The sequence below is a fragment of the Asticcacaulis sp. P2_C5 genome (genome assembly GCF_056404555.1).
Window position 1 is genome coordinate 1 of record NZ_JBFUDU010000012.1, and the last position, 57,144, is coordinate 57,144.

54 protein-coding genes and 1 pseudogene (1 of these 55 only partly in view) are annotated in these 57,144 nt (G+C 61.3%); 23 read left to right on the forward strand and 32 right to left on the reverse strand.

Going from position 1 to position 57,144, the window contains the following annotated elements; genetic code table 11:
- From AC1DXO_RS19725 to fabD, 8 genes and pseudogenes are all read right to left on the reverse strand, one after another.
- Window positions 1–152: pseudogene (locus AC1DXO_RS19725) on the reverse strand (IS630-like element ISAli3 family transposase); the annotation flags it as partial.
- 153 nt (window positions 153–305) lie between these two features.
- Complete coding sequence (gene gmk, locus AC1DXO_RS19730) at window positions 306–956, reverse strand: guanylate kinase (RefSeq protein WP_476979897.1); 651 nt, start codon at window positions 954–956, stop codon at window positions 306–308.
- A gap of 3 nt (window positions 957–959) precedes the next feature.
- Window positions 960–1,856, reverse strand: coding sequence for a YicC/YloC family endoribonuclease (locus tag AC1DXO_RS19735; RefSeq protein WP_476979898.1), 897 nt, complete (start codon window positions 1,854–1,856; stop codon window positions 960–962).
- Window positions 1,856–3,010, reverse strand: a complete 1,155-nt coding sequence (gene mltG / locus AC1DXO_RS19740; protein WP_476979899.1) for an endolytic transglycosylase MltG — start codon at window positions 3,008–3,010, stop codon at window positions 1,856–1,858. Before mltG ends, AC1DXO_RS19735 begins: the two co-directional genes overlap by 1 nt.
- Window positions 3,007–4,293 (reverse strand): beta-ketoacyl-ACP synthase II, encoded by a 1,287-nt coding sequence (fabF, locus tag AC1DXO_RS19745; RefSeq protein ID WP_476979900.1) that lies wholly within the window; start codon window positions 4,291–4,293, stop codon window positions 3,007–3,009. Before fabF ends, mltG begins: the two co-directional genes overlap by 4 nt.
- Before the next feature lie 149 nt (window positions 4,294–4,442).
- Window positions 4,443–4,682 carry an acyl carrier protein gene (locus AC1DXO_RS19750; protein WP_006274591.1) on the reverse strand — a complete coding sequence of 80 codons (240 nt, stop codon included), beginning with the start codon at window positions 4,680–4,682 and terminating at the stop codon, window positions 4,443–4,445.
- A 198-nt stretch (window positions 4,683–4,880) separates the two neighbouring features.
- Window positions 4,881–5,621, reverse strand: a complete 741-nt coding sequence (gene fabG, locus AC1DXO_RS19755; protein WP_476979901.1) for a 3-oxoacyl-[acyl-carrier-protein] reductase — start codon at window positions 5,619–5,621, stop codon at window positions 4,881–4,883.
- A gap of 231 nt (window positions 5,622–5,852) precedes the next feature.
- Entirely contained in the window at window positions 5,853–6,797 is a 945-nt protein-coding gene (gene fabD / locus AC1DXO_RS19760; protein WP_476979902.1) for an ACP S-malonyltransferase, read from the reverse strand.
- Between the two features lie 233 nt (window positions 6,798–7,030).
- Here fabD and AC1DXO_RS19765 point away from each other — a divergent pair, with 233 nt between their 5' ends.
- The 8 genes from AC1DXO_RS19765 (at window position 7,031) to AC1DXO_RS19800 (ending at window position 16,458) form a co-directional block, all read left to right on the forward strand.
- Complete coding sequence (locus AC1DXO_RS19765; protein ID WP_476979903.1) at window positions 7,031–8,995, forward strand: alpha/beta hydrolase family protein; 1,965 nt, start codon at window positions 7,031–7,033, stop codon at window positions 8,993–8,995.
- A 94-nt stretch (window positions 8,996–9,089) separates the two neighbouring features.
- A complete protein-coding gene (locus AC1DXO_RS19770; RefSeq protein WP_476979904.1) occupies window positions 9,090–11,138 on the forward strand; it encodes an alpha/beta hydrolase family protein in 2,049 nt (682 codons plus the stop codon).
- 259 nt (window positions 11,139–11,397) lie between these two features.
- A complete protein-coding gene (locus tag AC1DXO_RS19775; protein ID WP_476979905.1) occupies window positions 11,398–11,931 on the forward strand; it encodes a peroxiredoxin in 534 nt (177 codons plus the stop codon).
- Window positions 11,932–12,072: 141 nt separating this feature from the next.
- Window positions 12,073–12,444 (forward strand): 30S ribosomal protein S6, encoded by a 372-nt coding sequence (rpsF, locus tag AC1DXO_RS19780; RefSeq protein WP_476979906.1) that lies wholly within the window; start codon window positions 12,073–12,075, stop codon window positions 12,442–12,444.
- An 11-nt stretch (window positions 12,445–12,455) separates the two neighbouring features.
- On the forward strand, window positions 12,456–12,737 hold the full coding sequence (rpsR, locus tag AC1DXO_RS19785) for a 30S ribosomal protein S18 (RefSeq protein WP_476979907.1): 282 nt from the start codon (window positions 12,456–12,458) through the stop codon (window positions 12,735–12,737).
- Between the two features lie 13 nt (window positions 12,738–12,750).
- A complete protein-coding gene (gene rplI / locus AC1DXO_RS19790; RefSeq protein ID WP_476979908.1) occupies window positions 12,751–13,338 on the forward strand; it encodes a 50S ribosomal protein L9 in 588 nt (195 codons plus the stop codon).
- A gap of 247 nt (window positions 13,339–13,585) precedes the next feature.
- Entirely contained in the window at window positions 13,586–13,786 is a 201-nt protein-coding gene (locus tag AC1DXO_RS19795; RefSeq protein ID WP_476979909.1) for a cold-shock protein, read from the forward strand.
- Between the two features lie 245 nt (window positions 13,787–14,031).
- Window positions 14,032–16,458 carry a TonB-dependent receptor plug domain-containing protein gene (locus AC1DXO_RS19800; protein WP_476979910.1) on the forward strand — a complete coding sequence of 809 codons (2,427 nt, stop codon included), beginning with the start codon at window positions 14,032–14,034 and terminating at the stop codon, window positions 16,456–16,458.
- Between the two features lie 93 nt (window positions 16,459–16,551).
- Here the strand turns inward: AC1DXO_RS19800 and AC1DXO_RS19805 are convergent, their stop codons facing one another.
- Window positions 16,552–17,406 (reverse strand): DUF4238 domain-containing protein, encoded by an 855-nt coding sequence (locus AC1DXO_RS19805; protein WP_476979911.1) that lies wholly within the window; start codon window positions 17,404–17,406, stop codon window positions 16,552–16,554.
- 156 nt (window positions 17,407–17,562) lie between these two features.
- On the opposite strand from AC1DXO_RS19805, the gene AC1DXO_RS19810 reads away from it, so the two are divergent.
- The 8 genes from AC1DXO_RS19810 to AC1DXO_RS19845 all read left to right on the forward strand — a co-directional run bounded on the left by AC1DXO_RS19810 (window position 17,563) and on the right by AC1DXO_RS19845 (window position 26,959).
- On the forward strand, window positions 17,563–19,038 hold the full coding sequence (locus AC1DXO_RS19810; protein WP_476979912.1) for a replicative DNA helicase: 1,476 nt from the start codon (window positions 17,563–17,565) through the stop codon (window positions 19,036–19,038).
- A gap of 109 nt (window positions 19,039–19,147) precedes the next feature.
- On the forward strand, window positions 19,148–19,912 hold the full coding sequence (locus AC1DXO_RS19815) for a hypothetical protein (protein WP_476979913.1): 765 nt from the start codon (window positions 19,148–19,150) through the stop codon (window positions 19,910–19,912).
- A gap of 56 nt (window positions 19,913–19,968) precedes the next feature.
- Window positions 19,969–21,018: an alanine racemase gene (alr, locus tag AC1DXO_RS19820; RefSeq protein ID WP_476980059.1), complete on the forward strand. Its 1,050-nt coding sequence runs from the start codon at window positions 19,969–19,971 to the stop codon at window positions 21,016–21,018.
- Window positions 21,019–21,069: 51 nt separating this feature from the next.
- On the forward strand, window positions 21,070–22,440 hold the full coding sequence (radA, locus tag AC1DXO_RS19825; RefSeq protein WP_476979914.1) for a DNA repair protein RadA: 1,371 nt from the start codon (window positions 21,070–21,072) through the stop codon (window positions 22,438–22,440).
- Window positions 22,441–22,529: 89 nt separating this feature from the next.
- Entirely contained in the window at window positions 22,530–23,036 is a 507-nt protein-coding gene (locus AC1DXO_RS19830) for a CvpA family protein (protein WP_476979915.1), read from the forward strand.
- Window positions 23,037–23,109: 73 nt separating this feature from the next.
- Window positions 23,110–24,621 carry an amidophosphoribosyltransferase gene (gene purF, locus AC1DXO_RS19835; protein WP_476979916.1) on the forward strand — a complete coding sequence of 504 codons (1,512 nt, stop codon included), beginning with the start codon at window positions 23,110–23,112 and terminating at the stop codon, window positions 24,619–24,621.
- A gap of 136 nt (window positions 24,622–24,757) precedes the next feature.
- Entirely contained in the window at window positions 24,758–25,501 is a 744-nt protein-coding gene (locus AC1DXO_RS19840) for an SDR family NAD(P)-dependent oxidoreductase (protein WP_476979917.1), read from the forward strand.
- A 141-nt stretch (window positions 25,502–25,642) separates the two neighbouring features.
- A complete protein-coding gene (locus AC1DXO_RS19845; protein WP_476979918.1) occupies window positions 25,643–26,959 on the forward strand; it encodes an aspartate aminotransferase family protein in 1,317 nt (438 codons plus the stop codon).
- On the opposite strand, the gene AC1DXO_RS19850 is transcribed toward AC1DXO_RS19845, so the two are convergent.
- The 10 genes from AC1DXO_RS19850 to AC1DXO_RS19895 form a co-directional block, all read right to left on the reverse strand.
- Entirely contained in the window at window positions 26,954–27,430 is a 477-nt protein-coding gene (locus AC1DXO_RS19850) for a GNAT family N-acetyltransferase (protein WP_476979919.1), read from the reverse strand. The genes AC1DXO_RS19845 and AC1DXO_RS19850 overlap by 6 nt on opposite strands.
- A 158-nt stretch (window positions 27,431–27,588) precedes the next feature.
- Window positions 27,589–29,220: a ribosome biogenesis GTPase Der gene (der, locus tag AC1DXO_RS19855; RefSeq protein ID WP_476979920.1), complete on the reverse strand. Its 1,632-nt coding sequence runs from the start codon at window positions 29,218–29,220 to the stop codon at window positions 27,589–27,591.
- Between the two features lie 228 nt (window positions 29,221–29,448).
- The gene (locus tag AC1DXO_RS19860; protein WP_476979921.1) at window positions 29,449–30,876 is read right to left on the reverse strand and encodes a PQQ-like beta-propeller repeat protein; all 1,428 of its coding nucleotides are present in this window, start codon (window positions 30,874–30,876) and stop codon (window positions 29,449–29,451) included.
- 54 nt (window positions 30,877–30,930) lie between these two features.
- Complete coding sequence (locus tag AC1DXO_RS19865; protein ID WP_476979922.1) at window positions 30,931–31,668, reverse strand: tetratricopeptide repeat protein; 738 nt, start codon at window positions 31,666–31,668, stop codon at window positions 30,931–30,933.
- A 191-nt stretch (window positions 31,669–31,859) separates the two neighbouring features.
- Entirely contained in the window at window positions 31,860–32,681 is an 822-nt protein-coding gene (gene panB / locus AC1DXO_RS19870) for a 3-methyl-2-oxobutanoate hydroxymethyltransferase (RefSeq protein ID WP_476979923.1), read from the reverse strand.
- A 94-nt stretch (window positions 32,682–32,775) separates the two neighbouring features.
- Window positions 32,776–33,297, reverse strand: coding sequence for a hypothetical protein (locus tag AC1DXO_RS19875; protein ID WP_476979924.1), 522 nt, complete (start codon window positions 33,295–33,297; stop codon window positions 32,776–32,778).
- Window positions 33,298–33,351: 54 nt separating this feature from the next.
- Complete coding sequence (locus AC1DXO_RS19880; RefSeq protein ID WP_476979925.1) at window positions 33,352–35,796, reverse strand: hypothetical protein; 2,445 nt, start codon at window positions 35,794–35,796, stop codon at window positions 33,352–33,354.
- Window positions 35,797–35,948: 152 nt separating this feature from the next.
- A complete protein-coding gene (locus AC1DXO_RS19885; RefSeq protein WP_476979926.1) occupies window positions 35,949–36,377 on the reverse strand; it encodes a hypothetical protein in 429 nt (142 codons plus the stop codon).
- Window positions 36,374–36,964 carry an RNA polymerase sigma factor gene (locus AC1DXO_RS19890; RefSeq protein WP_476979927.1) on the reverse strand — a complete coding sequence of 197 codons (591 nt, stop codon included), beginning with the start codon at window positions 36,962–36,964 and terminating at the stop codon, window positions 36,374–36,376. The genes AC1DXO_RS19885 and AC1DXO_RS19890 overlap by 4 nt, the downstream gene beginning before the upstream one ends.
- 35 nt (window positions 36,965–36,999) lie before the next feature.
- Window positions 37,000–37,386 carry a DUF6249 domain-containing protein gene (locus AC1DXO_RS19895; RefSeq protein WP_476979928.1) on the reverse strand — a complete coding sequence of 129 codons (387 nt, stop codon included), beginning with the start codon at window positions 37,384–37,386 and terminating at the stop codon, window positions 37,000–37,002.
- 264 nt (window positions 37,387–37,650) lie between these two features.
- Here AC1DXO_RS19895 and AC1DXO_RS19900 point away from each other — a divergent pair, with 264 nt between their 5' ends.
- The 3 genes from AC1DXO_RS19900 (at window position 37,651) to AC1DXO_RS19910 (ending at window position 39,415) form a co-directional block, all read left to right on the forward strand.
- Complete coding sequence (locus tag AC1DXO_RS19900) at window positions 37,651–38,229, forward strand: PadR family transcriptional regulator (protein WP_476979929.1); 579 nt, start codon at window positions 37,651–37,653, stop codon at window positions 38,227–38,229.
- A 76-nt stretch (window positions 38,230–38,305) separates the two neighbouring features.
- Window positions 38,306–38,932, forward strand: a complete 627-nt coding sequence (locus tag AC1DXO_RS19905; RefSeq protein WP_476979930.1) for a hypothetical protein — start codon at window positions 38,306–38,308, stop codon at window positions 38,930–38,932.
- 84 nt (window positions 38,933–39,016) lie between these two features.
- Window positions 39,017–39,415: a DUF2147 domain-containing protein gene (locus tag AC1DXO_RS19910; RefSeq protein ID WP_476979931.1), complete on the forward strand. Its 399-nt coding sequence runs from the start codon at window positions 39,017–39,019 to the stop codon at window positions 39,413–39,415.
- On the opposite strand, the gene AC1DXO_RS19915 is transcribed toward AC1DXO_RS19910, so the two are convergent.
- From AC1DXO_RS19915 to AC1DXO_RS19925, 3 genes are all read right to left on the reverse strand, one after another.
- Complete coding sequence (locus AC1DXO_RS19915; RefSeq protein ID WP_476979932.1) at window positions 39,410–39,763, reverse strand: arsenate reductase; 354 nt, start codon at window positions 39,761–39,763, stop codon at window positions 39,410–39,412. The genes AC1DXO_RS19910 and AC1DXO_RS19915 overlap by 6 nt on opposite strands.
- Before the next feature lie 64 nt (window positions 39,764–39,827).
- A complete protein-coding gene (locus AC1DXO_RS19920; RefSeq protein ID WP_476979933.1) occupies window positions 39,828–40,256 on the reverse strand; it encodes a response regulator in 429 nt (142 codons plus the stop codon).
- A 59-nt stretch (window positions 40,257–40,315) separates the two neighbouring features.
- Window positions 40,316–41,479 carry a sensor histidine kinase gene (locus AC1DXO_RS19925; protein WP_476979934.1) on the reverse strand — a complete coding sequence of 388 codons (1,164 nt, stop codon included), beginning with the start codon at window positions 41,477–41,479 and terminating at the stop codon, window positions 40,316–40,318.
- Between the two features lie 317 nt (window positions 41,480–41,796).
- Here AC1DXO_RS19925 and AC1DXO_RS19930 point away from each other — a divergent pair, with 317 nt between their 5' ends.
- The gene (locus AC1DXO_RS19930) at window positions 41,797–42,165 is read left to right on the forward strand and encodes a hypothetical protein (RefSeq protein ID WP_476979935.1); all 369 of its coding nucleotides are present in this window, start codon (window positions 41,797–41,799) and stop codon (window positions 42,163–42,165) included.
- Window positions 42,166–42,276: 111 nt separating this feature from the next.
- Window positions 42,277–42,714, forward strand: coding sequence for a hypothetical protein (locus tag AC1DXO_RS19935; protein ID WP_476979936.1), 438 nt, complete (start codon window positions 42,277–42,279; stop codon window positions 42,712–42,714).
- A 344-nt stretch (window positions 42,715–43,058) separates the two neighbouring features.
- Here the strand turns inward: AC1DXO_RS19935 and AC1DXO_RS19940 are convergent, their stop codons facing one another.
- From AC1DXO_RS19940 to AC1DXO_RS19970, 7 genes are all read right to left on the reverse strand, one after another.
- Window positions 43,059–45,278, reverse strand: coding sequence for a glycoside hydrolase family 3 C-terminal domain-containing protein (locus tag AC1DXO_RS19940; RefSeq protein ID WP_476979937.1), 2,220 nt, complete (start codon window positions 45,276–45,278; stop codon window positions 43,059–43,061).
- A 75-nt stretch (window positions 45,279–45,353) separates the two neighbouring features.
- On the reverse strand, window positions 45,354–45,812 hold the full coding sequence (locus AC1DXO_RS19945; RefSeq protein ID WP_476979938.1) for a YaiI/YqxD family protein: 459 nt from the start codon (window positions 45,810–45,812) through the stop codon (window positions 45,354–45,356).
- 3 nt (window positions 45,813–45,815) lie between these two features.
- Complete coding sequence (locus tag AC1DXO_RS19950; protein WP_476979939.1) at window positions 45,816–46,574, reverse strand: N-formylglutamate amidohydrolase; 759 nt, start codon at window positions 46,572–46,574, stop codon at window positions 45,816–45,818.
- Window positions 46,571–47,377, reverse strand: a complete 807-nt coding sequence (locus AC1DXO_RS19955) for a transglutaminase-like domain-containing protein (protein WP_476979940.1) — start codon at window positions 47,375–47,377, stop codon at window positions 46,571–46,573. Before AC1DXO_RS19955 ends, AC1DXO_RS19950 begins: the two co-directional genes overlap by 4 nt.
- Before the next feature lie 182 nt (window positions 47,378–47,559).
- A complete protein-coding gene (locus AC1DXO_RS19960; RefSeq protein WP_476979941.1) occupies window positions 47,560–48,207 on the reverse strand; it encodes a response regulator in 648 nt (215 codons plus the stop codon).
- 76 nt (window positions 48,208–48,283) lie between these two features.
- Entirely contained in the window at window positions 48,284–49,663 is a 1,380-nt protein-coding gene (locus AC1DXO_RS19965; protein WP_476979942.1) for an MFS transporter, read from the reverse strand.
- Window positions 49,663–51,051, reverse strand: coding sequence for an FAD-containing oxidoreductase (locus AC1DXO_RS19970; RefSeq protein WP_476979943.1), 1,389 nt, complete (start codon window positions 51,049–51,051; stop codon window positions 49,663–49,665). Before AC1DXO_RS19970 ends, AC1DXO_RS19965 begins: the two co-directional genes overlap by 1 nt.
- Before the next feature lie 196 nt (window positions 51,052–51,247).
- On the opposite strand from AC1DXO_RS19970, the gene AC1DXO_RS19975 reads away from it, so the two are divergent.
- Window positions 51,248–51,748, forward strand: a complete 501-nt coding sequence (locus AC1DXO_RS19975) for a DUF427 domain-containing protein (RefSeq protein ID WP_476979944.1) — start codon at window positions 51,248–51,250, stop codon at window positions 51,746–51,748.
- Complete coding sequence (gene egtB, locus AC1DXO_RS19980) at window positions 51,745–53,931, forward strand: ergothioneine biosynthesis protein EgtB (protein WP_476979945.1); 2,187 nt, start codon at window positions 51,745–51,747, stop codon at window positions 53,929–53,931. Before AC1DXO_RS19975 ends, egtB begins: the two co-directional genes overlap by 4 nt.
- On the opposite strand, the gene AC1DXO_RS19985 is transcribed toward egtB, so the two are convergent.
- The 3 genes from AC1DXO_RS19985 to AC1DXO_RS19995 form a co-directional block, all read right to left on the reverse strand.
- Window positions 53,920–55,803: a glycine betaine ABC transporter substrate-binding protein gene (locus AC1DXO_RS19985; RefSeq protein WP_476979946.1), complete on the reverse strand. Its 1,884-nt coding sequence runs from the start codon at window positions 55,801–55,803 to the stop codon at window positions 53,920–53,922. The genes egtB and AC1DXO_RS19985 overlap by 12 nt on opposite strands.
- Window positions 55,804–55,809: 6 nt before the next feature.
- Window positions 55,810–56,733 (reverse strand): CE1 family esterase, encoded by a 924-nt coding sequence (locus AC1DXO_RS19990; RefSeq protein WP_476979947.1) that lies wholly within the window; start codon window positions 56,731–56,733, stop codon window positions 55,810–55,812.
- Between the two features lie 62 nt (window positions 56,734–56,795).
- A protein-coding gene (locus tag AC1DXO_RS19995) for a response regulator (protein WP_476979948.1) crosses the window boundary here: on the reverse strand, window positions 56,796–57,144 show its 3' portion. It continues 38 nt past the right edge of the window; the window shows 349 of its 387 coding nt (coding positions 39–387); the start codon falls outside the window, past its right edge; it ends in the stop codon at window positions 56,796–56,798.

Genomic DNA, 57,144 nt, shown 5'->3' on the forward strand with positions numbered 1-57,144 from the left:
ATGGTCGCAGCCTCCGTGCGGCTTCGCCCTTCCAATACAAGCGCCAGCGCAAGCATCCGTCGGGCGGCATCAGCGTCATGGCTTCGAGATGCCGCCTGACGAAGACCTGAAGCATCCAAATCCAGACGTGTGATCAAAATCGATGTCGACAAGCCTAAACCCTCCAGCCAAATCAATGACCATAGGAATCACAATCCGCGCCTAAAGGGAATCCCCAGCCAGAGTCACCGCCTATCGCCGTTGGTATAAATTCAGAATCTTACGCCACAGATAATGCCGTCGAGATACTGTTTACACTGGACAGTTCAAATCTTCTCCACCATCAACTCGTCCACAAACGGCGAAATCCACAGTCCACGCGAACGGCGCGAGATCTCGGCGTGATAGATGTGCACCAGTTCAGCATAGGACCGGTCGAAGTCGTCATTGAGGATAATATAGTCGTACTCGGCCCAATGCGAAATCTCGTTCTTCGCCCGGCCGACGCGGCGATTGATCACGTCCTCGTCGTCCTGGGCCCGGGCGATCAGGCGTCGGTTCAACTCGGCCATGGACGGCGGCAGGATGAAGACCCTGACGACATCGCCCGGCGCCTTGGCCGAGATACGCTGGGCGCCCTGCCAGTCGATATCGAACATGACGTTCTTGCCGTGGCTGAGCGCACGTTCCACCGGCTCACGCAACGACCCGTAACGTGCATCATGAACCGAGGCGTATTCGAGCAGCGCATTTTCGGCGATCAGCTCGTCCATGTGGGAGTCGTCAATAAAATGATATTCGCGGCCGTTCTTTTCACCAGGACGCGGACCGCGCGTGGTGACGGACACCGATAAATCGAGATCGGCGTGGTCGGAGACCAGGCGACGGCACAATGAAGTCTTGCCGGCGCCAGACGGGGCCGCCACGATCAGCATCAGGCCGCGTCTCAACTTGTCGGTCGTCGGCGTGCCTGGCATGTTCTACTCCACATTTTGCGTTTGTTCGCGGAACTGGTCGATCACGGCTTTAAGCTCCAGCCCGGTTTGCGTCAATTCGATAAAGGCCGACTTGGAACAAAGCGTATTGGCTTCGCGCATGAATTCCTGCGCCAGGAAGTCCAGTTTGCGTCCCGGCGCCGCCTCGCCGACGATCAGGGCATAGGCCTGGTCGATATGCGACGCCAAGCGATCCAGCTCTTCGCGGACGTCGGCCTTGGTGGCCAGGACGGCGGCCTCCTGCAGGATGCGTTCCTTGAGGTCCTTGGCGTCCGGCCCGGCCTGGTCGGCCAGCAGTTCACCCATGCGCCGCGTGAAGCGGCCGCGGATAATCTCGACCTGCTGGACCGCCAGCCCCTTGGCGCGCTCCAGAGCAGCGGCCATGGCAACCAATTGCCCTTTCAAGATGGCGTCCAGCGCCCTGCCCTCGACCTCACGCGCCGCCTTCAGCGCGTCGAAAGCACGGCCGAGATCGGCAGCCATAACGGCTTCGCCCTCTTCGCTAAGGCCTTCGCGGTCCTCATTGCCAGCTTCGATCACACCGCGCAGGGCGAGCAGGCCATCAAGGCGTGGTTTCTTGACCTTACCGGCTTTGACAAGATCGTGTCCGGCATTGGCGTAGGCCGCCAGGACATCGCCATTGATACGGCCCCCGCCCTTCGTGGCAGCACCGCCAACAGCAACATTGACGCTGACCTGGCCGCGCTGGAAGCGAATCTTGGCGACCTCACGGCCGATGCGTTCGACGGCCTCGAAGCCTTGCGGATAGCGGTATTTGACGTCGAGATTGCGCCCGTTGACGCTGCGCGCCTCGATCACCCAGGTGATATCATCGATACCGCCCTCAATCCGGGCGAAGCCCGTCATGCTGGAAAGGGTCATTACCGTGATTTACCTTGCAGGCGGACGGCTGTGGCCGGTGCGCTGGCTGATTGCGTGGCGACGGTCGAGGATTCCATGGCCTGGTCGGTCGGCGCCGCCGAGGTCGAGTAGTGGCTGACATCGCCCTCGATCTGGCGCCAGTGCGCGACATTGGCCAAGTGCTCTTCGTAAGTAGAGGCAAAGACATGGCCGCCGGTACCGTCGGCGACGAAATAGAGATCGTTGGTCTTGGCGGGATTCAAGGTCGCGGCCAGCGCCGCCTTGCCCGGGTTGGCGATCGGTGTCACCGGCAGCTTGTCGATTTGGTAGGTGTTCCACGGCGACCAGGCATCCAATTCGGCGCGCGTCAGGCCGCGTCCCAGCGATTCGCCGTGCGAAATCCCATAGATGACCGTTGGGTCGGAGCCCAGGCGAATGCCTTGCTTCAGGCGATTGATGAAGACGGCGGCGACACGCGGACGCTCCGAAGCCAGGCCGGTTTCGCGCTCGACGATCGACGCCATGATCAAGGCGTCCTCCTTGGTGGCGAACGGCAGACCTGCCGCGCGCTTTGCCCACAAGTCGTTGAGCGTCTTGCGACCGGCGTCGAGCATACGGTCCAAGACGGCCTGACGCGTCTCGTTGCGTTGATATTCGTACGTTTCCGGAAGAATGGAACCTTCTGGCGGAACGTCGATATCGCCGCTGAGATAGGGCGCCGCCATCAGGATGCGCACCACCTGGGCCGAGGTCTTGCCTTCGGGCACGGTGACAAAGTTGCGCACCACCTTGCCCTGTTCGATCTGGCTGAGCACGGTGATCAGTGAGGCGCCGGACGGAAAGTCATAGGTCCCGGCATGCAGCCCCTTGGCGTGCCCCCGCAGCTTGGCGGCAAAACGGAACAGGCTGGCCGAATGGATAATGTGCTGCTTTTCCAGTTCGCGGCCCATGGCGGTGACGCTCATGCCGCGCGAGAAGGTGATCTCGCTGACCGGCTGGCCCAGCGACGAGCGTGGACCGGGGCCGAACATCTGCGCGTACAGAAACAGCCCGCCCGCCAGCAGCAATAGCGCCAGACCGGCCGCCAAACCCGCCACGGGTGCCAGCAGAGTCGCGGCCTTGCTGCCCGCACTGGCGTTCCCCTTAACGTCCTTGCGGCGCAGCCAGCGGATCATGCCTCGACCTTACCCAGTATGAGCGCGGCATTGGTACCGCCGAAACCGAAACTGTTGGACATGACCCGGTCGATCTTCATCGGCTTGGCCTTGTGTGGGACCAGGTCGATGGTGGTTTCGACATCGGGATTGTCGAGATTGATGGTCGGCGGCGCAATCTGGTCACGAATGGCCAGGGCGCAGAAGATGGCCTCGACCGCGCCGGCGCCGCCGAGAAGGTGACCGATGGCCGACTTGGTCGACGATACGGTTCCGGTGGCGGCGCGCGCACCGAGGAATTTCTCGATGGCCTTCAGTTCGATACCGTCGGCCATGGTCGAGGTGCCGTGCGAATTGACATAGTCGATCGTCGCGGGGTCGATGCCCGCATCCTTGGCCGCAGCGACCATGGCGCGATAGCCGCCCTCGCCGTCCTCCGACGGAGCGGTGATATGATAGGCGTCGCCCGACAGAGCATAGCCCAGGACCTCGGCATAGATTTTCGCCCCACGTGCCTTGGCGTGTTCGTATTCTTCCAGGACGACGATGCCTGCGCCCTCGCCCATGACGAAACCGTCGCGGTCCTTGTCATACGGGCGCGAAGCCTTTTCGGGCGTGTCGTTGAAGGCGGTGCACAGGGCCCGGCAGGCGATGAAGCCCGCGATGCCGATAGGCACGATGGCCGATTCCGCCCCACCGGCCACCATGACGTCAGCGTCACCGTGCGCGATCAGGCGCGAGGCATCACCGATGGCGTGGGCGCCAGTGGCGCAGGCCGTGACAACGGCGTGGTTGGGTCCTTTGAGGCCATGACGGATCGACACCTGGCCCGAAGCCAGGTTGATCAGGGACGATGGAATGAAGAAGGGCGAGATACGGCGCGGCCCCTTGTCGCGCAGTTCAAGCGCGGTTTCGGCGATGATGCCGAGGCCACCGATTCCCGAGCCGATCATGACGCCGGTACGGACCCTGTCGTCTTCGGATTCAGGCTTCCATCCCGAATCAGCCATGGCCTCGTCGGCCGCGGCGATGGCATAGAGAATGAAATCGTCGACCTTGCGACGTTCCTTGTTGGTCAGGACCTTTGACGGGTCGAATGAACCTTCGATGTCGGGACCGCCGCCGCCACGACCGTCAACCGACGGCACTTCGCAGGCGACCTGGCAGGCATAGTCCGTCGTATCGAAAGCGGTGATCTTGCCGGCACCGGACTGACCGGCCAACAGGCGTTTCCACGAAATTTCGACACCGGCGCCAAGCGGCGAAACAAGGCCGAGGCCGGTGATGACGACGCGACGTACCATAGGCGTACCATTTCCCTGGGCTATCCGTAAAAGTGGCCCCCACTTTTGCCCGGACAGCAACCCCTTTTATGACTACTCAAAAAACTAAGCGCGGCCAAACCCAAAAATGGCTTTGTAACCGCGCTCAGGGTAGACTCGAAGCGCGACGGTCAGGCCGCCAGCTTGTCCTGGATATAGTTGACGGCATCGCCGACGGTCAGGATGTGCTCGGCCGAGTCGTCGGGGATCTCGATATCGAACTCCTCTTCGAAAGCCATGACCAGTTCGACGATGTCGAGGCTGTCGGCTTCCAGGTCGTCGATAAAGCTCGCCTTTTCCGTGACCTTGTCCGGATCGGCGTCCAGGTGGTCGATTACGATCTTGCGAACGCGTTCAAGAACTTCAGACATTTATAGTCCCTTCAGAGATTTAGATATCAAGAACCCCCGTAAACCTTTCGGTTGAAAGGGGCAATCGGGAAATTCGGACCCCGGCTTGTAGTGGGAGGATGATTTTGTTTCAAGCCGATTCAAGCGTTGGGTAGCATACTCTTATTCAACACAAAAGCGTTATTGCGCAATGCAACAATGCGTCGTGGGGCCAAAGTGTCAGATCATCGCCATGCCGCCATTGACGTGCAGGGTCTGGCCTGTGACGTAACCTGCCTGGTCACTGGCCAGGTAGACGGCCGCCGCCGCAATATCCGCGCCGGCCCCGAGGGCGCCCACCGGTATCCGCTGCAATATGGTGGCCTTCTGCGCTTCGTTCAACGCGTCGGTCATCGGTGAGGCGATAAATCCGGGGGCAATGCAGTTGACGGTAATGCCGCGCGACGCCACTTCCTGGGCCAGCGCCTTGGAAAAACCGATCATGCCGGCCTTGGATGCAGCATAGTTGGTCTGGCCCGGATTGCCGGTGACGCCGACAACCGAGGTAATGCCGATAATGCGGCCGAAGCGGCGCTTCATCATGCCCTTGGTGGCGGCGCGCGCCAGGCGGAAATAGGCTTCGAGATTGACCTTGATGACCGTATCCCAGTCTTCGTCCTTCATGCGCAGGATCAGGCCGTCGCGTGTGATGCCGGCATTGGCGATGATGATGTCAAGGCCATTGCCGACAACAGCTTCGGCCTTGGCGACCAGGCCATCGACCTCGGCGGCATCGGAGAGATTGGCGGCGGCGACAAAGGCGTTTTCACCCAGTTCGGCGGCCAGGTCGTTGAGCACGTTTTCGCGCGTGCCGGACAGGACGACCTTGGCGCCTTGTTTGTGCAGGGCGCGGGCAATCTCGGCGCCCAGCCCTCCGGTCGCCCCGGTCACCAGTGCCGTCTTGCCGTTCAGTTCAAACATGGGCCTCTCCCTTGGTCTATCAATTCAGTTGCGGGGGCTTACGCCACGCCGGTTATTCGATCAAGTCCTGCCGCTTTAGCGGCGCACGTCTGTAAAGTGAGGTATCCACAGGTTACACAGATTAAGAGCGCGCTTCGCGCGAAGCGCATTTAATTGTAGAGGCACTACGTGTCGCGAGGCCGCGCTACTTAAAATCTGTGAAATCTGTGTAATCTGTGGATAAAAACCTACCTAGGCGTTTTCCTTGGCAAAGGCTTCGAAGTCGGCCCCGCTGTTCAGTGCGACGGCGGAAACCTCCGGCAGGATACGCTTGATCATCCCGGTCAGGACCTTGCCGGCGCCCAGTTCGGCGACGCGCGTGACTCCACCCTCACCGCCCAGCCACTGCACCGACTCGCGCCAGCGTACCCGGCCGGTGACCTGAGCCACCAGCAGCCCGGCAATATGCCCCTTGTCCATCACCGGACGCGCCGTGACATTGGCAACCAGGGTGGAGACCGGCGCGTTGGTAATGACCTTGCTCAGCGCTTCCGCCATCTCGTCGGCAGCCGGCTGCATCAGCGGGCAGTGGAACGGCGCCGAGACATTCAGCAGCATCGACTTGGCGCCCAGTTCCTTGGCCTTTTCCATGGCCAGGTCGACCGCTGCCTTGACGCCGGAAATGACGATCTGGCCGGAATTGTTGTCATTGGCCACCACCACCACTCCGGCAGCCGAGCCCGCCTCGCAGGCGGCTTCAGCCAGGGCCAGGTCTGCCTTGCCAATAAGCGCCGCCATGGCGCCGACACCGACGGGCACGGCGCGCTGCATGGCGCGACCACGGATCTTCAGCAAACGCGCCGTATCCGCGAGGCTGAAGGTACCTGCGGCGGCATGGGCGGAATATTCGCCCAGGCTGTGGCCGGCGACATATTTCGCGGTGGCGCAGTTGACGCCGAAATCGCCTTCGAGAACGCGCGCCACGGCCAGGGAAACAGCCATGATGGCGGGCTGGGCGTTCTCGGTCAGGGTCAGGTCGGCTTCCGGGCCTTCGCGCATCAACTGAAACAGTTTCTGGCCCAGGGCCTCGTCGACCTCGTCGAACACGGCGCGGGCGCGCGGGAAAGTGTCATAGAGCTCGGCCCCCATGCCGACGCTTTGGCTGCCCTGACCGGGGAATACAAATGCGGTTGTCATGGTACCACTCCAGGTTTTTGCTGCGGCCTTCAATTTCAGCCAGTCAATTTTTACAATCATTACTGCGCGATTGAGCGCAATTTGGCGATGTCGTTAAGCCAAACTTCCGCACCGGGCAACCCTTTTCCGAGAATGGTAGCCACTAACCGCAGGTTGTCATAACGATGTTTTCGACGTATCTTCATCTTAAGGGCAGGCGTCAGACCTGTCCAAACCCGGTGTTGGGGACATACATGACCAGGGGCAACCGGCCGCATTCGCGCCGTGATCTGTCGCGCCGCCATATGCTGGCTGCGACCTTGACGACCATTGCGCTGCCGACGATTGGGCGCGCCCAGTCCGTTCCGCCGCCACTGGCGGTCTACGGCCGCCTGCCGGCGATCAGCAAGGCCGCCATCTCGCCGGACGGCAAACGCGTCGCCCTGATCCGTCACAAGGGCGCCACCCTTTGGCTGGAGGACCGCGACCTCGCCACTGGCCAGGCCGTCTCGGCCGAGATCAGCGGCAACCTGGTGCCCCACCTGGCCTGGGCCAGCAATGAGCGCATCTTCCTGGTTACCTCCCAGACGACGCGTGCCGTCGGCACGCGGTACGAAGCCTGGATCGGCATGATTATCGATGTCCGTCAGAACCGCCATTACCAGCTGTTCAGCGAGATGGTTGAATACGGCCCCAACCTCAACGGCGACTTCCACCGCGTCAAGATGCGCCGCGGCTACTGCGTCACGGCCTCCAACTCTCACCCGACCTCCAGCAACTATCCTATCAACTATGCCGCCGCCCTCTATGCCTTTTCGGCCGCTCATTTCCGGCCGGACCGTCTGGACGAAGACGCGCGGCGCATCCTTACCTGGGCCGTGCGCGGCGACGGCACGCTGGCCGCTCGCGTCGAATACGACGAAGACAGCCGCGTCTGGCAGCTGCGCTTTCGCGGCGGCGGCGGCTGGCGCGTCGTCTACAGTGTCAAGGCCGACCTCGACCTGCCGCTACTCAAGGGCATGGGCCGGACCCGCGACAAGGTGCTGGTCTATTTCAATACCGGCGACCACGTCGACACCTATGTCGAGGTCGGCGAGGGTGGCGTCTTCAGCGAGCCCCTGGCCGGCAATCGCGCCAAGGTGACGCCTTTGTTCGATCCGGTCACCGGCCTGCTGATCGGCTTTTCCCATGAAGACGGTTTGGCCCAATGCATCTGGACCGATCCTGCCCGGGCGGAACTGGCGCCCAGCCTGGCACGTCTCGCGCCCCTGGCCCTGTGTGAACAGGTCGACATGGCCGAAGATCCCCGCCAATGCCTGCTCTACGGGGAAGGCCCGCGCCACGCCGGCGGCTACTTTGCCTGCGACACCGGCACAGGGACGCTGACCGCCCTGGGCGACACCTATCCCGACCTGCCGGCGGACTGGATCTTCCCAAAGCAGCCCGTCGTCTACACTGCCGCCGACGGCCTGACGATCGACGGCTTCCTGACGCGGCCACGCGGCGAATGGGGGCCACGCCCGGCCCTGGTCGTCGTGCCACACGGCGGACCGGAATCCTTCGACGATCAACGTTTCGACTATCTTGCCCAGGCTCTCGCCTCACGCGGCTATCAGGTCTTCCAGCCCAATTTCCGCGGATCGTCGCATAAGGGCCGTGACTTTGCTGCCCGGGGCTACGGCGAATGGGGTCGCAGGATGCAGACCGACCTGTCCGACGGCGTCCGCCACCTGGTCGACCAGGGGCTGGCCGATGCGAAACGCGTCGCCATCGCCGGCAGTTCCTATGGCGGTTATGCCGCCCTGGCAGGCGTCAGCCTTCAATCCGGCGTCTATAACTGCGCCGTCTCGATGGCCGGTATCAGCGATATCGAAGCCTACATGGATGAGTTGTTGGTCGCCGCCCGCTCCAATACCAATGCCCGTTCGCTGATCTACTGGCGCCGCCTCCTCGGGCCAAAAGCCGACTGGCGAGCCCTGTCACCGCTCTACCACGCCGCAGACGTCTCGGCGCCGGTCCTGCTGATCCATGGCCGCGACGACGCTGCGGTCGCTTTTGAACAGTCCCAATCCATGCGCGAGGCACTCAAAGCCGCAGGCAAGCCGGTGGAACTGTTGCTGCTCAAGGATGAGGACCACTATCTGTCTAAGGAGGCGACGCGTGTCCAGACGCTGGAAACCATGGTGGGCTTCCTGCTGAAGCACAACCCGCCAGCCTGAACGTGCCAATTCGGTTGCCGAAAACGACGCAATCCTCTAACTTGCCAGTCAAATCAGGTCGAATCCATCGACCGCACCAGCCGGGGGGCTTTCCATGACCGACCGCAATCCAATTTCACGCCATCCGGTGTCCCACACGCCTGTGTCGCGCCGCGATGTCTTCGCGGGCGCCGCAGCCCTTGCCGCCATGCCATTCATCATTCCGCTTGGCATCGGCACCTCCGCCCGCGCCCAGGACGCCGCACCCGTCCCGCCAGCGCTCAGCGCCTACAGCAAGCTGCCGAAGGTCGACAAGGTCGCCCTCTCGCCCGACGGCACGCGCGTTGCCATGGCGATGAACAAGAACGGCGAGCAGATTATCGTCGATTTCGAATTTGGCACGGGCAAGGTTTCGGCCATCGCCATCGACCAGGACAAAATCCGCGACCTGATGTGGTCTGACAACGACCACGTCCTTGTCGTTACCACCAAGACCCAGCGCGATTTCGGCGAGGTTTTCGAGGAACAGTTCGGGCTGATCTTCGACATCCGCGCCGGCAAGCGATATCAACTCTACGCCTATGTGCCGGGCGTCACCACGGCCGTCGTCACCGGCGACTTCTACCGAATCACCATGGACGGCAAGCCTTACCTGACCGCATCCGGCTTCAAGGCGGCGGAAGGGATCAACCAGATGGAAACCGCCGGCGTCGGCAAGGCGCTGGCATTCCACGACCTGAACCGCTGCCTGTTCGCTTTCAATCCCAATTCGTCACTGCCGCGCAAGCTCGACGACGATGCCCACCATATCCAGAACTGGGTCGTGAAGGCCGACGGCACGGTGGTTGCCCGGTCGGATTTCGACGATGACACCAAGATGTGGTCAGTGCGCTACAAGACGGCAAAGGGCTGGAAGAACATCTTCGAGGTCAAGGCGCAGTACGACATGCCTGCAGTTTGCGGTCTCGGTCGCGACGGGCAATCCGTCCTGATCTATTTCCAGGACGGGGAATATAGCAACAAATATGTCGAGCTCTCTGGTGACGGCAGTTTTAGCGAACCGATCGCCATCAATGGTTCCAATCACTACCCGATCTTCCATCCGGTCAATCTTAACCTCACGGGCTTCGGCAGCGCGGATGGCATCGCGACCTATACCTTCTACGATGCCGACATGGCCAAGCTTCCGGCGCTGCTGGCAAAGGCCCTCGGCGATATCCGTACCGACCTCGTAGGCTTCGCCGACGACCCGCTGCATGTCCTGGTATTCGTCGAAGGCGAAGGCAATGCCGGTACCTACTACTCGATCGACTTCCGCAAGGGCGGCTATAAGGAAGTCGGCTCGTCCTACCCCGACATCCCCGGCGAGTGGGTGTCCGAGAAAAAACCTTACAGTTATATGGCGGCCGACGGGCTCGCCATTCCCGCCTGGCTCAGCCTTCCGGTCGACCGCGACGCCAAGAATCTGGCGCTGGTCGTCCTGCCGCATGGCGGCCCGGAAGTGTACGAAGACGGTCACTTCGACTTCCTTGCCCAAGCGCTGACGTCGCGAGGCTATGCCGTCCTGCAGCCCAACTATCGCGGATCGGGCGGCCTCGGGCAGGATTTCACCGCCCGCGGCTACGGTGAATACGGCCGCAAGATGCAGACCGACCTGTCCGACGGCGTCCGCGCCCTGGTCAAGGAAGGCCTGGTCGATCCGAAAAAGGTGTCGATCTTCGGCGGCTCCTATGGCGGTTACGCCGCCCTGGCCGGTGTCACGATCGATGTTGGTGTCTATAACTGCGCCGTGTCGCTGGCCGGTATATCCGATGTCAAGGCGTTCCTCGACTACCGGCTGGAACGCGGCGGCTTCGACGGTAACAGCTACAGCGTCATGTATTGGAAACGGTATCTCGGCGACGAAGCCCGTTGGGACGACATCAACCCCGTAAGGCACGTCGACGCCGTTTCGGTGCCGGTCCTGCTGATCCACGGCAAGGACGATACCGTCGTCCCCTACGACCAAAGCACGCGTTTCTATGACGCCATGAAAAAGGCCGGCAAGCCGGTCGAACTGGTTCAGCTAAAGGAAGAAGACCACTGGATGTCACGCGAACCGACGCGCATGCAGATTGTCGAGGCCATGGTCAACTTCATGCTGAAGAACAACCCGCCGGCATAACCGGCAATCCTGCGAACGGGTCCTGCTGACGGCTGAGGACCACTGGCTGTCTAGCGAACCCAGATGCCTGAGGCGGTGAACGGGTTTCTGGAAAAGCACAATCCCGCCTACTGATCTACAGGCCCAAAATAATCCGCTTTTCCTGTGTAACCGAAGTAGCGCCGTGGACGTAAGGGATTAGGACGCAGTCCGTTGACCGCCCCTTGCAGGCCGGTGGCAACGGGCCTATGGTCTGACCACCTTGACAGGAGACGCCGCCATGACCTCATCCATCCGTATCGTGTCCCTCGCCCTCTGCGCCGCCGCGCTGGCTGCCGCAACGCCTTCGCTCGCCGCCCTCAAGGTCGGCGACAAGGCGCCGGACTTTACTGTTGACGCCGCAACCAACGGCGACGTCAAACCCTTCGTCCTGGCAGACGCCCTGAAGGCCGGCCCTGTCGTCGTTTATTTTTACCCCAAGGCCTTTACCGGCGGCTGTTCGCTCGAAGCGCATCAGTTCTCCGAGGCTATCCCGGAATTTGCCACCAAGCATGTGTCCGTAATCGGCCTGTCGACCGATGACGTCCCGACCCTGCAGGACTTTTCCAAAAAGGACTGCCAGGGCAAGTTCCCAGTGGGCTCCGACGCTTCGGCTGTGGTGACAACCGCCTACGACGCCAAGATGGGCAATGCCAACATGTCGAACCGCATTTCTTACGTCATAGGTCAGGATGGGCTCATCACCTTCGTCCATGACAGCGGCGATGCCTCGACCCATGTTCCGGCCCTGCTGGCCGCGGTCGGCGCGGAATAACCCTTTACAGGGTAACGATCTTAATCTATAGGCCCCGTTCCCTTGACGGGTGGTCAGCCGCTTCCATGCGCGCCTGATCCATCGTGGCTGCGAGACTTCCGCTCACAGACGCGCCACCCGTCGCTACGGAAGAGGATAAACATGGCCTTTTACGAACACGTCGTCATCGCACGACAAGATATTTCGCCACAACAGGCGGAAGCCCTCAACGAAACCCTGAAAGCCCTGATCGAAGAAAATGGCGGCCACATCGCCAAGATCGAATATTGGGGTCTGCGCAACCTGACCTATCGCGTCAAGAAGAACCGCAAGGGCCACTACTCCCTGCTGGCCATCGACGCTCCGGCGCCGGCCGTCAAGGAAATGGAACGCCTGCTGTCGATCAACGAAGACGTCATTCGTTACATGACCGTCCGCGTCGAAGAGCTCGACCTCGAACTGTCGCCCGTCCTGTCGCGCCGCGATCGCCCTGAGCGGGCCGAGCGCAGCAGCACTGAAGCGTTTGCCGAGTAAGGATTTCCAACATGGCTGATATCGAAACCACCGCCCCCGCCGCGGGCTCGCCCGTTGGCAATGCCCCGGCCCGTCGCCCGTTCTTCCGCCGCCGCAAGGTGTGCCCGTTCTCCGGCGCCAACGCCCCGAAGATCGACTATAAGGACGTCAAGCTCCTGCAGCGCTACATTTCCGAGCGCGGCAAGATCGTTCCCTCGCGCATCACGGCCGTAAGCCAAAAGAAGCAACGCGAACTGGCCAAGGCCATCAAGCGCGCCCGCTTCCTGGCCCTGCTGCCTTACGTTGTGAAGTAAGGAGTAGAAAATCATGAAAATTGTCCTGCTTGAACGCGTGGAAAACCTGGGTGCCATCGGCGACGTCGTCGGCGTCAAGGACGGCTATGCCCGTAACTTCCTCCTGCCGCGTCACAAAGCCCTGCGCGCCACGGCTGCCAACCTGAAGGTCTTCGAGGCCCAGAAGGATCAGATCGTCGCTCGTAATGCCGCCGCCAAGGCTGCTGCCGAAAAGGCCGCCTCCGAACTGGACGGCACGACCTACATCATCATCCGCCAGGCGGGTGATTCGGGTCAGCTCTACGGCTCGGTCAATGCGCGCGACGTCATGGAAGCTGTCGCCGAAACCGGTGGCAAGGTCGAACGCAACCAGATCGTGCTCGACACCCCGATCAAGACCCTGGGCGTCCATGTCCTGAAGGTCCGCCTCCACGCCGAAGTCTCGATCACCATCTCGGTGAACGTGGCCCGTTCGGTTGACGAAGCCGATCGCCAGGCCGCCGGTGAAAACGTCATTGCCTCGCAATTCGAGGAAGACCGTCTGGCCGACGAGGCCGCCGCTGCCGACATGCTTGAAGGCGGCGCGGGCAAGGCCATGGCTGACGCGCCCTACGAAAGCTGATCTAATCTGGTTATCCGGTTGGTTTTCCGGCCGGTTTTCCCGTCATTAACCCCGGCAGACGCGAGTTTGCCGGGGTTTTTTCTTGCCATTTCGCCAAATATGCATATGGTGCCCTCATTCGAGATCTACGGTTCACTTGCACGACCGCCTTACGGCCCTCTTCAAGACATCGCTACTTTCGGATCGGTTCGCGTACTTTCACCCGGACCCTAATGCACGAACGTGCGACACTAAAGGAGGCCATCCCATGGCACAAGGTACAGTCAAGTGGTTCAATTCCACCAAGGGCTTTGGTTTCATTCAGCCGGACAACGGCGGCGCGGACGTTTTCGTCCACATCAGCGCTGTTGAACGCGCGGGTCTGCGTACCCTGAACGAAAACCAAAAGATCACCTACGAGCTCGCCACTGAAAAGGGCAAGACCTCGGCGGTTAATCTGCAAGCCTAAATTTTTAGACCCTCGGTCTGAAATCAGATCCCGGCAGGTTATCCTGCCGGGATTTTTCGTGTGTGACGCTGCTGACGTAACGGCAAAAAATAGAATTTCTAATCCCTGACGCGAAAAATTGTTGCGGCGCACCCCCCTTCCAGACCGAGGGGGACGCACCCAAATATGGGCGGAACCGGACGATACTGTGAAAACAATTTGGCCGGACCCAAAAAACCACTCAGCACATCTCAAGGATTAGAAATATGTCCAGATCTCACCGTCTGTACGCCACGACAGCCCTCGCCCTGTCCCTGACGCTTGGCGCCAGCCACGTCGCCTTTGCCCAGGACCAGGCTCCCGCCGCCAGTGAGCCCGCCGCCGAGCAAGTCACCGAAGTCGTCGTCACCGGCCAGCGCGGCGCCCGCCGTTCGCGCCTCGACACCCTGGTTCCGGTCGACGTCGTCCGCAGCGAAACCCTTCAGGCCCAGGGCTCGACCGAACTGGCCCAGGGCCTGTCGCGCATCGCCCCCAGCCTGAACTTCCCGCGTCCGTCCGCCGTCGACGGCACCGACAATGTCCGCCCGGCCTCGCTGCGCGGCCTGTCACCCGACCAGACCCTGGTCCTGATCGATGGCAAGCGCCGTCACAGCTCGGCCCTGCTGAACGTCAACGGCTCCGTCGGCCGCGGTTCGTCGGCCGTCGATCTCAATGCCATCCCCGAATCAGCCCTCGACCGCCTCGAAGTCCTGCGTGACGGCGCCTCGGCGCAATACGGTTCCGACGCCATCGCCGGCGTGATCAACCTGCACCTGCGCGAAGCCAATCGTGGCGGCGGCGCCAGCTTCTCCTATGGCGAATACGACACCGATGTCGACGCCGCCAACTCGTCACGCCACGTTTCCGATGGCGGCACGACCAACCTGTCGGCCTGGATCGGCCTGCCGCTGGGTTCCGACGGCTTCCTGACCCTGTCGGGCGAAAGCCGTCGGCGTAACCCGACCTCGCGTGGTGATATCGACGCCCTGGTGTCACCCGCCAAGGTGACCAGTCGTTACGGCGACCCGGCGCAAAACAGCCTGTCGCTGTTCGCCAATGCCGGCAAGCCTATCAACGACATCTGGACCCTGTACGGCAACGCCAGTTACCAGGATCTCGATTCGAAGAGCGCCGCGTTTTTCCGCCACTTCGACAGTTCCGGAAACGTGGCAACCATCTACCCGAACGGCTTCCTGCCGATCATCAACGCCCAGTCCAAGGACTATTCGGCGTCGGCTGGCCTGCGCGGCGAACTTGGCGGCTGGACGAGCGATTTCAGCCTGAGTGCGGGCGGCAACAAGCTCGATTACTACACGCTGAACAGTGTCAATCCGTCTTACGGCGATGCCTCGCAACGCAACTTCTATGACGGCCAGTTGAAGTATGACCAGACCGTATTCAACGCCGACATCAGCAAACCCTTCAACGTCTCCGGTTGGGCCGGCCCGCTGACCGTCGCCCTGGGCTTCGAAGCCCGCCATGAGACCTATGAGATCAAGCAGGGCGAACTGCAGTCCTATAACCTGGGTCCCGTAGCCGGCAAGAGCGCCGGCGCCCAGGGCTTCATCGGCTTCCAGCCCAGCAATGTCATCGACAAGAGCCGTGACAATGCCGGCGTCTATGTCGATGTCGCAGGCGAGGTCACCGACCGCTTCAGCTTCGATGCCGCCCTGCGATACGAGGACTATTCCGACTTCGGCAGCAATGTCTCGGGCAAGCTGGCCGGTCGCTACAAGCTGACCGACAGCCTGGCCCTGCGTGGCTCGGTCGCCACCGGCTTCCGCGCACCGTCCCTGGCGCAGCAGTACTTTACCTCGACCGCCAGCGTCGTCGTCAGCGGCAATGTCGTTGAAACCGGTACCTTCCCGGCAACCGCGCCGGTCTCGGCTACCCTTGGCGCCGAGCCGCTCGATCCCGAAACCTCGACCAGCTACACCCTGGGCGCGGTCTGGCACAAAGGGCCGTTCGAACTGACGGCCGACGCCTTCCAGATCGGCATCGACGACCGCATCGTCCTGTCGGAAAACATCCCGGGTACCTTCTCGCCCCAGGTCGCCGCCCTTCTGGCGCCTTATCACGTGTCGGCCGCGCGCTTCTTTATCAACGGCATCGACAGCACGACAAAGGGCATCGACCTGGTCGGCAGCTATCGCATCCCGACCGACAGCTATGGCCGCTTCAACCTGTCCCTGGCCTATAACCACAGCGAGACCGAGATCGACAAGCTGCCCAGCCTGTCCAACTCGCCGCTCAACCCGCAACCAGTCCTCTTCGCCCGCGTCCGCCAGGTTATCCTGACCAATTCCTCGCCCGAGGACAAGGCAACCTTCGCCGTCGACTGGCAAAAGGCCGGCTGGACGGCCAATGTCCGCGCCACCTATTATGGTGACGTCATCGACCCGGCCGCCGTGGCGACCAACGACATCCATTCCGGTGAAAAGGTCATCACCGACCTGTCGGCCGCCTATCGCTTCGGCACCGGCACCACCCTGGCTGTCGGCGTCGACAACGCCTTCGATGTCTATCCGGACGCCACCCCGGCCAATCTGAACGTGACCAGCGGCAATGGTGTCGGCGCCCTCGCCTTCACCCGCTTCTCGCCCTTCGGCTTCAATGGCCGCTACGTCTACGCCAAGGTCTCCCAGTCTTGGTAAGGGGGCAAGCCCCCTTAACCCGGAATCGCGATAGCGTTGATCAGCTCCCCATCGGTAACGGTGGGGAGCTTTTTTTGCAAAACCAATTAGATCTCATTTCTTAAAATGGTTTCTAATAAATCGTTCTTGACTGCTATCGGTAGAAATCACAAATTTCGAGCAATTTTCAACAATATTTATGTTGTAATATCTCGACAAATTCTTTCCAGGTCCACTTGCGAGGAGATCAAGGACCTCATCATTTTTTGCAGCGATAAACAATTTTTTTGGGTTTAGCGCCAAAATAATGTGCCCCCCATCTACATTTAAGCCGTTTGTTTTGACAGATGGATAATCAGAAGTCATTAAGTCAAATCCATCTTCAATATCTCTTATCGCCCATTTCATATTCATAATGAAGTTACCAATATTTTTACTACTTAGCATCTTTGCGATTAATGCGGTTTTTGTATTTTCAATTTCAGATTCAAGTTCCAGACCATCTAAATTTTTGAACCTATTTAGTTCATCAACCAACTCTGGCGAATGAAGCGGCATCAAATTGGATACAGTATCTATCCATCCACTGGCTACTTTGGATTTAAGACGCATAACTTCATTTGGATGGCGATAGACAGATGAAATTAGAAATTGAACCCACTTGCTCATATCCTCGTGGGAAAAATTTGATTCCCCCTTCAGCAATCGATCCCGAAATTGGCTTGCCGCATTATCGATGGGAGAAAGCAGTTCCATCTCAATCTTTTGAGATTCAACAGAGTCAACTCCAGTAGCTCCGTTTTTATATAAGTCGTACTCGAAACAAATTTCCGACGGAAATTTCCTGCCATTTACAACAGAGCCGTCATATATTTTTCTGAACGCCTGAACCTTGCCATCAATTCCAGTCCACGGCTTCATGTAAAAAACTGGAACATAATGATGCTTGCTCGATGGATTCATTTGCATGACAGCCCCTAGGAATGGAGGTTTCGAGGCATATATGCGAATTGAAACTCCAATTACCATAATTATCCCCGTTATTCACAGGCTGTGAATCGGCATAAGGTGCACAGTTCGTCACGTCCCCTTGCTTCCAGCGTTAACCTTTGTATGACGTCCATCATGGCCGATACCCTGTCTCCCCCCACCTCCGCCGAAGCGCCCGCTTCCCTGCCGCACAATCTGGAGGCCGAACAGGCCCTGCTCGGTTGCCTGCTTTTCGACAACGGCGCGTATGAACGTTTGTATGACGGCCTTATGGCACGCCACTTTTACGAACCGTTCCACCAAAGGTTATTCGCCTCGATCGAAGAGCAGATCCGCATCGGCCATCTCGCTGAGCCGATCGTCCTGGTCGACAAGTTCAAGAGTGATCAGGCCTTCAACGACCTGGGCGGCATTCGCTATTTCGCCGACCTGGTCGACCGTGCGCCGCCCGCCGCCAACGCTTCGGACTATGCCCGCGTCATCTATGACCTGGCCCTGCGCCGCGAACTGATCCGCCTGGGCGGCGAAATCGCCAAGGCGGCGTCCGGCGAAAAGCCGGCCCGCGATCAAATCGAAAACGCCGAAGCCCAACTGTTCGAGCTAGCGGAAAAAGGTACGTCGTCGAGCGGCTTCGTCACCTTCTCGGACGCCGTCAATGGCGCCCTGTCGATGGCCGAAGAAGCCTTCCATCGCGACGGCGGCCTGTCGGGTGTTTCCACAGGCCTGATGGACCTGGATCGGCAGATCGGCGGCCTGCACAAGTCCGACCTGCTTATCCTCGCTGGCCGTCCTTCCATGGGCAAGACCGCCCTGGCCGTCAATATCGCCGTCAACATCGCCAAGGCCTATGCCTACGAGCCCCAGCCCGACGGCGACCGCAAGACAGTGCGCGGCGGCGTCGTCGCCTTCTACTCGCTCGAAATGTCGGCCGATCAGCTGGCCATGCGTATCCTGTCCGATGCCTCGGGCGTCGCCTCCGATCGCCTCCGCAAAGGCGAAATCGACGTCTCGGAATTCCAGCGGCTGAAGGAAGCCGCCATGGATATCAGCGCGGTGCCGCTCTATATCGACGACACAGGCGGCCTGGCCCTGGCCAAGCTTACGGCGCGCGCCCGGCGCCTGAAGCGCACCGTCGGCCTCGACTGCCTCATGGTCGACTACCTGCAGCTGGTTACGACCGGCGACATGTACGCCAACAACCGCGTCCAGGAAGTCTCGGCCATCACCATGGGCCTGAAGTCCCTCGCCAAGGAACTGCAGATCCCCGTCATCGCCCTGTCGCAGTTGTCGCGCCAGGTCGAAAGCCGCGACGACAAGCGGCCCCAACTGTCCGACCTGCGGGAATCGGGCTCGATCGAGCAGGACGCCGATATCGTCATGTTCGTCTATCGCGAGAGCTATTATCTCGGCCGCGCCGAACCCAAGGAAGGCACCGACGAACACCTGAAGTGGCAAGAAGAAATGGACCGTTGCAAGGGCACGGCCGAGGTCATTATCGGCAAGCAGCGTCACGGCCCGATCGGTACGGTCAGGCTGTCGTTCGACGAAAACGTCGTGCGCTTCGGCAATCTCGCCAATCCCGAAAGATACGCCAATTACGATAGGGAATAGCCCCAAATCCAATCGAAAATTAATGCACTTTTGGCGGCATAGTCGACCTTGGATTTAGGTGGGCTGCCCCAAATCCGGGACGCCCCGAATAACCCGGGAGAGTGTGCCGATGACCGATATCTGTACCCGCCGTCTCGCCATGGCGCTGATGCTGTCCCCTTTGCTGGCTCCAGCCGCCCAAGCCAAAAGCTGGTCGCGGCTGCAACCCGCCACCGTGATGATTGTCCCCAGCATCCATCAACGCCACCAGACCAATCCCAACTATAGCTATGACGATCTGTTCCGCATCGTCCGGACCTTCAGGCCCGACAGGGTTGGTGTCGAGATCGCGCCGGAAAGGATGACCTTTGACGCGGCCTATCTCGCCGATCAATATCCTCAGGAAATGGTGGCGCTCAAAAGCGACTACGGCGATCGCGCCTTTGGCTTCGACTGGGCTGGCGATGCGCCGTCCACCCGTACCATCGCTATCGACTGGACGACATCGCAGCCAGGGACGGCGGACGAGGCCGAACTCAATACGCCGGAACGCCGGGCCTATGCCGCGCGCCTGACGCAGATTGCGGCCGAACGTGACCATCTGCTGGCCACTGCGACGCCCTACAGCCTGAGCACCGGACGCTACAATGCCCTGTGCGTCGACTATAACAATACCTTGCGCGCCTATGTCGCCGGAACGCGATACGAAGCAGAGGCCCGGTTTGCGACGGCGCAGGACGCGCACCTGGCCGCCAATATCGCCGCCGCGATCAAGGCACATCCCGGTGAACGGATTGCGGTCGTGACCGGCGCCGAACACTATGGTTCGATCGTCCGCTTTCTCAGGGACTCCATGGCGGACAAGGTCGCGCTGGTCAGCGTGCCGAGACGGTAGAAAAAGGCTTAGAAAGGCCTTTATGACGCCTGTTTGGCATGCTAGCGAAAACTATGATTTCCGCTTCGCCGACCGCCCGCCTCAGTATCGATCTCGCTGCGCTCAGTCACAATTACAAGGCGCTTAAAACCCGCGCCGGAGTTGCCGAAGTCGCGCCGGTGGTCAAGGCCGATGCCTATGGCCTGGGCATGGCTGCGATCGCGCCCTATCTCGCTCACCAAGGTGCGCGCACCTTCTTCGTCGCCCGCCTGCAGGAAGGCGTGGCCCTGCGGCGCCTGCTGGGCGCTGACCCGATCATCTATGTCCTGGACGGCCTGACCGAAACGGCGGCCTTTGCGGCCCATCGCCTGAGACCGGTTATCAATACGCCGGCGCAGTATCACCACTGGATCAGCGGCGCCAACGACCTGGCGGCGGCCGTACATATCGATACGGGCATGAACCGCCTGGGCATACGCCCGGAAGACATGGCGAGCCTGCCCGATGCAGGAAGCCACCATCTGGCCCTGGTGATGAGTCACCTGTCCTGCGGCGATGAACCAGACCATCCGCTCAATCCGCAGCAGTTGGCGGCATTTCGCGAGGCGGCGGCGCGGTTTCCACGAGCGCAAAAGTCCCTGGCCAATACGGCAGGCGCCTGGCTGGGACAGGACTACGGCTTCGACCTGATCCGTCCGGGTATCGGGCTCTATGGCGGCGGACCGTTCGGCGCCGCCCATGCCGATATACGCACCGTGGCCCACCTCAGCGCGCGCGTTCTGCAGGTCCATCATATCAAGGCCGGCGAAACCGTCGGTTACGGGGCGACCTTTACCGCGCCCCGCGACATGAGCCTGGCGACGATCGGCCTTGGCTATGCCGACGGCCTGTTGCGCAGCTTTTCCGGGGGATTTGTCACCGTGAAGGGCGAGCGGCGCCCCCTGACCGGCCGCATTTCGATGGACCTGTGCACCTGCGATGTCAGCGGACTCGAGGTCGCCGCCGACGATTGGGTCGAGGTCCTCGGCAGCTCACAAAACCTCGACGAAGTGGCGGCTCGCGCCGGGACGATCGGCTACGAACTGCTGACCCGCCTGGGGCCCAGGATCGCCCGCCAATATACTTGACAGGCTCACCAAAGCGGAACATATACGGAACATTCAGCATCAGGAATGTTCATGACCAAGCACACTGCCCTCTTTACCTGCCAGTCGTGCGGCGGCGTTCACAGCAAGTGGGCCGGTCAATGCCCCGCTTGCGGTCAGTGGAATACCCTCGTCCAGGAAAGCTTCAGCGCACCGCCGGGCGGCTTGAAGCCTGAAGCCAATAAGATCTCGCGCCTGAACAAGCTGCAGTTCGAAACCCTCGACAGCCAGGACGAGGCGCCAGTGCGCATGGTCACGGGCATTGACGAATTTGACCGCGTGTGCGGCGGCGGGGTGGTGCCGGGGTCGGCCATACTGATTGCCGGCGATCCAGGCGTCGGAAAGTCGACCCTGTTGCTACAGGTCGCAGCCAATGCCGCAACGCGCAATCTTCGTGTTGCCTATATTTCCGGTGAAGAGGCCGTCGAGCAGATTCGCGGCCGTGCCGCGCGAATGGGCCTGGCCAAGGCGCCGGTCGACCTGGCGGCTGAGACATCTCTGCGCGTCATTCTGGACGCTCTTAAGCGCGAAAAGTTCGACCTGGTCATTATCGACTCGATTCAGACCCTGTGGTCCGACGCCATCGAGGCAGCGCAAGGATCGGTGTCGCAGGTCCGTACCTGTGCCGGCGAACTGGTGCGCCTTGCCAAGAAGCACGGCACCTCGGTCATCATGGTCGGCCACGTCACCAAGGAAGGCCAGATCGCCGGACCGCGCGTCGTCGAGCATATGGTCGACGCCGTCCTGTCGTTCGAAGGCGAGCGCGGCTATCCGTTCCGTATCCTGCGCGGCACCAAGAACCGTTTTGGCGCCACCGATGAGATTGGCGTTTTCGAGATGGGCGATGCCGGCCTGCGCGAAGTCCCCAATCCGTCCGCCTTGTTTCTCGGCGACCGCCATGAGCGCGCGTCAGGCTCCGCCGTCTTTGCCGGCATCGAAGGCTCGCGACCGGTCCTGGTCGAGATGCAGGCCCTGGTCGCCCCCTCGGCGCTCGGCACGCCCAGACGCGCGGTCGTCGGTTGGGACAGCGGCCGCCTGGCCATGATCCTGGCAGTCCTGGAGTCACGCTGCGGCGTCGGCTTCGGTCAGAAGGACGTCTATCTCAATGTCGCCGGCGGCCTGCGGATCAGCGAGCCCGCTGCCGACCTGTGCGCCGCCCTGGCCCTGGTCTCGGCTCTGACCGACACACCCCTGCCGCGCGACTGCGTCGTGTTCGGCGAAATCAGCCTGTCGGGCGATGTCCGTTCTGTGTCGCGCAGCGAAGCACGCCTGAAGGAAGCGGCGAAGCTTGGCTTCGGCAGCACCATCACCGCCCAACTGACCGTCGACAATCCGCCTGTTAAAATTCGAGGCTTTGCGGCGCTGAACGACGCCATTGCCGCCCTGTTTCCCGTCGGAGACTGATACCAGGTCGTCTTGATGGTTAAGCTGTGTTGTTAAGATTTGGCCTTGATGGTACAAACGGCGCCGCGCCATACCATATAGGGGACACCATGACGCCGACGCCATATGATCTCATTTTCCTGGCTCTCCTGGCCGTTTCCTGCATCGCGGGTGTGGTGCGTGGCGCCACCAAGGAGGTCGTCAATCTGATCTCCTTCTTCCTGGCGCTGTTTCTGGCCATTGTCAGCAAGGGTTTCATCACCAACACGTTTCACCTCGACACCATTACAGGTTATGTCGCGGCTTTCGTCTTCTTCCTGCTGATCTATTTCGGCGTCCGCTATCTGGGTCATAACCTGTCGCAGCGTATCCAAAAGCAGAAGACCCTCAATACCTTCGACCGGGTCCTGGGTTTTGCCGTCGGATTCTTCCGTACACTGGTGGTTTTGGGCGTATTCCATTTGATTTTTTCGGCCGTCACGCCTATTGACCGGCAGCCGCACTGGTTTCGTGATGCCAAGATTTATCCGCTGAGCGTGCGCTGCGCCAAGGTCCTCCAGGCCTTTGTTCCCGCAGGTACCAGCGTGGCCAACAAAGTGGTCGACGAAAACCCATAGTTTGCCGCTACGGCCTGCGTCGCCAAATGGCTTTGCGGAACCGAAGCGGCTTTGCGTAACCGAAAGAGAAGACATGCTGCTGTCCGCGTCAAACCTGTCCGACCTCACCGATACAGACGCGTTTGCGCGCGACGGAGATGACGACCGGCCCCGGCTGGAATGCGGTGTTTTCGGCGTCTACGGCATGGCCGACGCCAGCGCCGTGACGGTTCTGGGCATGCACGCCCTGCAACACCGCGGTCAGGAAGCCTGCGGCCTGGCCTCATGCGACGGCCGCCGCTTTTATATAGAACGCGCGCACGGCCTGGTCGGTGATGTCTTCACCGGCGCGGACCTGACCCAGAAGCTTCAGGGCCATTCGGCTATCGGCCACACGCGCTATTCGACAGCCGGCGGGTCGTTTATCCGCAATGTCCAGCCGATGTTCGCTGATCTCGACCAGGGCGGCATCGCCATCGCCCACAACGGCAATCTCACCAATTTCATGCATCTTCGCACCAAGCTGGTCTCCGAAGGTTCCATCTTCCAGTCGACCTCCGATTCGGAGGTCATTTTGCATCTGGTCGCCCGTTCGCGCGCCCTGCGCATCATCGACCGCTTCATGGAAACGCTCAAGCACCTGGAAGGCGGCTTCGCCCTGGTCGCTTTGACGCGCAAGATGCTGATTGGCGCCCGCGACCCGTTGGGCATTCGGCCGTTGGTCATCGGCAAGCTGAACCAGGCCTATGTCCTTGCTTCGGAAACCTGCGCCCTGGACATGATCGGCGCCACCTTCGTGCGCGACGTCGAACATGGCGAAGTCGTCCAGATCGACGAGAACGGCCTTAAATCCTACAAGCCATTCGATGCCCGCCCGGCGCGGCCGTGCCTTTTCGAATATGTCTATTTCGCCCGCCCCGATTCGGTGGTCAACGGCAAGTCGATCTATGAGGTGCGCAAGGCCATGGGCCGGCAACTGGCCCTCGAACATCCGGCCGACGCCGATGTCGTCGTCCCGGTGCCCGATTCGGGCGTGCCGGCTTCGCTGGGTTACGCGCAGCAGTCGGGCCTGCCGTTCGAACTGGGCATTATCCGCAACCACTATGTCGGCCGCACCTTCATCCAGCCAACCCAGAACATCCGCGATCTGGGCGTGCGCAAGAAGCACGCCCCAAACCGCGTCGTCCTGGAAGGCAAGAAGGTCATACTGATCGACGATTCTATCGTTCGCGGCACGACCTCGGTCAAGATCGTTCGTATGGTGCGCGAAGCTGGTGCCAAGGAGGTCCACCTGCGATCAGCCAGCCCGCCGATCATGTGGCCCGACTTCTACGGCATCGACATGCCCGATCGCGAAAAGCTGCTGGCCGCCAACCACACCCTGGAAGAAATGCGCCAGATGCTGGAATGCGACAGCCTGGGCTTCCTGTCGGTCGACGGCCTGTACAAGGCCATGGGGCATAACCGCCGCGATCCCGAAATGCCGCAGTTTACCGACCACTATTTCACCGGCGACTACCCGACGCCCCTGACCGATCGGGAACAGGCGCTGGAAGAATCGCAAAGCCCCGGCCAGCAATTGTCACTGCTGGCCAGTTCGAACTAGGGGCTATCGCGCACGGGGCAGGTGTTAGCAAGGCCCCCACCACCACCCTTCGCCAAAGCTTCGCTGCGCTTCGCAATGTCTCGGGCGGTCCCCTCCCCGCTTAAGCGGGGAGGTATAAAAAGATACAGGAGCCATTATGACCGTCCAGGATCAGTCGCAACAAGGCCGCATAGCCCTTGTCACCGGGGCTTCGCGCGGCCTCGGCCGTTCCTGCGCCCTGGGGCTGGCACGTGCCGGCGCCCAGGTCATTGCCTGCGGCCGTTCCAAGGCGTCGCTGGAAGAACTGGACGACGAGGTTTTCAAGTCAACTGGCAACCACGCCACCCTGATCCCGTTTGACATCACCGATGGAGAAGCGATGGACCGGCTGACCGGTGCGCTGCTCGAACGTTTCGGGCGACTGGACACGCTCGTCCACGCCGCCGCCATCGCCGGCACCTTGAGCCCGGTGACACATCACGAACCGAAGGACTTCGACAAGATCGTCGCCGTCAACCTGACTGCTACATGGCGGCTACTGCGTGCCGTCGAGCCTTTGATGCGCCTGTCGCCCATGGGCCGCGCCGTCTTCTTCTCGACCGGCAAGACCGTCACCCATGGCCGCGCCTTCTGGGGGCCTTATGGGGCGACCAAGATGGCCATGGAAACCCTGGTTCGCGCCTGGGCTGATGAGATGGAAATCACCCCCGTGCGCGCCGCCCTGCTGAGCCCGGGGCCAATGCGCACACGCATGCGCGCGGCGGCCTTCCCGGGCGAAGATCCGATGTCGATTCCCCATCCGGACGCCATTGTTCCCCTGGTGCTGGAACTGGTCGACCCAAATCGTACCCCGCCGCAGGAAACGGTTGATTTCCGCGATTGGGCAGCGCAAACCGTTTGATAATTCCAGGCTGCTTCTTTGCAGCCTGGCAAGGGCGACGCCCGCCGCCGCTGATGCGGCGAGCCATGCGGCGCTTGAGCTAAAAAGACCACACAAAGCGCCGCCATAAGGCGCTACACGAATGCCCTTTGCGAGGAATACATGTCTTATCCGAAGACACGTAGCGCCGCCATGCTCGACGAGCTGGGCCGCTATGTCATTGCCGAACCCTATCCTTTTGTCGTCGACCTGTCGCAATCGCGCGGCATGACCCTGGCGACCGTCGATGGCGACCGCATCACCGACTGGTGCGGCCTCTACGGCTCGAAGCTGCTGGGCTACAATCACCCCCGCCTCGAAGCGCCGGACTATGTGCGCAATCTGCTGCTGGCCGCCAATACCAAGATGGCCAATCCGGATTTTCTGACACCGCAATGCCTCGACTATTACCGCCTGCTGCATCGCCTGCGCCCGCTGTGCATGAGGGATGGCCGCGTCGAGGTCTATGCCGTCAATTCCGGCGCCGAGGCGGTCGAGAACATGATGAAATATCTCATCAATCTCCACCACCATAAACAAAGCGCCAAGGGCCGCAGCGACTTTACCCAGCGCTTTATCTCCTTCGATCAGGCCTTCCACGGCCGCACGGTGTTCGCCCTGAACATCACCCGTTTGACCAATGATCCGGTGGCAACAAAGGATTTCCACGGCATCATCAAGGACAATCTGACGGTTGCCTTCCCGGACTACGACACGCGGCGCAGCGAGGCCGAAAATCGCGCCGTGTCCGATGCCTGCCTTGCCGAACTGGAACGCCTGATGGTGGCGCATGACGGTGACATTGCCGGCGTTATCCTGGAACCGTTGCAGGGCGCCGGCGGCCACCGCCTGGCCATGCCCGACTTCTATCGCGGCCTGTCGGAACTGTGCCATCGCTACGACGTCGCCTGGGGTCTCGACGAGGTTCAGACCTCTGGCGGCCAGACCGGCGCCGTTTTCAGCATCGACCTGTTCGATGTCCCTTATCCGCCGCACGCTATTGCGGTGGCCAAGAAGTTCGGCAATGGCGCCGTCTATATGCTGAATTCGATGGAAGATATCGGCGTGCTCGACTCGACCTGGGGCGGTTCGCTGGCCGACATGGTCCGCTTCGTCGAAGAATGGAAGATCGTCGAGGACGAAGGCCTGCTCGAGGCGGTCCCGGCCAAGACGGCCCGACTGGTGGCCGGCGTCGAAGCCCTGGTGGCGCGCTTCCCGGACAAGATCGTCAATGTCCGCGGCTGGGGCCTGTATCAGGGCTTTACGGTATTGGGCGCGGGAAACAAGGGGCGGCTGGTCGACGTGGCGCTGGAAACGGAAAACCTGCTTCTGCTGGGCGCTGGCACCGATTCGATCCGTTTCCGCCCACCAATCGACGTCACCGAGGCCGATATCGACGCCATGCTGGCCATGCTTGGCCGAGTGCTCGAACGGCTATAGCCGGATGACGTAATAGCCGACACGCTTGCCGTTGGCGAGGCTCTGATCGCCAACGGCTTCGAAGCCGAGCCGTTCATGAAAGGCGATCGAGCCAGGATTGGGAGGATCGATATTGATTTCACACGCAACAACCGGAAACCCGGCTGCACGTGCATCGGCAAACAAACGTTCATACAGGGCGCGCCCCAGCCCCTTGCCCTGCGCAGAGGCGGCAATCACCACACGATCGATATAGGCAAAATGGGGCAGGCGTTCGCGGTGCCACACGAAGTTGGGGCTGTCGTAGTCAGCATCTTGGTCGAAAGCGATCAGAAGACCTTCTCTGCCGGCGGCATAGCCGAACCGCGCTTGGCCCAGCATGTGCGTCCAGTCGGCGTACTCGAGATACGACGTTTCCTTGGCGAACATATTGTTGAGCGCCAGCAGATCGTCACTATGTGACGAAGACTTTAGGTCAGTGATGTTATTCATGATCACCTTGCCGAGCCTGTAACCTGGCCGAATAATAAGGGCAATGGATCCACAGATTACACCGATTACACCGATTTTTTAGATGATCGACAGGTCGAGTGTCAGTCAGAACCTCAAAAAATCAGTGTAATCGGCGTAATCTGTGGATCATCTTAAAACTATCTCCGCTTGCCCGCCGGTTTCGAACGTCCACCGGGCCCCGCCGCGCCGGGCTTGGTCGAGGGACCGGCCGGCCTGCTACGGAAGGTCTTGGCCTTGGCGGCCTCGACGCGCGGTTTGGCGACGATTTTGGGCCGCGCCACAGCCGGTGCCGTACCCTTTGCCTTCTGGCGCACCCGGTTGGGGTGGGCCGGCTTGTCGCCCGGTTTCGGCTTGGCCTTGCCACGCGTACGCGGCATGCCCGACGGCTTCCATTCACCCGACGAATCGCCCTCGGCATACGGATTGACCGTGCTATTGGCCTTGACCGTCAGACGGATCGGCACACCCGGCAAATCAAAGGATTCGCGGATCGAATTGATCAGATAGCGGCGATAATGGTCCGGCATGGCATAGGCACGCGCCGCGAACAGGACGAATGTCGGCGGACGGCCCTTGGTCTGGGCCATGTATTTCGGCTTGATGCGCTTGCCATCGACGGCGGGAGGCGGATGCCGCTGCACCGCCAGGGCCAGCCAGTCGTTGAGATCGCGCGTTTTCACCTTGGCCGACCAGTTGCGATAGCATTTCAGCACCGCAGGCATCAGCCGTTCAACACCACGCCCCGTGGCGCCCGACAGAGTGACCAACGGCGTACCGCGCAACTGCGGCAATTGCTTTTCCGCCGTTTCGGCGATCTCGGCCAGGCGCGCCTGGGGCTCGGCCACCAGATCCCACTTCGAGATGGCGTAGATCAGGCCACGCCCTTCGCGCTCGACCAGGTCGGCGATCTGCAGATCCTGTGTCTCGAAGGCATTGGCTTCGTCCATGACCAGGACGACGATCTCGGCAAAAGTAATGGCGCGGATGGTGTCGGCGGTCGACAGTTTTTCCAGCTTTTCCTGGACGCGGGCCTTGCGGCGCAGGCCGGCGGTGTCAACCAGGCGAATGGTCCGGCCTTCATATTCCCAGTCGACGCTGATCGAATCGCGGGTGATCCCGGCCTCAGGCCCGACAAGCAGGCGGTCTTCGCCCAGCATCTTGTTGATCAGTGTCGACTTGCCGGCATTGGGGCGACCGATAATGGCGATGCGGATCGGCTTGGTCTCATCGTCTTCGTCACCGACGGCGGCCTCGGCATCGAAGTCGCCCTCGATCAGCTGGCGGTAGCCTTCGGTCGCTTCGTACAGCTCCGACATGCCCTCACCGTGCTCGGCCGACAGATGCAATGGCTCGCCGAAGCCCAGGACGCGTGCTTCTTCGGCCGTGGCCGCGGCCTGATGGCCCTCGGCCTTGTTGGCAATCAGCAGCACTGGCTTGTCGCGCTTGCGCAATATGCCGGCAAAGATGCGGTCGAGCGGTGTCACACCTTCGCGGGCGTCCACGACGAAGAAGGCGACATCGCATTCGTCGATGGCGAGCTCGGTCTGGATGCGCATGCGCGATTCCAGCGATTCGTCGGTCAGATCTTCGAAGCCGGCAGTGTCGATCAGCAGCAGCGGGATGTCGCCGAGGTTACCGGTCGCGTAGCGGCGGTCGCGCGTCACACCGGGGCGGTCGTCGACAATAGCCAGCTTTTTCCCGGCGAGACGATTAAACAGGGTCGATTTACCGACATTGGGCCGGCCGACTATGGCAATTTTTATAGGCATGGCCGCCTTATACCGGAAAGCGCGCAATTTGAAACCGGTTAGAGCACTTCCCGACAAAGTGGACGCCACTTTTCGGATAAGAAGTGCGACAAAACAAGAATCTAGAGTGTTTACCGATCAACTTGATCGGGAAACACTCTAGACGAAGAAAGGGTTTGGAACCTGGGAGAAGCGCGCAAAAGAAAGGGGGCCGAAGCCCCCTTTCCAACCATTTCTCATCAAGAATGCTTAGCGGATCGCGACCAGCTTGCCGTCGTCGGTCACCACGAACATCGTATCACCGCTGACGATCGGCGCGATATAGGCAGCGCCCCCCAGATTGATCGACGACTGGCGTTCGCCCGTCTTGGGGTCGAAAGCCACAGCCTGGCCCAGGGAATTGACCATGATCAGGCGGTTGGAGGCCAGGATCGGACCCGACCACAGCGGCACCTTGCCGACCATCTTCTCGCGGCCAAGGCCGAATACGCCCTTCTTCTTCTTCTGGGCGCCGGCATTCAGGTCCTGGATCCAGTAGATCTGGCCGCTTTCACGGCTGACTGCCAGCAATTCGCCTTGCAGCGAGACCAGGAACACAACGTCGCCGGCAACCCAAGGCGAATTGATGCTGTCGGTCGACAACTGCCAGCGCTGATCGCCGGTGCGCGAATTCATGGCGGCAAACATGCCGGAATGGGACGCGGCGAACACCGTGTCATTGTACAGCACCGGCCGACCCGAAATATCACGGATCTGCGACAGGGCATTGGTACGGCTGGACTGCGCCAGTACCTGTTCCCAAACCACGTCACCCGTGCTGGCATTCAAAGCCACGAGTTCGCCGGACGAGAACGGCGCGTAGATAACGTCGCCCGAAACGATCGGCGCGCCCGTCTTAAGGATGCGGGCGGGCTCGGCAATGGCCTGATAGGTCCATTTCATCTCGCCGGTCGCCTGGTCGAAGGCGAAGATCTGGTTATCGACGTCGGTGGCGAACACATCGGTAGCGTTGACCGTCGGCGCCGAGTGGAATTGCGTGTCGACGGGCTTTTCCCAGATCTTCGCGCCGGTCGACGCGTCGAGCGCATCAATCAGGCGATAGCCCGAGGTCACGAACAGCTTGCCGTCAGCGGTCAGGGCGAGACCGCCGCCGAAGGCCGACTTATCGCGCTTGTTGTGGGGATTAAGGTCGACGCTCCACACCGTATTGCCGGTCGCGATATCGAACGCCGTCACGCGGGCTTCGCCATCCAGCGTGTAAACAAGTGTCCCGTTCGTCACCGGTTGCGCCAGAACTTCGGTATTGCCCTTGCTACCGGCGCCGATCGACTTGGACCAAGCCACCTGGAACGACTTGGCGGCGTCGCTGTGTTGAATCAGCGCGCCGGTGGGGCCGCCGGCGACCGGCCAATTGGCCACGGTCGTCGGATTGGGGATGTAATAGCCGATCCCCTTCAGGCTCTTGGAGGGCGCCAGCTTCTGGTCGAAGGCCACGATCGAAATGCGCTGCCCCTGTGCGGCCACCGCGCGATCTTCCGGGTTTTCCTTCTTGGTGATCTTCTGGATCGTCGAGCAGGCAGAGAGGCTCATCGCCGCGGCGGCGGTAAGCGCTACAAGTGCGAAAGCCTTGCGCCCGGCACCCTTGCCAAAGCTTTTCGTGACCTTAAGAGACTTCATAAGCGCGTTTCCATGAGGAGAGGTCGACCAGTGTACTTCGTGTCGGCAGTTTATCTATTGTTGGATCTGCATGCCATCGGGCAGGCCCGCCGGCATGGCAGGCATCTTGGCTTCCGGAAGGGCAGCGGCCGCCTTGGCGGTCGGACCGGCACCGGAATCGATAGCCTGGACGTATATTTCTGCGCGCTGCTTGACGCCTTGCGGTGTATCGAGGCCGACAGCCAGCACGTTGAGGTCAGCCCGTGCGCCCGCGACATCACCGTTTTGCAGCTTGGCCATGGCCAGCGCTTCCTTGGCGACCGCGGCGTAGGGGCGATCCTTCTCGGTCAGCGGCTGCAGGCGCTTCTGGACTTCGGCAAAGGGCGCCTTTTCCATGACCAGCAGGGCGGCCTTATAGGCGGCCAGATCTGACAGCATGGCGTCATTCGATGCCTTGGCAGCGTCATCCAGTTGCTTGATGGCGACGTCGGTCTTGCCGTCTTCGACCGACAGGGCGGCCAGTTCCATCAGGGCCATGGCCTTGTAGGACGGCGTGCCAGTCTTGGCAGTGTCTTCGAATTTCGTCTTGGCCGTGGCGTTATCGTGCGCGACGCTGGCGTCCATCCCCGCCTGGAAGGCTTCGGAGGCCTTGGCCGAAGCGTTGGCCTGGTAGGAATCCCAGCCCCAGAACGCCAGGGCAACCACCAGTGCGGAACCGAGCGCGCCGCCTACCCATGGCGCGGCCGTCTTGGCAATCTTGATCCACTGCTCGGTCCGAAGGGTTTCTTCGGTTTCATCGAAAATATCGCTCACGCGCGAAAGTCCTTATTCTTGTCGTTTTGGGCCTTGCCGTTTTGGGCTCTTGTCGTTCCGGAGACGGCAGCCGCCATCGACGGCGTTCCTTGCGCGACGCGTCCCCTGTTGGGCGCGAACCTACTCAAAGCGTCAGGCTTGCGCAACCGCAATACTGCGCCTGCCCGCCCCCAAACCGGTTTCCCGGCTAATTACTTAGCAAAATATGTCTCTTCTGGGGCGGGAAAGCTGCGCTGCCTGACATCTTTGGCGTATTGCGCGGCCGCCGTGGCAATTTCGCCCCGCAGGTCGGCATAGCGGCGGACGAATTTGGGCGACCAGTCGAACAGGCCCAGCATGTCGTCGACGACCAGCACCTGACCGTCGCAGGCGTTCGATGCGCCGATCCCGATGGTAGGCGCTGAGACCATCTGCGTGATTTCGCCCGCCAGATCGGCAGCCACGCCCTCGATGACGATGGCAAAGGCGCCGGCCCTGTCGCTGGCCAAGGCTTCGGCGATGACCTTATCGCGCTCGGCCTGGGTGCGCCCCTTGGCCTTGAAACCGCCGTCGGCATTGACCGCCTGGGGACGCAATCCGACATGGCCCATGACCGCGATGCCGCGCGCCACAAGATAGGCGATGGTATCGGCTATGGTCGGACCGCTTTCGACCTTGACCGCCTGGGCGCCGGTCTCCTTCAACAACCGCACGGCATTGACAAACGCCTGTTCGGCCCCGGCTTCGTACGAGCCGAAGGGCATGTCGACCACCACAAAGGCGCGCTGCGAGCCGCGCATGACCGCCTGGCCGTGCAGGCTCATCATCTCCATCGTTACACCGATGGTATTGGGCAGGCCGTGAACGACCATGCCGACGCTGTCACCGACCAGCAGGATATCGCAATGCTCATCCAGAATCTGCGCCATGGGCGCCGAATAGGCGGTCAGCACGACCAGCGGTTCCTTGCCCTTGCGAGCGATGATGTCCGGGGCGGTGATGCGTTTAACGGGCGCTTGGGTATGGCTGCTCACGCTGGTTCCTTGTTCGACGCGGCCCCGATCCTGTGGGCTGCGCGCTATATGGCGAGTCGACAGCGATTTTGCAAATCGGGGCTGAAACCCGCCTCTACAAGACCCGGTACAAGGTCTCGTCGACATCACTGTTCGTTACCGGCTGATATGTGCCGTTGCGAAATACCAGTGCATTGGAAAACAGCGCCGTCCGAAGACTGGCATCGGGGAGCCAGGCGTTCCAACGCTCATCACCGTAGGTCAAGGCCTGGTCGATGTCGCTCTGGTCCGCCGCGCACATCAGGATAATGGCCGCCTCTGTAGTGATCTCGGAATAGCGACGCCACGGCACGTCGCCCGCACCTGCCACGTGGTGGGCCAGCATGCCGTTATAGTCGCCCGTCGCCTCATCCCGGTCCCACAACAGAATCACCGTGGCGCAGCCGTTCATCACATCGGTCAGCACACCCGCCTCATCGGGTCCTGCCACAACAATGAACGGGGCGTCGCCGGACGACATCACCAGTCTCCGCACGACCCTGCGCTCGTCCCCACTCCCGGACGTGTCGCTATTGTCATCGAGGTCGCAATCCTCGACCGCGTCATCGGCCGAGTTCTTGTCGCGTTTTGGGGGCATGTTTCGAACTCCAATTACGGAATTATGGAAAACCAGTTTACGATATGACTCCCATCAGCCCGGCCAGAGGAAATGCAGGAAGAACCGGCCCAGTCCGGGGCGCGATCCACGCTGGCTGTCAACATCGACAATCACCTGCCCGCCGGCAGCCGGGCGGACATAGGCCGTGCTCAGATAAACATCGACGATATTGAGCTCGCTTTCGACGTTCAGCCGCGTATCGAGATGCATGGCGACAAGACGTTCAGGCGGCAGGCTTTCAGCCACCTGCCCGTCACCGGTGATCTCAGCGCGGCCATCGGTCATGAGAATAAGCTTGCCCGGCCCGATCGCCTTGGAAAAGATGAATTTGCCGAGCAGCAGCGACGTCAATCGCGTGCTGATCAGGGTGGACAGCTGCAGGCTTTCCGATATGCCGACAAAATTGTGAAAGTCGAAGATCACGACTTCGCCGTCGGCCAGATCCCATACCAAAAACTGCGCGCCGCGCGCGGCGGTGCAACTCACCGTCCCCTCGCCACGCTTCATGACAATCTTGTTCATGGTTGTCGCACCGTGCAGCAGGCGGGCTATCGGGGCATGAAACGGCTGAGGAATTGAAAATCGCGGTGCCTTGCCACGACATTGGAAGCGGCGAGAGACATAGTAGGTGGCCTCATGGTCATCCGGTATCACATATTGCCCGCCGGTCGGCGTAATGCGCGCCGGCGGCATGGCCGGCGGGCTATCGTCGATCCGGCCCAGGGTCACAACCGTGCCCATGTTGCGATGAAACGCAACCCGGGCGAAGACGTACAGGAAACTACGGATACAGATCGACAGGAACAACATCAATCCGATGCTGTGAACCGCCCCGACATAGATCATCGTGGTCCATATCGCGGACTGCGTCGAATGATTGGCGTCCAGTATGCCGTCCGTGGCCTTGGTCTTGACCTGGGTAACGATATCGAGCGCCCGTTGCTCATTGGTTGTTACCGCCTCATTGAATTGCTGATCCAGCCCACTGACCGATTCCTCGACATTTGTGCGCAGGCTGGCGCGCAGCTTCATGTAGCTCTCATTGGCCTTTTCCTGCCCCAGCGCCAGGCCGTCGTCCATCAGTCCGCCGATCAGCGGCACGCCGGTATGGATCGGTTCCATCTCCATCTGACTGGGAAAGATAGTGTCGAATTCACGCAGAACGCGTGCCTTCAACCCGTTGGCCCGCAGGTCATAGGCCTGCGCCCTGACCTCAGCCTTGATGGTCTCCATGGCGACATGGAACCGAAACAGTTTCTCGTCGAAAGCTAAGGCTGTCGCCTGCAGACTGTTGTCACGCAACTCATGGTCATAGGGATTCGGGAATATGTGCGCCTCGTACAGGGCGTCGGTCGTCCATTTCGGCAGCAAATGTTCCGTCAAGATGAAATAGGGCGCCGTCAGCACCAGCATGGGCAACCAGAGTATGGCGGCATGTGCGGTGACCCTCAAAGTGCGCCACAGGCCCATGGCCTTTATGAAATAGGCATTGACTGCGATCGCCGTAACGATCAGCCGGCCCAGGGCAAGAATCATGACGAACAGGACAATCGGCAGCAAGACCTTGACGAGACCAAAGTCGGGCGCACCGGCACCGAGCACGCATAAGCCAATATATACCATATAAAGGACCAGACCGGCCGGCAGGCAAAGTATCACAGCAGCAACGGGTCGTCCCCAACGGAAACCAGGCCTGAGCCGCGTCAAAGCATTTGGAATCCATTGCCACAGTTTTGCGACAAGGCACGCAATGCCCGACGCAACCAGTATGATGATCAGCGCCAGTACCAGCCAGAGTGTCTCGACGGCACCGGCCACCGCCAGCAGTGTCAGCAGGGTCAGGCCCACGACAATCGGCCTTGATAACGGCCGTCCCCTGAGAATCAACCAGGCCAGGGCGATCTTTGGCGCGGCGAACATCGCCAGTTGCTCGTTGAGCAACCCCGCCGCCGTCAACCCAAAGGCAGGCGGGATACACAGGCCGAATATCAACATCTCAAAGCGACGGCGAATGACACATAATATGGCGCAGGGTAGGTAAAGACCCAGGCCCAGAAAGATCAAACCAGTATAGATCTGGTCGCCAAACACCGACCTGGACTTTTCCTGCAATATGTCAGCCACAGTGCTGCTGGCATAGGCCTTTACCTCCAGCTCTGCTGGTGGCATTTTTTCGAAGATCGCCTTGCGGAGTGGGTAGGCTTCCACTTCCGGACATAACGACAGGAAACATTGTCTGTCGCCTGCCGGTTTGGTTGGCGCCTGGGCGCTGATGAACCGTTGGTAATTGCCTTGGTACCAGGAAGGCACCTTGCTGACGTCTGAAAAATAATAGAGCCCCATCGACAGGATGAACGGTGTGAGCGTCAACAGGATGACAAAATGCCCGAAGCCGAAATGCTGCTTTTCCTCGACCTCGTCGGCAAAGCGGAAAAGGCCGAAAATCGTGTCACCGATGCGACGCAAGTAGGACAGCATGCGTAGGCCTTCCCCTGATCCGGACAACGGATCGGCCATGTCGCCTCAAGCCAGCTGTCCGAAGGCGATATTGCGCCAGTTCCGAGGAATTGCAAGTCAAGCGTGCGGCCACTCGGTCAGATTGTCTCGCCACACAAAAGCGGCGTTGGTTGCTAAATAGTCTCTTCCTGGGAATAGGCGTAGTAGAGGCCAACGAAGGCCATGCACAGGAAGAAGGTCACCCAGAAGAAGCCCGCGGTCTGCATATAGACGAGATAGTGGCCCGTCGAATTCAGCAGTCCGGTAAGGCTGCGGCCAATGACATCGACCAGTTCAACGCCGGCGCGAAGGGTCTCATCGGTATCGGCCGCCGCCTTTTGAATGGACTGGGCGTAGACCGCCTTGCCGTCGACCGTCCAGTTGGGCATGCGCACCAGTTGCGCCAGGGCATAGACGCCGCCGATAAAACCGGCCAGAACAACCAACCCCTGGCGCAGCCACAGCTTGACCTTCAGCCCGTTCATGACGCGCTGCTCGAAGGCCTCGGCGTCGTCATACGCCGCCGGGCTCTGGAACATGTCTTCTATATCGCGGTCGTTCATGATCCGGTTTCCAATACCGCTGGTCTGGCGTCCGAAACGGGCGAAAGTATGGCCTTCAGGCGATCCATCGCGCGACGAATATGGCTCTTGACGGTCCCCAGCGGGATCTTCAGTTCGTCGGCGATATCCTGATGGGACAGGTCGCCGCTGAAATTCAATGACAGGCATAGCCGTTCCACCGGTTTGAGATGTTCGAGGGCGGCGTCGAGGTTATGGGCGCGAAACTCGCCCTCTCCGGCCAGGGCCTCAGGTTCATATGTGCTCATGTCGTCGGTCAGGACGTATTTCTGCGACGAGCGGACCTTTTTCAGATAGCGCCGGGCGGCGATCGTCTTCAGCCAGCCGACAAACGGCCCGTCGAAGCGATAGTCGGCCACGCGCTCATAGGCGATCATGAAGGCCTCCTGCGCCATGTCGTCGGCGTCGGCACCCTGGGCGCCCATGCGCCGCAAATGGGTTCGGATGACGCCGCTGTGACGCCGGACCAGCTCGGCAAAGGCGTTTCGGTCGCCGCCGGCGGTGCACAGGCGCACCACGTCGACATCCGATTGCCGGCTGTAGTCCTTCTTGTCTTCGGGTAAGGCCATAGCGGTTAGGTTCCGGGTTGCCGCTGTGCTTCTCTTCAGGACTTGCGCGTGCTGAAGCCGATTATACCAAGAATCAGCAGGGCGACGCCGATCAGGCCCGGAATGGCCGCGACGCCGGACAGATGTCCGCCGATCGTATTGTGATCAAGATAATTCCAGACCATGATTCCGGCTGCGACGGCCATCAGGATCAGGCCGGCGCGGATGTCGTTCATCGGCGACTTGGCGCGCGGGACGGTACGCTGCAGGCTTTCGAGGAATTCAGCCGGCAGGGTTTCACCGCGTTCGATGGCGCTGCGGACCGTCTTTTGCAGTTCGGCGTTATTACGCGCCTTGTTGAAACTGAGAATGGCCACGATGGCAATCGGCATGCCGAAGGTAAATATAATGGCGACAACCGGAACAATGATTTCGGGACCCATGTCGAATAACTCCTTTGAGGTAACGGCTCAGCTCATCTCGCCGGCCTTTGAATATGAGAGGCCTGAAAGCGCCCTTTTAGATGCAAAGATTCCGGTTAAGTTTTTGTAATGCTCCACAGGCCTGAAAAAACTTCACCCGGCCACTTGCATTCGATGTAATTTAGATATATCTAATTTGCATCGGATTGCAACGCGCCAGGACATCGGCACAAGATCAAATCCGATATATCTAGTTACACTCACGATAATACAGGAGATACGCCAATGCGCGGATTCTTTTTTCACGATCGCGGAATGGGCGGTTGCTCTGAACGCACTCACGGCCATCGCGACGGCTTTGGCCGCGGACCCGACTTTCGCGGTGGTTTCGGCCGTTTCGGCGGCGGCCGCGATAGCAGGGGCTTTGGCCATGGCGGTCTGCGCCTGGTTCTGCTCAAGCTCATCAGCGAAAAGCCCAGCCACGGTTACGAACTGATCAAGGCTGTCGAGGAGCGCTTCAACGGCAATTACAGCCCCTCCCCCGGCGTCATCTATCCGACGCTGAGCTGGCTTGAAGACGAAGGCTTTACCACGGTGGCGACCGGCGACGACGGCCGCAAGTCCTACACCATCACCGAAGCCGGCCAGGTCTTCCTGACCGAAAAAGCCGAAAACGTCGATCAGCTCTTCACCATGATGGATCGCGGACGTGGCGAACACGGCGACTACGGTCCCCTGATGCGCGCCATGGATAACCTGAAGGCCGCGGTCAAGCTGCGCGGCATGAAGCCCCTGGCCAAGGCCGAGATCGAGGCCATGGTCGATTTACTCGACGACACCGCCAAAAAGATCGAACGGATGTAGGCTCGGTGCGCAAATCGACGCTGGACAGGGAAGCGGCTACGGTACAATGTCCCCGGGATTCGATAGGGAGATATCCATGCCGCTTCTTGCCACGGCCGTTCTGGCCCTGACCATGATGCAGGGGGCCGAAAACGTGCCAGCCGCGCCAACCGCACCCTACACCACCTTGTCAGAGCGGCTGGACAGCTGGTTCAGTGTCCTGCACCTGCATAAGGCCCTGCCGAAACCAAAGCGGCATGACGACAGCATCAAACACCGGTTCTGGACCGGAAACGGCTGGACGGTTATCATGCGCGATGACGGCTTTACGGGCCAGAAGGCCTGCCAGGTCCACCCCAGCAAGATGTTCTCCAAGAGCCGGATCACCTACACGGACGGCGTCATGGGCTTCCGCTTCGATCACTATGTCAATCCGCAGAAGGCCTGGTTCCGCGTCGATGATCAGCCGGCTCGCCCGTGGCTGTCGGTCTTCCGCGATCTTTATGACAAGGGGCTGAATGTCGTTCCTTACGACAACGGAACCGAGAAAAAGACTGAGGTGCTGATCCCGATCGAAGACCTGGCGGGGGCGCAGAAGGTTGCCATTCGTCCGACGCCGCAGGGTGAACCGGATACGTTCGACATCAGCGGGTACCAGGAAGCCGTGGACGCATCGCGACGCCTGGGCTGCCCTGAAGGCAATTACACCCGCCATAAGTTCTAGGCAGGCTCAGATTTCAGGTCGGTTTAAGAAAACTCTCACCTATTGCGTGTAAAGTCGGCGAATCTGGATTTGCCGGGTGCTGCCATGCGTCGTTTCGCCATTTCATTAGTCCTCATCCCCGTTATGCTGGGTCTGTCGCTGGTTGCGACGGGCGCCGCCGCCGCCGAGCTTGCCGGATTCTGGGAACGCTCGACCGGTACGTCGCGCATTCGCTTCGAACCCTGCGGCGACGCGCTGTGCGGCAAGATCGCCTGGCTCAGGCCGGGACTGAAATCCAAAGCCTTTGTTGGCCAACCGGTTTTCCTGAAACTGGCCAGGACGGGCGAGACACTGTGGACGGGCGAAGCTTTCAATCCGGAAGACGGCCGCACCTACCAGGGCCGCGTCTCGATCGACGGCAAGACCCTGACGACCACGGGCTGTGTCCTGGGCGGGTTGATCTGCAAATCGGAAACCTGGAAAAAGGTCGACACGGCTCTATAGAGCGGTCTTTTCCAGCGCCGCCACGGTGTCCGGCTTGAACCCCGTCAAGACAAGCCCTCCGATCTCTATGACCGGCCGCTTGATCATCGAAGGCTGGGCGATCATCAGCTTAATGGCCTTGGCTTCGGTCAGGTCCTGCTTGTCCGCGTCGGGCAACGCCTTGAAGGTCGTGCTCGTCTTGTTGAGAACCTTTTCCCAGCCGGCGGCCCTGGTCCAGGCTTTCAGATGCGCGGCATCGATGCCCAACTGCTTGTAGTCGTGGAAATCATAGGCGACAGCCCGCGCCTTCAGCCAGTCGAAAGCCTTCTTCATGGTGTCGCAATTGGGGATGCCGTAGATTTTAAGCATGGTGACTCCTGACAGGAGGCGCCTCTTAACACGACCGCCAGGGCCGTCAAATCCGTCATCAAGACTATCTCGGCAGTTCGCCCAGATTGCCCCAGAAATTGATCACCTGGCGCAGGGTATTGGCGTATTGCAGGCCGTCGAACGGCTTCACCACATAGCCATTGGCATGCCGGTCATAGCATTCTCGTATATCCGCCTGCGATTCCGACGAGGTGAACATGACGACGGGAATCGCTTTGAACTCGCTTGATTCCTTGACCACGCCCAGGAACTGCTTGCCGTCCATACGCGGCATATTGATGTCGAGAAGGATAAGGTCGGGCGTGACACCGCCTTCATACTTGCCTTCCTTGTGCAAACATTCCAGCGCCTGGTTGCCGTTATTGGCGACCGATATGTGAACGGGTGGCGTCGCGGTGCTGAGCGCCCGGCGCGTCATTTCGACATCGCCTTCATTGTCCTCGACCAGCAGGATTTCCAGTGACGTGCGCATGATCTTGTTCCAATCGAACGGGCCAGACGCCCCACCCAAGCTTAACACGCGCCAGCTTATCAGGAATTAACCGGCAGGGTAAAGGTAAAGGTGCTGCCTTCACCCGGCCGCGACGTAAAGCTCATATCACCGCCGCACAGGCGGACGAATTTGCGGCAGGTCGATAGCCCGATGCCTGTTCCCGGATAGTCGTCTTCGCGGTGAAAGCGTTGGAAGATGGTAAAAATGCGCCCGGTAAAGGCCGGATCGACGCCAATACCGTTGTCGCGGACGTCGAAACGCCAGGCGGCGTTGCCACCAGCACCGTTTTCACGCCTGGCCGTGACGGAGATTTCCGGCGGCCGCTGGCCGTCCTGGAACTTCAGCGCGTTACCGATCAGGTTCTGCAGCACCACGCGCATAAGGGTCAGGCTGGTTTTCAGAATAGGCAGTCCGTCCGACGTGACAATGGCGTTCTTGCGGGCGATCGTGTCGTGAAACTCGTGAACGATCTCCTCGAAAATTTGTTGGGAATCCACAACGTCCAGCCGGACCTCCTCGCGTCCCACACGCGAGAAATCGAGTATGTCGCGAATCATCTTCTGCATACGCAGGGCATTGTCCTTGACGTAGCCGAGATAGCGCCGGGTGTCGTCGCTGAGCTCGTCACCGGAATATTCGGTCAGGATGGCAGCATAGGTGTTCATCATCCGCACCGGTTCCTGCATGTCGTGCGAACAGACATAGGCGAACCGTTCGAGTTCCTCGTTCGATTGCCGAAGCGACGCGTTCAGTTGCAGGATCTGTTCGCGCTGGCGGTAAAGATCGAGATAGACGCTGACCTTGGACTTGAGGATGTCGGGATTGATCGGCTTGAAGATGTAGTCGACGGCGCCGATCTCGGCGGCCCGGGTGGCGAAATGGTCCTCCTTGCTGATGGCCGTGACGAAAATGATCGGCACCGACGCCATGCTGGGCCGGGTCTTCATCAGTTGCGCCGTTTCAAAGCCATCCATGATCGGCATCTGGACGTCCAGCAGGACAATGGCGAATTCAGACTTGAGGACGAGGTTGAGCGCCTTCTCCCCCGAATCGGCGGTTACGATCTCCGCGCCGAGGGGCTTCAGCAGCGCCTCGGTAGCCAGCAGGTTTTCCCGACGGTCGTCGACAATCAGAATCTTGGGCGGGACGGCACCCGCGCTACCCGGCGCGTGCCCCTGGCGATCGGTAATAATGGCACTCATGGGCGAACCCTTTCCGTAATCGATCCTTCAGGCATCTCTGTCTTCGGAAATCCGATTCAACCTGCCTCCCCAGTCACACGGCACGCAGGTTAGAACCTGGCCAATTGGCTTTGAAATCACATTTAGGTTTTTGCCTGATTTTGTGCCTGATATCGATTGCAACCCTCGATATGAACCGACGTCGCCAAACATTTGCTTACAAATCATGCTTAATGCTTGTTTTATCTTATCTTTTTACCTTTTGCATGTGTTGACACCCTAGATTGTTCCTGTGGTCCAGCGTTTTCGGACAATCTGTGCAAGTTCCAGGAACTCCCATGTCAAAAGAGAAAACGATCAATGTCGCCAAGGCCCTGACGGTCCAGCTCCACGTTACGGAAGAAGCCATCGACACCGCGCTCGGCGAGGCGGCCCACCTGATCGAAACCTATATTACGTCGCGCCGCGCCATCCGCATGTCGGCGACGATCAGCGGCGATGTTCACGAAAACACGCTCAAGGCCATGATGGCCCTTAACGCCGCACAGCAACACATGACCGCGGCGCACCAGGGCCTGACCCGCGTCCAGAAACAGCTCCACATCGAGGCCGGCGCTATTATTCCACCATTCGACAAGCCGGATGCACGTACCGACGTCGAGATCCCCGTCCTTCCCGACCCCATACTCCGGGATCGTGTCGCCTGAAGGTTACGGCGCGACACTTAGTTTGACCAGTCCAACAGTTTAACTTGCAAGCACGGTCTGTTGCCTGTTCTATTGCAACCGCGATGGGAACCAGTCAGGGGACGGACCGGCATGCTACAAACCTTGGTGGCGCAATTGGGCGTGGGCGCGATTCTGGTTGTGTGCCTTTACGCCCTGATCGTCGGTAGCTGGCGCGAACGATTCGGCGCTATCATCTATCTCGCCGCCTATTTAGTCAGTTTCGGCTTCGGCCTGATCGCGGTGGAGCATGCCACCCTTTATCTGCTCGTCGCGGATCTGCTGTGCCTGCAGGGTTTTTACGTCCTGAGCTGGAAGTCGCCACATGCCTGGCCGCGCTGGGCTGTGGCAGGTCAACTGGTCAGCGTCGTCGCCGAAATCGCCAACCTGTTTCATGTCGGCCTTAGCGACCGCAATTTCATGACCATCGAGATGACGGCGGGTTGGGGCGTCCTGCTGGCCCTGCTGATCGGCGCGATCGCTGCGGCTCAAGCGCGGCGTGACGCCAAACGCACGCCTGTTGCGAAGTAACTTCTGGGCGGCATCGAGTGATGCGTAATATTTTGAAATTACAGAAATTTTCAATGCGGAAAGCGCAGAAAAGTCGGAAAGACGCGGAAATAGGGAACGGTTCTTGCCCGAAGGGCGTGCATTAGATACCTCAATGCTCGTAATGACATGGCGCTTCGCGCGGCAGAAGCAACACCTTGAATTTGGCTTCGCCGAACTTCGTTTCCGCGTCTTTCCGACTTTTCTGCGCTTTCCGCGTTGAAAACTGCTATAAAATCAGACTATTCCCGCAGCAGCGTAGCCGAGCGCGGACGAAGCCTCTCCCACACGATGGCACAAAAATTCGAGCCCCACCTCTGCCGCAGTTACTCCACCGACACCGTCGTGCGCAACTTGATGTCCGCCGACGACTCGCCGATCATGATCTCTACGGGCTCGCTCTCGACCGTGAAGCCGTTGACGGCGTCGTTCCAATAGGCCAGTTGCGCCGCCTTGAGCGGAATTTCGACCGTCCTGGTTTCACCCGGCGCCAGGGTCACGCGCTTGAACCCCTCCAGCTTGCGTTCCGGACGCGCCACCTGAGACTTCAGATGATGGACATAAAGTTGCGGTACGGCATCGCCGGCCACCTTGCCGGTATTGGTGACATCGACCAGAACCGTCACCTGACCGTCCTTTGCCATTGTCTTCGTAGTTGTCCGCAGATGGTCGTAACGGAAGGTCGTGTAGCTCAGGCCATAGCCGAACGGATACAGCGGCTTGCCCTTGGCATACATATAGGTCCGGCCGTGACGAATGTCGTAATCCATCATAGGCGGCAGCTGTTCGACCGAAGCCGGCCAGGTCGCCACCAGATGGCCGCCGGGATTGTAGCCACCGAACAAAACCTTCGCCAGGGCCGTGCCCTCGTCCTGCGAGGCATGGGTCATGTGCACTATGGCCGGCACATTCGCCTGTGACCAGTTGATGGCGAAGGGGAAGCTCGACACCAGGACCATGACCGTCCTCGGATTGGCGGCCATGACCTGTTTGACCAGCTCTTCCTGCGCCAGATTGATCGTCTCGCGGTCCCTGCCCTCGCGACCGTCGCCCGGGTCGGCGCACGGCTTGGTGCCGGCATCGGTCCAGTCATGCGCCATGTTGGGGCCGCAGGTCGGGTCATTACCGACCACCACGATCGCCACATCGGCCGCCCCGGCTGCAGTGATCGCGGCACCGTCGATATTGTCCGCAGCATAGGTGACGGCGACATCGGGCCCCAGTTCGGCCTTGATCCCGGCCAGCGGGGTCACAGCATAGGGCGGATAGCCGCCATACCAGTCCCAATGGACGCTGTCGGCCAGCGGGCCGATGACCGCAACGGTCTTCACATGCGTTTTGTCGAGCGGCAGGGCAGACCTGTCGTTCTTCAGAAGCACGACCGATTCCAACGCCGTTTGCAGCGACACGGCGCGATCGGCCTCACCCATCCAGGGCTCAGGCCCAAAGTCTGGACTGGCCTTGATGGCGGCATAGGGCACGCGTTCAGGCGGATCGAGCAGGCCCAGCTTCAAGGTCACGCGGAACTTGCGGCGCAGCGCCTTATCGAGATCGGCTTCGGTGATCGAGCCGTCCGTCATGGCGGCGTGCAGTTCGTCCTTATAGGTGTCGAGATACTGGTTGATCCCGGCCTTCAGGCAGGCCACAACGGCCGCTTCCTGGGTCGGAAACGCCTTGTACAGCTTGACCAGATTGGTCACGGCGCCGCCGTCGCTCGACACCACATCGGCGCCCCACTGATCGATAACCAGGGTGTTGAGGATGGGATGGATGCCCATGGGCGTACCGTTCCACGCATTGTAGGACGCCATGACGCCACGTGCACCGCCGTCTTCGAAGGCCATGCGGAATGGCACGGCGTAATATTCCCAGAACAGGCGGTTATCGAAATCCGACGACGAATTGCCGCGCCCGTTCTCATTGCTGTTGGCCAGGAAATGCTTCAACAACGCCGCCGACTGCCAGTAGTTGGGGTCGTCGCCCTGCAGGCCACGCGTAAAGGCAACCGCCATGGTGCCATTGAAAAACGGATCCTCGCCATAGACCTCTTCACTGCGCCCCCAGCGCGGATCACGCATCAGGTCGGATTGCGGTCCCCACTGCATCAGTATCTTGCGGTTATAGCTGGCGGTCTGGGAAATATAACGCGCCTCGTAACCCTGGACACCGGCTGCCTTGCGCACAATCTCGGGGTCCCAGGTCTCGCCCAGTCCCGGCGGCTGCGGAAACTGCGTCGTATTGACCGGGCCCCAGCCGCGCTTTTCGCTGCCGCGCTGGACGACGCCGTGAATGCCCTCGGAACTGCCGAAACTGGGAATGCCCAGCCGTACCACGGAACTGTTGGTGCCCAGGGCGTCGATTTTCTCGTCGACCGTCATCAGGGACAGGATGTTGTCGATGCGCTGCGCCGCTGGAAGGTCCGGGTCGAGGAAGGGATAGGCATAGGTGCTGGCGGTGGCGTGGCCCGCCATTATGACGAGCGTCATGGCGGTCAAGGTCAGGGCCGAACGCAGCCGCAATGCGGCCTTTGCATGAGACGCGAACATCTTGTCTTCTCCCGGCTGTTTCTTATGGCTGCCTGTTCGTCGCAGCTTAGCCCGGCATCGTCGCTTCGTCCAAGCTTAACGCCGCAATCTTTGTTCGCGTACGATAATCTGATCCAGGGCCTGCAGGAACTGCGAACGGTTGGACGCCGAAAACGGCGGCGGCCCGCCGGTGATCTCGCCGGTCGAACGGATATGTTCCATGATGGCGCGCTGGGCCAGGGCGGCGCCGATCGAATCCCTGGTGAAGGCGCGGCCATTGGGCGCCAGGGCGTGGGCATCCTTTTCCAGCACGCGGCCGGCCAGCGGTATATCGTTTGTGATCACCACATCGCCCGGGACGACCTGCTCGGCAATCCAGTCGTCGGCGACGTCGGGGCCGGCATCGACGATCTGCCGGCTGATCAGTGCCGACTTCGGGATCTGGATAAAGCTGTTGGACACAACGACGGTTTTCAGGCCATAGCGCGCAGCGACCTTGTAGGTCTCGTCCTTAACCGGACAGGCATCGGCGTCGATATAGACGGTGATCGGCACGGCTTAAGGAACCATCAGGACGCGCGCCAGCCGCTCGGCCCAGGCCAGAGCGCCGGCGGCCTCGCCAATCAGGTCCTGGCGGATCTCGATCAGCACGGCGGGAATACCGCGGTCGTCGCCGTGGATTGGCACGGCATAGTCTTCGGTCCGGCCGCTTTGGTAAGGTACGTTGGCACCGACATTCAGACCCGGTTCCTGCAGGCGTTCGACCATGGCCTGGCCGAAAGCCTTCGCCTGGTCGAACAGGACACCGGCGTGCCAGATGCGCGCCACCCCGAGATAGACCGGTGTAAAGCTGTGGATGCTGACCAGGCGGACCGGCCGGCCCTGGCCCCGAACTTGGCCCTGACGCGCATCGAGACAGGCGCCGATCGCGGCATGGAACGGCGTGAAAATCTCCGCCGCCCGGCGTTGGCGCTCGGCCTCGGCCAGGTCGACATTGCCCGGGATGGCGGTCGCTTCGGAATGGACGACGATGCTGGAAGGCGAATCCAGCGGGCGATTGAGATCGATCAGCAGCCGCGATGACGTGGCAAGAAAGGCCGGCGCGTCGAGCAGGGCCGACAGATGACGCGTGACCTCCGCGGCGCCTATGTCCCAGGCAATATGGCGTTGCAGGTCGGCGGCGCCGACGCCCAGGCCGTTGTAGCCTGGCGGGATATGGCGCGAGGCATGTTCGCAAACCAGAACGACGTCCGACGCGCCGTCCGGATTGAGCACCTCGACCGCCGGACCGAAGGCCAGATCGTCGGATATCGTCATGCGACCGCCTCGGTGATGACCTCGAAGCGGGTCAGCAGCGCCGGGCCGAACTGGGTCGAGATGGCGACGTCGGTGGCGTCGCGGCCGATCGCCATGAGGATACGACCGACCCGCGGAATATTGTGGCGGGCATCGGCTGGGTACCAGCGACCACCCAGGAAGACTTCGAACCAGCCGGAAAAATCGATCGGCGATCCGCTGGGCCGAATGTCGATCTCACCCAGATAGCCGGTGCAATAACGCGCCGGGATGTTCATGCAGCGGCACAGGGTCAGGGCCAGGTGGGCGTAGTCGCGGCATACGCCCGTGCCGTCGGCATAGGCGCCATAGGCTCCCCGCCACGAGTCGGCGCGTTGATAGTCGAAACGGATATGCTTGTGGGCATAGTCGAGAATGGCCTGGACGCGCGGCCAGCCGGGCGCGGTGTTGCCGAACAGGTTCCAGGCCAGGTCGGACAGCCGGTCGGTTTCGCAATAGCGCGAGCCCAGCAGAAAGACCAGAACCTCGTCGGGCAGGTGATGGATGTCGTGCTGGACAGCGTCGTGCGGCACGATATCAGGTTGGCCACTGTCGCTGATGACAAATTCACTCGAAAAGGAAATCCTGCCAGCCGGCGCGACCAAACGCGTGCAGATATTGCCAAAGCCGTCGATATAGTCGCTGGTTTCTATCTCCGGCGACACCTTAAGGGCCTCCGGCGTCACCAGATCGCCATGGCGCGACGGATGGAGATTCAGGCAGAGCAACATCGGCGTCGGCACACGACAGTCGTAGGTCAAATGGTAGCCGGCTTTGATGTGCATAAAATGGAACTCATATAGACTGTTGGCGCGCGCCACCGCCTGACCGTAGTGGTCCGGCGGGCGATTTGCGATGTGTTTGTAGATTGTGTCTGCAAGGGTCCGGAAAGAAACCGGAAAGACATCCCGCCTAAAGCCCTATTTGTGCACCTGCGTCAAGGGCGATCCAATGACGGTTTTGAGGTTCAGCCGCCGGCGTGCGAAGGCCGGCGGACGGTTTCGCTCAGGCGTTCCAGTTCCGACCACATACGGCCGATCAGATACGACCCGTCGACTGTGGCGGATTGTCCATTGACCACGGCCAGGCGCGAGGATTCCTCGAGCAAAATGCGCATGACCTTGTCGACGCTGTCGTGGCATTCGCTCAGCATGCGGTCCTGTGCCCGAACCAGTTGCCGGAGCGCCTTGGCCTTGGCGCGAATACGATCTTCCTCGCGGCTGTTGCGCAGGACATAGGCCAGTTGATAGGCCAGGACGCGCCAGTTCAGCGGTTTCAGCACAAAACCCGTGGCGCCCAGGCTATAGGCCCGGTCGATCGCCGCCATGTCCGCGCGGCTGGTCGCCACGACGATCGGCAGGTCGGTGAGGTTTTCGTCCTCGCGCACCCGGCGGATCAGGTCGAAGCCGTCCAGGACGGGCATTTCAAGGTCGACAAGGGCGATATTGACGCCGCCGGCGCGCAGGCGTTGCCAGCCCAGTTCGCCATTCGCAGCCACCTCAACCGTCACCGCCGGCGTCGCCAGGTGCACGGCCGCCATTTCGCGCAGGATCGGATCGTCATCCACCACGAGCAGGCGGGCAACCTCGACATTTTTAATAGCTGGGCCGGGCATGGCGACTTTAGTCCTGACAACAACGCACACTGAACCTAAACCTTACGGATCAGGCCTTAAGATCGGTATAACCGCCCTATGTTTTCGGCTTGTGCGTGGTCGCCGGGACCAGCAGAAAGGCGCTCAGGCCGGCTGCAACGCTCGCTATGGCGCAGACCATGGCGGCGACGTGAAAGCCGTGGAGCAGTTCGCCACCCGATGCCGCCAGAATGCCGCCCAGCAGAGCGGTTGCCATCATGCCGGCGCTGCGCGCGACCGCGCTATTGAACCCTGACGCCGAACCTGTGTGGGCATCGTCGACCGCCGACAGCACTGCCGTGGTCAGGGGCGCCACGGTAATGGTCATGCCGATCGCCAGCAGCAGGATGGCGGGAAAGACCTGCGACCAATAGGCAGCGTGCCCATCCATCCGCAACAGCAAGGCGAAACCGCCGGCAACGATCAGCGGGCCCACGGTGAGCATCGGGCGCGGTCCGACCTTTTCGGCCAGGCCACCGGCCATGGGCGACGCCAGGCCGAGCAGCCCGGCAAACGGCAAGAGGGCGGCACCGGCCATGGTGCCGGAATATCCGGCAGCCTGGATCAGCACATAGGGAACCAGAACCATCAGCGCGCCCAGCGCGCCGTACAATAGCAGGGTCAGGAGTGTCAGGCCGGCAAACGACCGCGACCCGAACATGGCCAGCGGCATCATGGCGCGGTTGCCCAGCCGGTGTTCGACGACCACAAAACTCACAGCCAGGGCCAGGCCGATCCCGATGGCAAGACTCGCCCCGAGGCTCCAGCCATCCGGACCACTTCCGATGGTCAGGCCCCAGGTGATGGCGCCCAACGCCGCCGTGGCCAACACGCCGCCCACCACATCCAGCGGCGGCGCTTCCGCCTTGCCCCTGGTATCCTTGACATAAGCGATCGCCAGCCCGATCGCGCCCAGGGCCGGCGGCAGGTTAATCAGAAAGATGGTGCGCCAGCCGATCGTGTCGATAAGCCATCCGCCCAGCACCGGCCCGACGGCGCCCATGACCGCGCCGGCTGCCGCCCAGATACCTACCGCCCTGCCCTTGGCCTCGCCGCTAAAGGCGCCACCCAGGATTGCCAGGCTGTTGGGCAGCAGGATGGCCGCGCCCACGCCCTGCACGGCGCGTGCCGCCAGAAGCCATAAAAGGTTTGGCGCCACGGCACAGGCCAGCGACGCCGCGGCGAACAGGCCTGTGCCGGCGATCAATAGACGTTTGCGTCCGAACCGGTCGCCCGCCGCGCCGCCCAATAGCAGCAACGCCCCCAACGGCAGCAGATAGGCGTTGATCAGCCATTGCAGGTCAGCGGCGTCGGCGTGAAGCGACCGGCCGATCGCCGGCAAGCCGACATTGACAACCGAGCCGTCGATAAACGACAGGCTCGACGCCAGGATACAGGTTGCCAGGATCCACGGCCCATGCGCTGTCCGGACGGCCATCAGGCCCCATCCTTCCGCGGCTTCAAGTCCGCCGGCGGCTTCAAGCCCTTCAATACGGTCGGCAGCAGTTCCGACACCGTCGGGTGGATCGGCACCGCCCATTGCAGCACATCGACCGTCGCGCCGGCATTCATCATGTCGAGCACGCCGTGGATGGCTTCATCACCGCCGGTGCCCAATATGGCGGCGCCGAGAATCTTGCGGCTGTCGGCATCGGCAACGATCTTGATAAAGCCCTGGGTCTCGCCCTTTTCGACAGCGCGCCCGACGCGCGTCATCGGCCTGTGGCTGACCAGAGCCCTGTGTCCGGCTTTTTCAGCCTCGACCTGGGTCATGCCGACGCGTCCCAGGGGCGGATCGATATACAGCGCATAGCCCAGGATGCGATCGCTGACCTTGCGGCTTTGGCCGTCCAGCAGATTGGCGGCGATGATCTCGAAATCGTTGAAGGCGGTATGGGTAAAGGCGCCGCGGCCGTTGCAGTCGCCCATGGCCCAGATACCGGGGATATTGGTCTGCAGCTCGTCACCGACCTCGATATAGCCGCGCGCGTCGAGCTTTACACCGGCCATGTCGAGCCCCAGGTCATCCGTATTGGGTTTGCGGCCGGTGGCGATCAGCATGTCGGAACCGACAATATCCGCGCCGTCGACCGACACGCGGACGCCTCCCGAATTGCTGGCGATTTGCAAGTCTTTTGCGCCCGTATGAACGGCAATCCCTTCCGCTTCCAGTATCTGGCGCACGGCCTGCGACACCTCGGCATCCTCGCGCGCCACCAGTCGCTCGCCACGCTCGATCACTGTGACCGCGGCGCCGAAGCGGCGATACATCTGGGCGAATTCCAGGGCAATATAGCTGCCGCCGATCACCACCAGATGATCCGGCAGGCGATCCAAGGCCACCATATCGGAATTGGTCAGATAGGGCACCTCGCCCAACCCCGGCAGGTCCGGCACCGCGGCGCGGGCGCCGACATTGAGGAAGATTTTCGGCGCGGTGATCGTCTCGTCGCCAACGCGAAGCACATGCCCGCTTTCAAAGCGGGCGTGGCCTGTCATGACCGTACAGCCATGCATGCCGGCCAGCCATTTTTCAATGCCGGCGCGCGCGTCCATTGTCACCTTATGGGCACGGGCGGCGACGGCCTTCATATCGACCGACACCTCTCCGGTCATGACACCGAAATCCCGGCCGCGCCGCGCCAGGTGGGCGGCATAGGCGCTGGCCACCAGCGCCTTGGTCGGCATGCAGCCGGTATTGACGCAGGTACCTCCGAACAGCTTGCGTTCGACGATGGCGACCGTTTGCCCTGCCTGGGTCAGGCGCTCGGCCAGCGGCGGTCCAGCCTGGCCGGCGCCAATGATGATGGCGTCGAAGGTTTTCATTAAGGTCTCCTACGCCAGCAGCGCGGTTTCGAGGCTTATCCCCTCGTTTGTAAAATTACAGCGGGAAAATTTACGGACATGCTGTCGGAACACGTCAGCAGTGGTGGTCATTTGAGGTGACCTGGGTGGCGGGGCCCTGTAAGGTTTCCCATGTCGGGCGGACCAAAACACAATCAACAGATCGGCAAGGTGCGCCATGTCCAGCAGACCCGTTTATCGCCCCGGCCCCGACCACCCGATCACCATAACCCCGTCAACCGCCCACGTGGTCGTAACAGCCGGCGGCAAGGTCATTGCCGACACCCATAAGGCGCTCAACCTGCAGGAAAGCACCTATCCCCCGGTATGGTACATCCCGCGCAGCGATCTCGATATGTCGCTGCTGCAGCGAACCGACCATGCCACCTACTGCCCCTACAAGGGCGATTGCAACTATTACAGCATCCCGGCCGGCGTTGATGGATCGGTTTATGCCGTCTGGTCTTACGAAGCGCCTTATGACAGTGTCGCGGCTATCAAGGACCACCTCGCCTTCTATCCCAACCGCGTCGACTCAATAAAGGTCACGCAACGAGAGATTTCGGCATGCGGCGCGGCAGTCGCCCATTGCCTTTTTACGCGTCCCCTTCGTATCAACATCCCCCTCTTCCCGCGATCATTGCGTTTACATCCCATCCGACAAAGGCAGATGTCATGAGCAGCGTTCTATCTCCGTCCCCGACCGCGTGGCCATCCCTGAGCCCCCATTCCCTTAGTATCTTGGGTGCCGCCTATCACGCCATGCGCAGGCATACCCTGGAGCTGATCGCGCCGCTCTCGCCGGAGGACATGGTGGTCCAGTCCATGCCCGACGCCAGTCCGGTCAAGTGGCACCTGGCCCATACGACCTGGTTTTTCGAGACCTTCCTGCTGGCCGAGGTGCCAGGCTATACGGCCTTCGACCCGGCCTATGCCTATCTGTTCAATTCCTATTACGAGGCCCTGGGGCCGCGCCAGCCGCGTGCCCAGCGCGGATTGCTGACCCGGCCGCCAATCGACGACATCCTGGCCTATCGCACGCATGTCGATCAGCATATGTGCAAGCTGATGCAGGGCGACCTGTCGTCGCAGACCGAAGATCTGATCCGGCTCGGCATTGCGCACGAGGAACAGCATCAGGAACTGCTGTTGATGGATGTCCTGCATCTGCTGGCGCAATCGCCGTTAAAGCCGGCCTATGACGCGCAATGGCCGGCCGACGCCGGCGGGCGGGCCGGACGCTTCCAGTTGCGGCCCGGTGGCCTGGTCGAGATTGGCCACCGCGGCCCAAGTCCTGAAGTGCCCTTTGCCTTCGATAATGAAAGCCCGCGCCATCGCGTCTGGTTGGCGCCGTTCGAGATCAGCGACCGCCTGGTGACCAACGGCGAATGGCTGGCCTTTATCGCGGACGGCGGTTACCAGCGACCCGACCTGTGGCTGTCCGACGGCTGGGCCCAGGTCCAGGCGCAGGGCTGGAACGCGCCATTTTACTGGCAAAACGCAAGCCAAAATGACGATGGTGAGTGGCAGGAAATGACCCTGCGCGGGCTGGAACCTATTACGCCGGAAACGCCCGTCACCCATGTCAGCTATTACGAAGCCGACGCCTATGCCCGCTGGGCCGGCGCGCGCCTGGCGACCGAGGCTGAATGGGAAGCCGCGGCCAGCGACGGTGTGCTGCAGCAGGTCGACGACGTCGCCTGGCAATGGACGCAAAGCGCCTACCTGCCATATCCGGCCTTTAAACCCGGCGCCGGGGCGGTGGGCGAATATAATGGCAAGTTCATGAGCGGCCAGATGACCCTGCGTGGCGGTTGCGCCTTTACGCCGGCCGGTCATAGCCGCCCCACCTACCGCAACTTCTTCAAGCCGGAACAGCGTTGGATGCGGTCAGGTGTCCGGCTGGCGCGCGATATCGCCATCGGCAACCATACGCCGGCCGATGACGCCGCCTTCGCCGCCGATGTGGTGCGCGGCCTGTCGGCGCGACAAAAGACCCTGTCGCCGAAGTATTTCTACGACGCCATCGGCTCCGACCTGTTCGAAGCCATCTGCCGTCTCGACGAATATTATCCGACGCGCACCGAAACCGCCCTGCTCACCCGCATTGCGCCGGAACTGGTCGCCGCCATTCCCGCCGACGCTGTCCTGGTCGAATTCGGCAGCGGCGCCAGCGACAAGACGCGCCTGTTGCTCGACGCTGCCCCCCAGATCACCGCCTATGTCCCGATCGATATCAGCGAGGACGCCCTGCGCTTTGCCACCCTGCGTCTGAACGCCGCCTATCCTGGCCTGGCTGTGACACCTGTGGTCGGCGATTTTACCGGCGCCGTCGAACTGCCGACCGCGTTGAAGGACCGGCCCCTGATCGGCTTCTTCCCCGGCTCGACCATCGGCAACTTTACCCACGCCGAAGCGACACAGTTCCTGCGCCAGGTCCGCCAGGTGCTTGGGCCACAGGCCACGTTGATCCTGGGGGCCGACATGGTCAAGTACGAGGCGACCCTGGTCGCAGCCTATGACGACGCCGCCGGCGTCACGGCGGCGTTCAACAAGAACCTGCTGACGCGCATCAATCGCGAACTGCACGGCAATTTCGATCTCAACGCCTTCGACCATCTGGCCGTGTGGAACCCGGAGTTCGAGCGCATCGAAATGCATCTGGTGTCGCTGACCGACCAGATCGTCAAGGCGGCCGGCCACGCCTTCGCCTTCAAGGCCGGCGAGCGCTTCCATACCGAAAATTCGCACAAGTTCACGCCAGCCTCGCTGGCGCGGCTGGCCGGTGAAGCCGGCTGGCGGATCGACGCCCAGTGGATCAGCCCGGCGCCGGAGTTCGGTGTGTTCCGGTTAATCGGCTGACACTTTCGCATCTGAGGATATCCCGAAGCCTTGGGTGATGCGATCGAGAACAACCGCCAGGATGACGATACCCAGTCCGGCTTCCAGGCCCTGACCAATGTCGAGGGTCTGGATGCCGTTCAGCACCTGCTCGCCCAGGCCCCGCGCCCCGATCATCGAGGCGACCACGACCATCGACAGGGCCAGCATGATGGTCTGGTTAAGCCCGGCCATCAGGGTGGGCCGCGCCATTGGCAGCTCGACCCGCCACAGGATCTGGACGGGTGTCGCCCCCAGGGTCCCGGCAGCATCGCGGACCTCCTGCTCGACCTGTTCGATGCCGAGCGCGGTCAGGCGGACCATCGGCGGCAGGGCATAGATGACGGTGGCCAATATGGCCGGCACCTTGCCCAGGCCGAACAGCATCAGGGCGGGGATCAGCCAGACAAAGGCCGGCAAGGTCTGCATGACGTCGAGCACCGGGCGGCTGATCGTCCTGACCCAGGATGATTTGGCGGCGGCAATACCGGCGGGCACGCCGATCCCCACGGCGAGCACAGTGGCGATCAGCATCAGGGTCAGGGTCTGGGTCATCAGGTCCCACAGGCCCAGCAACCCCATAACGAACATCAGGACGCCAACGGTCATCGTCACCGCGATCTTGCGCGTACCGAACCAGGCCATGGCCGTCAGCACGGCGATCAACAGCCACCACGGAATGGCGCCGAGCAGGCCGTCCACCGCCACCACGATCGCCAGCAGTCCATTCGACACGGCGCGAAACCCGCCGCCATGATCGCGCACCAAGCCTGCCACGGCATCATTGACCGGCTGGCGCAGCGACACAGTCCAGCTGGCCGGGAAGTTCGACCGGGCGACCGGCCGCGCCACGCCCAGGCCGGCGGTTATACGTGCGGCGGCGTCAGGCGTGACCCAGGTCTGCCACAGGTCGGGCCGCGCCTTCAGGAAGGCCATGGCCTGGGCGCGCGCCGACAGCTTGCCATCGGCCCGCGCGACCAGATTGGCATTGAGCTCATCGAGCGGAAAGGTCGCATGGCCCAGAACGGCGGCAAGCTCGGGCGCAGCCCCGGCAAAAGACGCTGACACGCCATAGGCGACCTCGGCCGGCGGCGCGGTGCAGCCCCTGTCGTGCCGTCCGGACTTGCTTGTCAAATCGTCCCAGCACGCCTTCGACCACGGCGGTTCCTGCAAACGCAGCAGTTTCAGCCGTCCGGCGATCGGGCTGGGCGACCAGTAATAGAACAACACCGGCTGCTTCTGGACATAGGCCGAGGTGATGGCGGCATCCATGGCCGGGCCGGTGCCGGGGCGAAAATCGACATAGGCGCTGGTCAGGCCGTAGGCCTGCAGCTTGGCGCTGTTGACACCTTCGCAGGTCCAGCCGGACGGACAGTTGAGAAAGCGCCCTTTGGTCGGCTGTTCCGGGTCACCGAACAGGGCGACATAGCGCGGATCGTCCAGTTGCTCGACACGGCGAAGGTCCGGCGCGGTCGCGCCAGGGCCGTGGACCAAATAGTCGGGCACGTACCAGCCCTCATTGGCGCCGATGAAGGGGTGACCGACGGCGCGAACGGTTCCGGCCTTCGCCGCCGCGTTCCACACATCGCTGCGGCTGACCCATTCCTCACCCAGGATCTGGATGTCATCATTGGCCAGGGCCTGTTCCAGGGTCACGGTATTGCCGGGCACGGTCTCGGTCTTGCATCCGTAGCCGCGCTCGAGGATCTCCTGCATAACGGCGGTGATAAACTCGCCGCTCTCCCAGTTGACGCCGGCAAACTTGATCGGTCCGGCTACGGGACAGGCCGCGGCCACGCTCGCCGACAGCATCGATACCAGCAACCCCAGGACCAGACCGGACAGGATCTTCATGGCCCGCTACTCGGCACGCTGGAAACGCGCGAGAAAGGCCCACATGGCGTCATTATCAGCCAGCCAGGTGTGTACGCCGCCCACCGTGATCCGCCCAACCACATCGGCGCCACCGGCGCAGCCGGTATAGCGTTCTTCGTAGATGCCGGTTGCGACCCAAAGGGTGGTAGGCGGCGCCGTGCAGGCGTTCAACTGCGCCCAGCGCTGTTCGGCGGCGTGCATGGTGTATTGCCAGTAGCCTTTGCCGCCGCCTTCGATCGGATTGGTCGTATCCTTGTCGCCGGCAAAGGCGATCACCGGCATCGGGCGCGACGGCCGGCACGTTGCCGGATCGGGGCGTTGCGGGTCTTCGGCCGACGGATTACCGGCGCGCAGGCCCACGACCGGCGCGATAGCGGCGAAACGATCGGCGGCGACGCACCCAAGCCATGACGTCATCCGTCCGCCGCCCGACAGGCCGGTGGCATAGACCCTGGTCTCATCGATACAGCCCTGCCCGGCCAGCCAGTCGATGGTCGCTTTGACATAGGCCACATCGTCGGCGTCATTGGGCCCGGGAATCTTGCCGGTCACGGTCGGCACGCCGGGGATATTCCACACGAAACCCTTATCGACGGGTATACCGCCGTCCGGCGCCGCAACGATAAAGCCGCCGCGATCGGCAGTCTGCGCCAGGCCGGAGCCTTTCAGGATAACCGCGCCGCTGCCGCCGCTGCCGTGAAACAAGAAGACCAGAGGCGCCGGCCGCGCAGGGTCGTAACCGGCCGGCCAATGGATCATCATCTGGCGGCCCGTGTCGCCTATGGCAACGGTTGTCGTCGTGCCCGGTGACGCCATCACACAGGCGGCCTGGGCCGTCGATGACCAACCCAGGGCGACCAGGATCATTGCCGCCCATGCCATTAGTGTTGCCGATACCGCCTTGCGCATGATCATCCTCGTTTTACGCGATGATGACCGTATTCCGTGGCGAAGTCACGCCTGTCAATCGGCTAAACGACCTGTTCGATCAGGTCTTTGACGGCGCGCAGATCGAGCGGCTTGGTCATGTGATGGTCGAAACCGACCTCGGCCGTGCGCCGGCGCGTTTCCGGGTCACCCCAGCCGGTCTGGGCGACGACGCGCGTGCCGCACAGGGACGGATCGCTGCGCAGCTTGCGGCAGACTTCGTAGCCATCCATAACCGGCATGCCGATATCGAGCAGAACGACTTCGGGATGAAACTCATGCGCCACCGCGACGGCGGTCTGTCCATCGTAGCAGGTCCGCACCTCGTAGCCGTACATTTCCATGGCCCAACTCAAGGTCAGGGCCGAACTTTCATTATCATCCACCACAAGG

Bases quoted from the DNA above. Each gene is read 5' to 3' on its own strand.
- AC1DXO_RS19805 (WP_476979911.1), bottom strand. From the start codon at position 17,406: ATGCAAATGAATCCATCGAGCAAGCATCATTATGTTCCAGTTTTTTAC.
- AC1DXO_RS19965 (WP_476979942.1), bottom strand. From the start codon at position 49,663: ATGGCCGTCCGGACAGCGCATGGGCCGTGGATCCTGGCAACCTGTATC.
- AC1DXO_RS19845 (WP_476979918.1), top strand. From the start codon at position 25,643: ATGTCTTATCCGAAGACACGTAGCGCCGCCATGCTCGACGAGCTGGGC.
- AC1DXO_RS19950 (WP_476979939.1), bottom strand. From the start codon at position 46,574: ATGACGATATCCGACGATCTGGCCTTCGGTCCGGCGGTCGAGGTGCTC.
- purF (WP_476979916.1), top strand. From the start codon at position 23,110: ATGCTGCTGTCCGCGTCAAACCTGTCCGACCTCACCGATACAGACGCG.
- fabF (WP_476979900.1), bottom strand. From the start codon at position 4,293: ATGGTACGTCGCGTCGTCATCACCGGCCTCGGCCTTGTTTCGCCGCTT.
- AC1DXO_RS19815 (WP_476979913.1), top strand. From the start codon at position 19,148: ATGACCGATATCTGTACCCGCCGTCTCGCCATGGCGCTGATGCTGTCC.
- AC1DXO_RS19810 (WP_476979912.1), top strand. From the start codon at position 17,563: ATGGCCGATACCCTGTCTCCCCCCACCTCCGCCGAAGCGCCCGCTTCC.
- AC1DXO_RS19800 (WP_476979910.1), top strand. From the start codon at position 14,032: ATGTCCAGATCTCACCGTCTGTACGCCACGACAGCCCTCGCCCTGTCC.
- AC1DXO_RS19920 (WP_476979933.1), bottom strand. From the start codon at position 40,256: ATGCGCACGTCACTGGAAATCCTGCTGGTCGAGGACAATGAAGGCGAT.
- AC1DXO_RS19840 (WP_476979917.1), top strand. From the start codon at position 24,758: ATGACCGTCCAGGATCAGTCGCAACAAGGCCGCATAGCCCTTGTCACC.
- fabD (WP_476979902.1), bottom strand. From the start codon at position 6,797: ATGACAACCGCATTTGTATTCCCCGGTCAGGGCAGCCAAAGCGTCGGC.
- AC1DXO_RS19975 (WP_476979944.1), top strand. From the start codon at position 51,248: ATGTCCAGCAGACCCGTTTATCGCCCCGGCCCCGACCACCCGATCACC.
- rplI (WP_476979908.1), top strand. From the start codon at position 12,751: ATGAAAATTGTCCTGCTTGAACGCGTGGAAAACCTGGGTGCCATCGGC.
- AC1DXO_RS19985 (WP_476979946.1), bottom strand. From the start codon at position 55,803: ATGAAGATCCTGTCCGGTCTGGTCCTGGGGTTGCTGGTATCGATGCTG.
- egtB (WP_476979945.1), top strand. From the start codon at position 51,745: ATGAGCAGCGTTCTATCTCCGTCCCCGACCGCGTGGCCATCCCTGAGC.
- AC1DXO_RS19910 (WP_476979931.1), top strand. From the start codon at position 39,017: ATGCGTCGTTTCGCCATTTCATTAGTCCTCATCCCCGTTATGCTGGGT.
- AC1DXO_RS19860 (WP_476979921.1), bottom strand. From the start codon at position 30,876: ATGAAGTCTCTTAAGGTCACGAAAAGCTTTGGCAAGGGTGCCGGGCGC.
- radA (WP_476979914.1), top strand. From the start codon at position 21,070: ATGACCAAGCACACTGCCCTCTTTACCTGCCAGTCGTGCGGCGGCGTT.
- AC1DXO_RS19895 (WP_476979928.1), bottom strand. From the start codon at position 37,386: ATGGGTCCCGAAATCATTGTTCCGGTTGTCGCCATTATATTTACCTTC.
- AC1DXO_RS19770 (WP_476979904.1), top strand. From the start codon at position 9,090: ATGACCGACCGCAATCCAATTTCACGCCATCCGGTGTCCCACACGCCT.
- AC1DXO_RS19850 (WP_476979919.1), bottom strand. From the start codon at position 27,430: ATGAATAACATCACTGACCTAAAGTCTTCGTCACATAGTGACGATCTG.
- rpsR (WP_476979907.1), top strand. From the start codon at position 12,456: ATGGCTGATATCGAAACCACCGCCCCCGCCGCGGGCTCGCCCGTTGGC.
- AC1DXO_RS19875 (WP_476979924.1), bottom strand. From the start codon at position 33,297: ATGCCCCCAAAACGCGACAAGAACTCGGCCGATGACGCGGTCGAGGAT.
- AC1DXO_RS19795 (WP_476979909.1), top strand. From the start codon at position 13,586: ATGGCACAAGGTACAGTCAAGTGGTTCAATTCCACCAAGGGCTTTGGT.
- AC1DXO_RS19885 (WP_476979926.1), bottom strand. From the start codon at position 36,377: ATGAACGACCGCGATATAGAAGACATGTTCCAGAGCCCGGCGGCGTAT.
- AC1DXO_RS19915 (WP_476979932.1), bottom strand. From the start codon at position 39,763: ATGCTTAAAATCTACGGCATCCCCAATTGCGACACCATGAAGAAGGCT.
- AC1DXO_RS19735 (WP_476979898.1), bottom strand. From the start codon at position 1,856: ATGACCCTTTCCAGCATGACGGGCTTCGCCCGGATTGAGGGCGGTATC.
- AC1DXO_RS19890 (WP_476979927.1), bottom strand. From the start codon at position 36,964: ATGGCCTTACCCGAAGACAAGAAGGACTACAGCCGGCAATCGGATGTC.
- AC1DXO_RS19765 (WP_476979903.1), top strand. From the start codon at position 7,031: ATGACCAGGGGCAACCGGCCGCATTCGCGCCGTGATCTGTCGCGCCGC.
- rpsF (WP_476979906.1), top strand. From the start codon at position 12,073: ATGGCCTTTTACGAACACGTCGTCATCGCACGACAAGATATTTCGCCA.
- AC1DXO_RS19990 (WP_476979947.1), bottom strand. From the start codon at position 56,733: ATGCGCAAGGCGGTATCGGCAACACTAATGGCATGGGCGGCAATGATC.
- AC1DXO_RS19905 (WP_476979930.1), top strand. From the start codon at position 38,306: ATGCCGCTTCTTGCCACGGCCGTTCTGGCCCTGACCATGATGCAGGGG.
- gmk (WP_476979897.1), bottom strand. From the start codon at position 956: ATGCCAGGCACGCCGACGACCGACAAGTTGAGACGCGGCCTGATGCTG.
- AC1DXO_RS19900 (WP_476979929.1), top strand. From the start codon at position 37,651: ATGCGCGGATTCTTTTTTCACGATCGCGGAATGGGCGGTTGCTCTGAA.
- fabG (WP_476979901.1), bottom strand. From the start codon at position 5,621: ATGTTTGAACTGAACGGCAAGACGGCACTGGTGACCGGGGCGACCGGA.
- AC1DXO_RS19880 (WP_476979925.1), bottom strand. From the start codon at position 35,796: ATGCTGTCCTACTTGCGTCGCATCGGTGACACGATTTTCGGCCTTTTC.
- AC1DXO_RS19955 (WP_476979940.1), bottom strand. From the start codon at position 47,377: ATGCACATCAAAGCCGGCTACCATTTGACCTACGACTGTCGTGTGCCG.
- AC1DXO_RS19930 (WP_476979935.1), top strand. From the start codon at position 41,797: ATGTCAAAAGAGAAAACGATCAATGTCGCCAAGGCCCTGACGGTCCAG.
- AC1DXO_RS19960 (WP_476979941.1), bottom strand. From the start codon at position 48,207: ATGCCCGGCCCAGCTATTAAAAATGTCGAGGTTGCCCGCCTGCTCGTG.
- AC1DXO_RS19970 (WP_476979943.1), bottom strand. From the start codon at position 51,051: ATGAAAACCTTCGACGCCATCATCATTGGCGCCGGCCAGGCTGGACCG.
- AC1DXO_RS19750 (WP_006274591.1), bottom strand. From the start codon at position 4,682: ATGTCTGAAGTTCTTGAACGCGTTCGCAAGATCGTAATCGACCACCTG.
- AC1DXO_RS19775 (WP_476979905.1), top strand. From the start codon at position 11,398: ATGACCTCATCCATCCGTATCGTGTCCCTCGCCCTCTGCGCCGCCGCG.
- der (WP_476979920.1), bottom strand. From the start codon at position 29,220: ATGCCTATAAAAATTGCCATAGTCGGCCGGCCCAATGTCGGTAAATCG.
- AC1DXO_RS19925 (WP_476979934.1), bottom strand. From the start codon at position 41,479: ATGAGTGCCATTATTACCGATCGCCAGGGGCACGCGCCGGGTAGCGCG.
- AC1DXO_RS19935 (WP_476979936.1), top strand. From the start codon at position 42,277: ATGCTACAAACCTTGGTGGCGCAATTGGGCGTGGGCGCGATTCTGGTT.
- mltG (WP_476979899.1), bottom strand. From the start codon at position 3,010: ATGATCCGCTGGCTGCGCCGCAAGGACGTTAAGGGGAACGCCAGTGCG.
- AC1DXO_RS19830 (WP_476979915.1), top strand. From the start codon at position 22,530: ATGACGCCGACGCCATATGATCTCATTTTCCTGGCTCTCCTGGCCGTT.
- AC1DXO_RS19940 (WP_476979937.1), bottom strand. From the start codon at position 45,278: ATGTTCGCGTCTCATGCAAAGGCCGCATTGCGGCTGCGTTCGGCCCTG.